The organism is Rhizobium sp. Root274, from assembly GCF_001429245.1.
Classification (GTDB): Bacteria; Pseudomonadota; Alphaproteobacteria; order Rhizobiales; family Rhizobiaceae; genus Allorhizobium.
The window spans coordinates 952502-1009312 of sequence record NZ_LMJE01000007.1 but is presented as its reverse complement, the minus strand read 5'-3'; the positions used below and the strand labels follow the sequence as shown (position 1 = coordinate 1009312).

Here is a 56811-nt window from a genome sequence, read left to right as displayed (position 1 = left end):
GGCATTACCGCGATGCGGGTGGCGGGGGAGGGGCGTGTCACCGATGTCGGCTCCTTCCTCAATCCGGATGATCGGGAAAGCTTTTCCAAAGCCTTCAAGGGGGCTCTGGCGACGGCCAAGCAGCGGATCTGAAGCCATTCGGGAGGATGCAAGAAACGGGTGGCAAGCGGCCAGCATCCGTGGTGAAGTCTTTTTCACATTGAGGATTTCGCCATGACCTTTGCCCGCCCGATCGATCTTTCCCAGATCACTGACATCACGCCCGATGGCTGCGATTACGAGACCGTGCGGCAAGTGATCGAGATGCTGACGCTCGACTATCAGAGCCAGCCGTCGCTGGAGGTGATTGCCGAGAGGCTGGGACAATCGCCAACGCAGTTGCAAAAGACGTTCACGCGCTGGGCGGGCCTTTCGCCTAAGGCTTTCCTGCAGGCGGTGACACTCGATCATGCCAAGCGGCTGCTCGGTCGCGAGGAACTGCCGCTACTGGAGACCTCGCTGGAACTCGGCTTGTCCGGTCCCGGACGGTTGCACGACCTTTTCGTCACCCACGAGGCGATGAGCCCGGGCGAATGGAAGGCGCGCGGAGCGGGGCTCACCATCCGCTATGGCTATCACCCGTCGCCTTTCGGCCTGGCGCTTGTCATGATCACCGACCGGGGGCTGGCGGGTCTGGCCTTTGCCGATGCGGGCGGCGAGGTCGTTTGCTTCGAGGACATGGCTCAACGTTGGCCGAATGCGCACTATGTCGAGGATGTCGAGGCGACGGCGCCCTATGCAACACGGGTATTCCACCCTGAACGCTGGTCGGCAGAGGAGCCTCTGCGGGTCGTTCTGATCGGGTCGGACTTCCAGATCCGCGTCTGGGAGAGCCTGCTCGCCATCCCGCTCGGCAAGGCCGTCACCTATTCCGACATCGCCCAGAAGATCGGCCAGCCAACCGCCAGCCGCGCCGTAGGGGCTGCCGTCGGCCGCAACCCGATCTCGTTCGTGGTGCCGTGCCACCGGGCGCTCGGCAAAAGCGGCGCGCTGACCGGATATCACTGGGGTCTGACCCGGAAGCGGGCCATGTTGGGTTGGGAGGCGGGCAAGGGGTGACGGTGGCGCTTTCCGAAATCCTTCTTGTGTGAGAGGATGTGGCATGCGCAATACGGTTCAACTCCCTGACGACATCAGCCGGCGGATCGACAGTCTGGTCGAATCCGGCCGCTTTGATCATGCGGACGATGTGCTGCGCGAAGCACTTCGGCTCGTCGAGGAGAAGGCTGCCGGTGAAGCGGCCAAACTTGAGGCTTTGCGCCAAGCCGCCGACCTAGGCTTCGCCGATCTGGACCAGGGGCGGTTCACCGACGTGCCGGTCGAAAAGCTGGCTGAACATATTGCGAGGATCGGTCGCCAGGCTATCCAAGACGCGGGCAAGCGGGTGAGGGATGATGGTTGAGGTCAGGCTTTCGACAGAAGCCGATGCCGACATCCTCGATATTCTGACTAGAACCTATGCTGACTTTGGCGGCGACGCGCTGCGCCGTTATGAGTTTCTCATTTTTACAGCTCTCTCAGAACTCGCCGTTTCGAACTGGCGACATGGCGTCGTTACACGGCCTGAACTTGGGTACGGTGTTCACAGTTACCATCTGCGGCATAGCCGCGACCGGGCTCGCCATCCAACCGGAATTGTTCGCCGGCCGCGACACTTCATATTGTATCGACATGTCCTGCCTGAGAGGATCGGTGTGGGGCGCATCCTGCATGATGCGATGGAAGTGGAGCGCCATCTGCCGCGCAGTTTCGGAGACGAATAGGCGACTTACTCCGCCGCCAGCGCCAGTAACTCCCGCGCCGCGCCTTCATCGGTAATCAGCGTATTGCACCCGATCCGCCTTATCGTTGCGCGAATGGCTTTGGCACGATGCGCGCCACCTGAGGACAGCACTATGTGTTTCGCCTTCTTCAGCGTATCGAGATCGACCGACATCACCCGCTCGTTGATCGGGTGATCGACCGCCCGGCCTTCGGCGTCGAGGAAGTTGAACATGGTGTCGCAGACGCAGCCCGCCTCGACGAGTTCCATCAGGGTCTGGTGGCTGATGAAACCTTCCGACAGCGATGTGGAACGGGGGCCGATGTCACCGCAGGAGACGATCGCGAGATCGAGGTTCTCGGCGAGATCATAGATGGTCTTCAGCCCGCACTCTTCGATCAGCGCTCGCTTTGTGGCGATGGAATCCACAAGCAAAGGGGCGAGGAACATATAGCATTCCGCGCCGAGCTGGTTCGCCAGCCGCCACGTGTAGTCAATCGGATTGGTCTGGCGTACAGCGACGATGCCGCCGAGCAGCGAGACCACCTTGCAATTTTCCCGCCGGGGCGGCCGAAAGCCTGACAGAGATGCGGTCATGGTCCGGCCCCAGCCGACGCCGATGGTCATGTCATCGGTGATGGCTTCCGTGAGGAACTGGCCGAGCGCAAGGCCCACCGCCTTGGCAATGGCGTCTGCCTCCTGGCTATCGGGCGAGGGCACGACAACGGCCTCATCGAGTTCATAGGCCTTTTCCAGGCGAACCGCGACATCGACGCAGTCGGCGACACCGTCGCTGATCCAGATCTGCACCTCGGCGCGCTTTCTTGCCTCGTCCAGCATACGGATAACGGTGGAGCGGCTGATGCCCAGCCGGTCTGCCACGTCCTTCTGCGTCAGGCCCTCATTGTAATAGAGCCAGGCGGCGCGGATGCGGAGTGCGCTCGCGTCGGTATAGCTCGAATGGGTATCGCGTCTGAGTTTCGCCAAGATTTCTCTCGATGTGGGAACTTCGACCCTTACTATCCGTTGGGTTGATACTTATGTCAAATTCAAAGGGCATATGTCTTGACTTTGTCGTCGCCCAGTGGCGATAGTCCGGGCTATCATGACCGGCGTTTCGATGGCGGTCGCCAACTCTTTTCGCCAGCCGAAGGATGACCTGATGACCTCGAAACTCGAACAGCTTCGTTCCATGACGACCGTGGTCGCCGATACCGGTGACATCGAGGCCGTCCGGCGCCTGAAGCCGGTGGATTGCACCACCAACCCCTCCATCGTGCTGAAAGCGCTTGGCACTGATGCGTTCAAGGATGCCTTCCAGGAAGCGATCACCTGGGGCAAGGCCAAGGGTGGTCAGGATGAGGCCGTGATCGGCGCCATTGCCGACCGTATGGCCATTTCCGTCGGTGCAGCACTTGCCGAACTCGTTCCGGGCCGCGTGTCGACCGAGGTCGACGCCGACCTCTCCTTCGACACCAAGGCCTCGGTCGAAAAGGCGCACCAGATCGTCGCCGGCTACAAGGAGCGCGGGATCGAAAAAGACCGTATCCTGATCAAGCTCGCTTCTACCTGGGAAGGCATCCGGGCTGCCGAAGTGCTGCAGAAAGAAGGCATCGACTGCAATCTGACGCTGCTCTTTTCCAAGGCTCAGGCGATTGCCTGCGCGGAAGCTAAGGTCTTCCTGATCTCGCCCTTCGTCGGTCGCATTCTCGACTGGTACAAGAAGTCGACGGGTGAGGACTATACCTCCGAGACCGATCCGGGCGTCGTCTCGGTCCGCTCTATCTACAACTACTACAAGGCCAACGGTATCGGCACGATCGTCATGGGCGCCTCGTTCCGCAATGCCGGCGAAATCGAAGCGCTGGCCGGTTGTGACCGCCTGACGATCAGCCCACAACTGCTGGACGAACTGAACGCGGCTGAAGGCACGCTCACCCGTGCGCTGTCGCCTGACACGATCAAGGCCGAACCGCATGTCTCCCTCGATGAAAAGGCCTTCCGTTGGGCAATGAACGAGGATGCCATGGCGACCGAGAAGCTCGCCGAAGGTATTCGCGGCTTTGCCAAGGATCTCGGCACCCTGCGCGGCCAGATCGCCAAGGCGCTTGCTGCCTGATCGGAGACGATCTTTCACTGCACGAGTTCATGAAGTGGCCGCAGCCTTCGCTGCGGCCATTTTCCGTTCACGAGCTTGCTGATTGAAGGGGGATGACAGCGGCGGCGCCGCCAGCTTCCATCATGTGACCGCTGCCGGAGCGCACCACGACAGCATTCGACGCCAGCGGCAGACCCGCTTCCTTGAATGCGGCCATCAACATTTTCATGGCCTCCCGCTTGATGAAGCTCGGCTTGCCGGGCCGGGCGGTAAACTTGAAGCGGACCACCATAGAGGTCTCGTTGACGTCATGGATGCCCTGCATCTTGACGGGTACCAGGAAGGTGTCGCCGAATTCCGGATGGTCGAGAAGGCTGAGGCCGACCTTTTTGGCGATCTTGCGGATCACCTCGAGGTCGGCATCGCGTTCGAAGCGCAGTTCGAATTTGATGGTGCCCCAATCGCGGCTGAAGTTGGTCACTGAACTGATCTGGCCGAACGGAACAGTGTGGATCGGGCCATTGTGGTGGCGAAGCCGGACCGACCGCAGCGAGATCTGTTCGACCGTTCCGACCAGCTTGCCGGTGTCGATGTATTCGCCGATGCGGAAGGCGTCTTCCGCGAGGAAGAAGATACCGGAGACCACGTCCTTGACGAGGGTCTGTGAGCCGAAGGACAGCGCAAGACCCAGCACGCCGAAGCCGGCGAGCAGCGGCGCCACATCGACGCCGGCGGTCGAGACGATGACGAGGCCGGCGATCGCGACGACAGCGCCGAGGATCAGGTTTCTGACCACGGGGAGGATGGTGCTGATGCGGCTTGTCTCGACCTTCACTTCGTCTTCCCGGCCGGGAATGACCGGCGCGTTGGATGGTGCCACCGCATCGAAATAACGCAGCAGGAAGCTGCAGATCGTCCAGCTGACAATGAGCGCGAAAGCAAGCCGTTCCAGCCACATCAGCCAGACAGTAATCAGCGAGGAGGCGCCCATGGTAAGCGGTTGCCAGAGTTGCACGACCGTGTGAAGGCCGAGCAGCCATACGGCCCCGGCAAGCGGGGTTCCAAGGCTTCGCAGAACAATGCCGAAGAAATCCCGGCCATGCTGCTCTTCCCGCTTCTTCGCCAAGGTGGACAGGAGCGTGACGATCGCGCGGTCGAGAACCGGGATCATGATCATCAGAAACTGTGTCGTGCCCGCAGCCTTGGCCCAGACCGTGTTCTGCGCGGTTCCCGCGACGAGCAGGCCAACGAACCAGATCAGAATGGCAGAAACGATATAGAAGTCGGCGAGAAGATTGCCCACAACCCGGCGGATATGGCCGCCCTCCTTGCCGGTGAAGACGTTGGCGATGTCTCTGCGGCCGGCGATGAACCACCAGAGCTTCAGGATTGTCAGGATCGAGACGGTCAGGAAAAGCCAGCTATCCGCCGCTTCCGTATCGACCATCCGGACATCGGCGAGGCGAACCGAGTTAGCGATGAAGGAGTTCAGGAGCCCGTAGGCGAGCAGCATGCGGAAGTGCCAGTGCGGTCGGGCGATGTCGAGCAGCGGGGGTCGGGTCTCACCATTCGACTTGAACAGAAATCGTCCTGCCGCCGCATAAATGAGACCACCCGTGAAAATGGCGATAAAGGAGCCGGCCACCTGTCTGGTGAAGGTGCGCGTGACGGCGATATGTTGCAGCATAAGATAGGAAACAGCGACGAAGGTCAGAATGGCGATGGCGTCGAAGACCAGCCGTAGTGACGCGATGTAAAAAGCGTGCTTCGGATGAAACCGTCGAGAAAGCCGTGCAAGGGCCATGCGTAAGAGATAGGCGGTGACGAGCCCCGCCAGCGAGGAGAAAAGGGCCGCGAAGCCGGCTCGCGAAGGTCCCTCTTCCTCCGCCTTCAGAATCTGCCAGCTGGACTGGAATGCGGCGGGCAGGCCGGTGAAGCCGTCGATGGCCCGCTGTATCCCCAGTTGGAACGCGGTGATGAGATCGCCGAACATCCACATGCTGTCCATGGCAACGACCGGCGTTGCCGGGGTCGCCGGTGTTGCCGGTGTCGACTGTGTGGCAGACGCATTGGTCGAACCGGCTGTCTGCGGATCCGTCTCCACCTGAAGAATAACCTGCCGTCCGGCCTGTTCGGCAGCGTTGATGGCGGCGTCGATATCCGCAGCCGCCTGGCCGGGCTTGACGATGATGGTCACGGGGGGCGGCGTCGGCGTCTGGGCAAGGACTGAAGATGCAAAGATGAAACACAAACCCGCTGCGACCGCAGTTCTTTCACAAACCGCAGCCAGCGATTGGGCGGCCTTCGCCGCTCTCAAGAATAAACTCATTCCTATAAATGTCCCTGACTGAAACAGCGAGCGCTGCCATGGAACATGATGCATCAGGTTCAGGGGAAAAGACAACGCTTGCCAGGCGGTCTCACCGGCGCAACAAATTTGTCGTTCGCAAAGTTTGAGACAGGAGAGCGGCTGACGCTGTTGCCAGGCTCGGTTCATGTCGGACCGGGCGGACTTCGAGGGAGACAAGTCATGGCCATCATCACCGGAGGGTGCCTTTGCGGCAGCGTGCGGATCGAAGCCGAGGGTGAGCCCTACCGTGTCGGGGTCTGCCACTGTCTTGATTGCCGCAAGCATCACGGCGCGCTGTTTCATGCCTCGGCAATCTACCCGGATGCCCGGGTTCGCGTCACCGGCGAGACGCGCGACTATCGCGGCCGTCATTTCTGTGTCGATTGCGGTTCTTCGGTCTTCAGCCGAAGCGATGACGAAGTCGAGGTCAATCTCGGCTCGCTCGATGCCATCGATGTCTTCCGCCCGACCTACGAACTCTGGACCATCCGCCGCGAGGCCTGGTTGCCGGCGTTTGCGGTCAAACACCATTATGAGCGGGATCGACCGAGCGAAGAACGGCGGGAAGACTGACCAAGACGCGCTAGTGCTAACGCATGAGGAGAAGCGCTCAACGCCGTCGTGGCTTCTCGAAGGGGTCGATCAGGATTTCCGGCTCCAGCGGTGCGTTGCGCTCTTCCTGGGGCGGCGCAAATCCGGTCTCTTCCAACAGAAACCGCCCATCCACCCAACCAGAGATGCGCGGGTGGTCCACGGTCGCAATGCGGCACCAATAGCCACCCCGGCTGTCCTTGCACGAGAGCCGCTCGATCGGGGTTCCCTCGTCGAGCGCGTCAATGATCCGGAATTTGGGTCCGGCGCCGGAATAGACGGCAAGGCGCTGGCCAGGCGGCAGGCCACGCACATGCCAGAGATAGGCATCCATCAGGGGCGCATTGCCGCCGATTTCGGGTGCGGGAATAACTTGCGGCTGCTGGGCATGCGCGGTCGGACCAGCAAAGGCCATACCGAAGCTGGTGGCCAAGAGTGTGGTAATCAGTTTATGCCGCATGCATGGCTCCGTGATTTGCCGGGCCATGATATCGGTGGCGACGCTTCGCCGCCACCGGTTTGCCGCGTCAGGGTAAACTTCCGCCTTCGCACAGAAAGGCCCGGCCCTCAGCATACTTGGCTAGCAGGGCCTGACGGACCTCAATGCGCGATCATCACGTGGCGGACGGTCGTGTAGTCCTCCAGCGAGTAGAGCGAGAGATCCTTGCCGTAGCCGGACTGCTTCATGCCGCCATGGGGCATTTCGTTGCACAGCATGAAGTGGGTATTGATCCAGGTGCAGCCGTAACGCAGCTTGGCGGCGGTCTGCATGGCGCGGGATATGTCCTTGGTCCAGACGGAGGAGGCAAGGCCGTAGTCGCTGTCGTTGGCCCAGGCGACAGCCTGTTCGGCTTCGGTGAAGCGGGTGACGGAGACCACGGGTCCGAAGACTTCGCGGCGGACGATTTCGTCGTCTTGTGTCGCGCCGGCAATAACGGTCGGGGTGTAGAAGAAGCCCTTGTCGGAGCCGAGCTTGCCGCCTGCGACAACTTCCATGTGTTTGTGTTCGGCAGCCCGGGTGACGAAGCTTTCGACGCGGTCGCGCTGGCGCTTGGAAATCAGCGGGCCAATTTCGTTATCAGCATCATCAGCCTGGTTGAACTTGATGGTGGAGACGGCGCTCGCGAGATCGGCGACGAAGCGGTCGTAGATTTTGTCGGCTGCATAGATGCGGCAGGCGGCGGTGCAGTCCTGGCCGGCATTGTAGTAGCCGAAGGTGCGGATGGCGGAGACGGCGGCCTCGATGTCGGCGTCGTCATGGATGATGACAGGGGCCTTGCCGCCAAGTTCCAGATGCGTGCGCTTGACGGTCTTTGCGGCAGCCGTCAGCACCTTCTTTCCGGTCGCGATGTCGCCGGTGATCGAGACCATCGCGATCTTCGGGTTGTTGATCAGCGCATTACCGACGCTTTCGCCGCGGCCGAGCACGACATTTATGACGCCTTCCGGCAGGATGTCGGCCATAACCTTGGCGAGTTTCAGCGCCGTCAGCGGCGTCTGCTCGGACGGTTTGAAGACGATGGTGTTGCCGCCGGCAAGTGCGGGGGCAAGCTTCCAGGCCATCATCATCAGCGGGTAATTCCACGGCGCGATGGAGCCGATGACGCCGACGGCGTCGCGGCGGATCATCGAGGTGAAGCCGGGGAGGTATTCGCCCGATACGGGGGCCTGCAGTGTGCGGATGGCGCCGGCGAAGAAGCGGTAGCAATCGACGACAGCCGGGATTTCATCGTTCAAGACGGCATTGATCGGCTTGCCGCAGTTGAGGCTTTCGAGTGCTGCGAAGGCGGACGCTTCCTTCTCGATCGCATCGGCGATGGCAAGCAGGTAGCCGGCGCGCTGACCGGGCGTCGTCTGCGACCAGCTGGTAAAGGCGCCTTCGGCCGCGTCGACGGCGGCATCGACCTGGGCAATCGAGGCTTCGGGGAGATCGACGATCACGTCGCCGGTCTTCGGATTGAGGATCTTCTCTTCCGTCTCGGAACCGGCTTCGAACTTGCCGCCGATCAGCATCTGGGTGTCCATGTCGTTCTCCCTTTCATTGCACTTCAATAGCGAGACCGGCGGTCATACCGCACGGTACGTGGAGGTTCATTTGCCACTTCCGGCCACCTGGTCGGTATCGCGGGTCAGATAATAGGCTGCCAGGATCGGCAGGAACGTGACGATGACGACGACCATCGCAACCACATTGGTCACCGGGCGCTGCCGCGGGCGGATCAGCTCTTCCAGCATCCAGATCGGCAGCGTCGTCTGCTGACCGGCGGTGAAGGTCGTGACGATGACCTCGTCGAAGGACAGCGCGAAGGCAAGCATGCCGCCGGCCAGAAGAGCCGTTGCGATGTTCGGCAGGATCACATGGCGGAAGGTCTGGAAGCCATCGGCGCCAAGATCCATCGAAGCCTCGATCAAGGAACCCGAGGTGCGGCGGAAGCGGGCGACGGCATTGTTGTAGACGACCACGACGCAGAAGGTGGCGTGACCGAGGATGATCGTCCAGACCGAAAAGGGGATTTCGGCGAGCGAAAATGCGGAGCGCAGCGCAATGCCGGTGATGATGCCGGGAAGGGCGATCGGCAGGATGACGAGGAGCGAGATCGCTTCCCGGCCGAAGAATTTGGTGCGCGCGACGGCAGCCGCCGCGAGCGTGCCGAGGACCAGCGCAATCACTGTCGAGATGCTGGCGACCCGCACCGACAGGCCTAGCGCTTCCCAGATGTCCGGTCTGTTCCAGGCGACCGCGAACCATTTGGTGGTGAAGCCCGGAGGCGGCCACTGGAAGCTCTTTTCCTCCGTCGTAAACGCGTAGACGAAGATCAGCAGGATCGGCAGATGCAGGAAGGCGAGGCCGAGGCCGGCGGCGAGTTTCAGCGGCAGGCCTGCGGATTGGGGACGGTCAGAGCGCATCGAAGGCCCCCAGACGTTTTGCGATGGTAAGATAGATGCCCATGATGACGATCGGAACGACCGAGAAGGCGGCGGCAAGCGGGATGTTGCCGGCGGTGCCCTGCTGGGCATAGACGGCCTGACCGATGAACAGTCGCGAGGTGCCGACGATCTGCGGGATGATGTAGTCACCCAGCGTCAGCGAGAAGGTGAAGATCGAGCCGGCAACGATGCCGGGCAGCGACAGCGGCAGAAGCACGTGGCGGAAGGTCTGGCGCGCATCGGCGCCGAGATCGCCCGAGGCTTCGATCAGGTTGCCGGGCACACGCTCCAGCGAGGCCTGGATCGGCAGGATCATGAAGGGCAGCCAGACATAGCAGAAGACGATGAAGGTGCCGATATAACTGATCGACAGCGAGCTTCCGCCGATGACGGGGATGGCGAGAATTGCATCCAGCAGCCAAGTCAGGTGCAACTTCTCGAAGATCCAGGTAAGGATGCCTTCCTTGGCGAGGATGAGCTTCCAGGCATAGACCTTGACGAGATAGCTCGACCAGAGCGGCAGCATGATGCCGAGATAGAAGACGGCCTTCCATTTTCCCTGTGCGTAACGGGCGGCGTAATAGGCAATGGGGAAGGCGAGTGCCACCGAGGCGACGGTGACAGCGGCGGCCATCAGCAGCGTGCGCAGGATGACGTCGAAATTCGCCGGCTGCAGCAGCTGGCCGTAGGTTGCGAGCGTGAACTCGTAATTGATCAGGCCGGAAAACTCGTCGATCGAGAAGAAGCTCTGCAGCAAAAGTGCCAGAAGCGAGCCAACATAGATGATGCCAAGCCAGAGCAGGGGCGGCACCAGCATCAGCACCAGCAGCAGGTTGGGACGCCGCCAGAACAGATCCGAGAGCCGCCCCATCAGGCCCTGACGGCCATCGAGGATGACGGTTGAGGCGGGCGCTGTCATGCCTCGTCCTCCATGGGGTGGGCGTCTTGCGAGGCCCAGGTCAGGCGAACTGTTTCACCCGGCTTTGGCACGGGCTGACCTGCCGGAACGGTGATCGACAGCGGTGTTGCGCCGGCGTTGACGAAAAGGCGGGTGGCGGCCCCCAAAAAGCTGGTCGAGCGCACAAGAGCCGGCATGCCGCCTTCGCTTGCGATGCGGATTGCCTCGGGGCGAAGGCTCGTCCAGCGGGCATCGCCGCCGAGCGCCTTCATGTCCGTGGGAGAGATGACGTTGGAAGAGCCGACGAAATCGGCGACGAAGCGGGTCTTCGGGCGGTTGTAGATATCCTCAGGCGTTCCGGCCTGGACAATCTTGCCGTCGTTGAACACGGCGACGCGGTCGGCCATCGACAAGGCTTCGCCCTGGTCGTGGGTGACGAAGACGAAGGTGATGCCGAGCGCGCGCTGCAGGCTCTTCAACTCCTCCTGCATCTGCTCGCGCAGTTTCAAGTCCAGCGCGCCGAGCGGTTCGTCGAGCAGCAGCACTTTCGGCTTGTTGACGAGCGCGCGGGCGAGCGCCACGCGCTGGCGCTGGCCGCCGGAGAGCTGGCCCGGCTTGCGGGCGCCGTAGCCGGGGAGCTTGACCATCTCCAAGGCCTTTTCAGCCTCGCGGTGGCGCTCGGCCTTGGCGACGCCCTTGACCATCAGGCCATAGGCGACGTTGTCGAGAATGTTCAAGTGCGGGAAGAGGGCATAGTCTTGGAACACCGTGTTGACGTGGCGGCGATAGGGCGGCACGCCCTCGGCGGTCTCGCCGAAGATCTCGATATGACCATCGGTCGGCTGCTCGAAGCCGGCAATCAGCCGCAGGCAGGTCGTCTTGCCGGAGCCCGAGGGGCCGAGCATGGCGAAGAACTCGCCAGGTGCGACGGTCAGATCGACGCTGTCGACGGCTTTGACGCTGCCGAAATGGCGCGAGACCTTCGAGAAGGAGACGGCTGCGGTCATGGGGGCTCCAGAATTTCAGTATGGTGCCGGCAAAAGGCCAGCGGGGGTCTACACCCTCCCCTTGAGGGGGAGGGTCGGACCGAAGGTCCGGGGTGGGGTGACCCTTGACGTTTCAAAGCGCAAAAGATCACCCCCACCCGCGCGTGCCGCGCGACCTCCCCCCTCAAGGGGGAGGTGGGATGTTATCGTCCGCCGATCACGCCGATATAGTCGGAGACCCAGCGGTGGTAGGGGACGCATTCGCCCTGGCTTTCGCACTTGGAGGTCGGCGTGCGCCAGAACTTGATCTGGTCGAAGTGTTCGTAGCCGTTGGTCTTGCAGCCTTCGTCGCCGTAGAGCGCGTTGCCCTTACAGGCGGCGGGGACGGAGGGCACCGTGCCGAACCAGGCGGAGACGTCGCCCTGGACCTTGGGCGAGAGCGAGTGCTCCATCCACATATAGGCGCAGTTCGGGTGCTTGCTGTCGACATGCAGCATGGTCGTATCGGCCCAGCCGGTCACGCCTTCCTCGGGGAAGGTGGAGTCGATCTTGGCGCCTTCGGCCTTCATCAAGTTGACCTGGAACGGCCAGGAGCCGGAGGCAACGACGCCTTCGTTCTTGAAGTCGTCGATCTGGATCATCGCGTCGTGCCAGTAGCGGCCGACAAGCTGGCGCTGGCCGCGCAGCAGGTCGAGCGCGGCCTTGTACTGGTCTTCGTTCAGCTCGTAGGGGTCCTTGATGCCAAGTTCCGGCTTGTGCGCCATCAGGTAGAGGGCGGCATCGGCAACATAGATCGGGCCGTCATAGGCCTGGACGCGGCCCTTGTTGGATTTGCCGTCGGGCAGGGTCTGCTCTTCGAAGACGACCTTCCAGCTCTTCGGCGCTTCGCCCTTGAAGGCTTCGGTGTTGTACATCAGGACGTTGGCGCCCCAGACGTAAGGCGTGCCGTAATGGACGCCGTCCTTGGTGTGCCAGGGAGCGTTCTGCAGGCGCTCGTCGATGGTGCTCCAGGAGGGGATGAGGGCGGTATTGATCGGCTGGACGCGCTTGCCGGCGACGAGGCGCAGCGAGGCATCGCCCGAGGCGGTCACGAGGTCGAAGCCGCCTTCGTTCATCAGGGCGACCATTTCATCCGAGGTGGCGGCTGTCTTCACCGAGACCTTGCAACCGGTCGACTTTTCGAAGTCCGTGACCCAGTCGTAAGCCTTGTCGGTCTCGCCGCGCTCGATATAGCCGGCCCAGGCGACGATGGAGAGCGCGCCTTCACCGGGGCCGAGTTCCTTCAGCGGCTCCTGGGCGACGGCGGCAGTGGTCAAACTCAATACGGAGGCGAGGACGGTGCAGGATTTCAATATCGACTTCATCGCGAGGTCTCCCGTGTGTGAGGCCGCGTTTTTGCGGCCATTGTTCCCGCCTGGAAAGTTGCCGCGATTTAACCGCATTCGCAAATTCATTCGTCAGAATGGTGTTATCGGTTTTTCCGATGGCAACATGATTTTCGCAGATTTGGCGTGATGCCCCTCATCCCCCTGCCGGGACCTTCTCCCCGCAGGCCGGCAGAAGGGGCAGAACGGCAGCCCCGGTGCCCTTCTCCCCGTTGACGGGGAGAAGGTGGCGGCAGCCGGATGAGGGGTAATCGCTACGCTGAGGATTACCTGACCCGCCCGCTGCGGCTCGCTTCGGCAATCCCCACAAAGTCCCGCGCCGCTTGGGGCAGGCTCGAGCCCTTGCGCCAGACCATGCCGACCTGCACCACGGGCAGGGCACCGGAGACGTCGCGGCTTTCGATGCGGTCGCCTTCCAGCGACCAGGGGCGGTAGACGAGATCCGGCAGCAGCGCCACGCCGGCGCCGGTGGCAACCAGGCTGCGAACCGCTTCGACCGAGCGGGTGCGGAAGGCGACATGCGGGCGGGCGCCGAGTGCCGAGAGGAGCTTGCCGGTATTCTCCTCAATTTCATCCACCGTCAGCATGATCAGCGGCTCCTTGGTAATATCGGCAATCGAGATGATATCTGCCGAGACGAGCGGATGGCCGATGGGCAGCCAGAGGCGGTAGGGCGAGGTTTCCAGGATTTCCGCTTGCAGCGCCATGCGGTCGCGCAGGTTGGAGATGACCATGACGGCGACATCCAGTTCGCCACCGATCAGGAGATGTTCGAGATAGGAGCCATTGTCCTCGATCGCCGAGACTTCCACGCCCGGGCAGGCGCGGCGGTAGCGGGCAAGCAGATCCGAGAGCACGTAGCCGGCGACGAGCGAGGTGACGCCGATATTGAGGGTGCCGCCGGTATTGCTCTTCGTTTCGGCGAAGACATGGCGGGCATCCGAGACGGTGGCCAGGATCTTCGTCGCGTGCCGGAGGAACTGGTGGCCGTTATAGGTGATCGACAGGCCGCGCGGGTGGCGCTCGAAGAGCTCGACGCCGAGATCGCCCTCCAATTCCTTGATCGCCTCGGTGACCGAAGACTGTGAAATGGAGAGGTTCTGCGCCGCACGGGTGACGGAACCTTGCTCGGCGACGGCGACGAAATATTGCAGCTGACGGAATGTGAAGGCCATGGCCCAATCAAGCACGGAGAGGCTGCCGCGGGCAAGGCGGCTTGCGCAGTTGTCAGACTGCATGGCAGCCGTGCAATTCAAGCCTAGGAAAACAAATCTCCGCGTGTAGGATCAATTTGCCCGCGCCGTTGGTTCATCCACGGATTCGTCTCCTTCCAGGCTTTCGTTCCCCATCATGAAATCGACGCCGCTCGGCTATAGCTTTACCTTTCTCGCCTTTTCCGTTTTTGCCATCCAGGACGGTCTGTCGAAGCATCTCGGCGGCGACTATTCGCCGGTGCAGGTGGCGATGGTGCGCTACTGGGCCTTCGTCGCCTTCGCCGTGTTTCTCGCCATGCGCTCGCGAGGCGGTCTGCGGACCGCCATCAACACCAAGCGCCCGTTTCTGCAGATCCTGCGCGGCTTGTTGCTGTTCTCCCAGATCCTGATCTCGATCGTCGCCTTCACGCATGTCGGGCTGGCGAAGAGCCAGGCGATCTTTGCCGCCGGACCGATCTTCGTGGCGCTGCTGTCGATGCCGATCCTCGGTGAAAAGGTCGGCTGGCGGCGGTGGACGGCGATTTCGGCGGGTCTGGTCGGCGTGCTGATCATGCTGTCGCCAGGGGCGGACGGGTTCAACATCTATGTCGTCCTGCCGCTCATCTGTGCCGTGCTCGGCGCCGTCTATGCGATTGCCACTCGCCTCGTCAGTCGCGACGACGGGCCGTCGACCAGTTTCTTCTATCTCGCCATTGTCGGTTTCATCGGCGCCAATATCCTCGGCCCCTTTTTCTGGATCCCGTTTTCGGCGATGGACTGGGTCTGGATGGGATGCCTGTGCTGCACCGGCATTGTCGGCCATCTGGCGCTGATCAAGGCCTATGAAAATCTCGACGCGGTGGTGGTCCAGCCGATCTCCTACTGGCAGCTTGTGCTAGGAGCAGTGATTGCCGTTACCGTGTTCGGCGAAGTCCTGCGCTGGAACACGGTCGTTGGCGCCGCAATCGTCGTCGGTGCCGGCTTGTTCACCGTCTGGCGGGAATGGGTCGTTTCGCGCCGTGTCAAGCGCGCCGAAGAGGATGCCCGAGCGTGATGCTGCAAGGTGAGCAATCCCGTCACAGATCCTGCGCAATCCGTAGAAGTTCCGTCAGTCCCACCGGCGCCACTGGCCGGAAGTCCAGGCCGTAAATCCGTTCCGCACAATCGTGCTTCACCCGCTCAATCTGTGCCTTCTCGCCCCGGATGCGGGCGCGCAACAATGGATCGCGGGTTCCGGTCATTGCCATGGATTTATTGATAACCCAGCCATAGGGCTGAATGCCGGCGCGGCGCAGATCTTCCTGCAAGGCAGCCGCTTCCGAGACGGGAGTCGTTTCCGGTAGGGTCACCAGCATCACCCTCGTATAGGCCGGATCCTGCAGCCGCATCAGGGGCGTCACTATGCGGCCGGGAGCTGCGTCGTCGAGATGGCGCGTCATCTGGCGGTGATAGGCGCCGGTGGCGTCGAGCAGCAGCAACGTGTGGCCGGTCGGTGCGGTGTCGATGACGACGAAGTTCGATCTGGCCTCGCCGACGACGCGGGAGAAGGCGTGGAAGACCGCGACCTCCTCCGTGCAGGGAGAGGCGAGATCTTCCCGCAGCAAGGCTTTGGCGTCGTCATCAAGGTCGCGCCCCTTGGTCGACATGATCTTGTCGATGTAGCGGGTGGTCTCCGCTTTTGGATCAATGCGGTCTACTGTCAGCCCCGGCATCGCGTCCGCACCGACGACGAAGGAAAGGTGGGCCGCCGGATCGGTGGTGGTGAGGTGGACCGTGTGGCCACGGGCGGCCAGTCCGACGGCGACGGCGGCTGCGACCGTTGTCTTGCCGACGCCGCCCTTGCCCATGACCATGACAAGGCCCTTGCCGCTTGAGGCGATCTCATCGACCAGCGTCGACAGGCGAGGCAGGTCCGGATTTTCGAAAGCGTCGTCTGCGCTAAGGTCCGGCGGTGTGATGGAGGTTTCGGACAGAAGCTCGCGTAGGGCGGCAATTCCCACCATGTCGAAGGGCTTGAGAGCCACTTCGTCACGGGGCAAGGCCGAGAGGGCCGGAGGAAGTTCGGCGAGTGCTTTTGTCTGCTCCGCGGCGAAGGCCCCTGCAATATGGTCGCTGGGGTCGGTTGGGATGAAGCGGCCGTTCACTGCGAGCATCTGGTTGGCGAGGCCGAGCTCTAAGAGTTCACCCGCCGTGCGGGCGGCTTCGCGGATCGCGCCGCGATCGGCCCGTGTCACAAGCACGATGGTGGTGCGGGCGGGATCGCCGAGGCATTCCAGTGCCGTGCGGAAGCGGTCTTCCTGCATCTTCAGGCCGGAATGAGGGCCCAGACAGGAAGCGCCGCGCTCGTTTGCCTCCAGAAAGCCGGTCCAGGCCTTGGGCAGGCTGAGAAGGCGCAGGGTGTGGCCAGTCGGGGCGGTGTCGAAGATGATGTGATCGTATTCCGGCTGCTCATCCGCCAGGAGACCGACGAACTCATCGAAGGCGGCAATTTCCGTGGTGCAGGCGCCGGAGAGCTGTTCGCGGACGGTTGCGCGATCCTTGTCCGTTGTTTCAGGGCCCATCTGATCGAGTACGCGTGAGCGATAGTCTTCGGCGGCCGTTTCTGGATCGATGTTCAGGGCGAACAGGCACGGCACCTCGGGGATGGGTTTGGGGTGGCTGCCGAGGGCCACGCCCAGCATCTCATCGAGATTGGAGGCGGGGTCGGTGCTGACAAGCAGGACTTTCAGGCCCTGATCGGCGAGGGCAATCGCGGTGGCGCAACTGAGCGATGTCTTGCCGACGCCGCCCTTGCCGGTGAAAAACAGGTGCCTCGTGGGATGTTCAAGCAGTTTCAGCGTCGCCATGGGCATGCATCCTCGTGTTGATGAGGAAACCTTAATCCGCCGCTGCCCTTGCGGACTTGATCCATGGCAAGCCGAGCCTGATCACATGTCCGCTTCTGCTGCGATCCGGTTCACGCCCCGCGCCTGCCAGAGCGTGCGCAGGAAGGCTGCGACGAAGATGCCGCTCATGATCAGCACGATGGTCGGGGCAGGGGCGCTGTCGATGAAGAAGCTCAAATAAATGCCCGTTAGCGACGAGGTGACGGCCACCGCGACGGCCATTACTAGCATCGTGCCATAGCGTTTGGTGAGCAGAAAGGCAATGGCGCCGGGGGCAACCAGCATGGCGACCGATAGAATGATGCCGACGGCTTTTAATGCGCCGACGACGAGCAGCGACAGCACGGTCAGCTGGCCATAATGCAGCAGACGGACCGAGAGGCCGATCGCCTGGGCGTGCTGCGGATCGAAGGCATGGGCAAGCAGATCCTTGCGGAGGACCACCAGGAAAAGCGTGGCGAAGAGGGCGATCACGCCGGTTTCGATCAGGTCGGATGGCAGGATCCCGAGCATGTCGCCGAACAGGATGTGATCCAGATGGACGGAGCTTTCGACCTGCACATAGAGGACCAGACCGAGGCCGAACATGCCGGAAAAGACGATGCCGAGCACCGTGTCTTCCTTGATCCGGCTGTTTTCCTTGATGAAGCCCGTCAGCAGCGCACAGAAGAGGCCGGCAACAAAGGCGCCGATGGCAAGCGGGATGCCGATGATATAGGCGATGACGACGCCAGGCAGGACGGCATGGGAAACGGCATCGCCCATCAGCGACCAGCCTTTGAGCACCAGCAGGCAGGACAAGAGCGCCATCGGGACCGCGATCATCAGCGTGACGACGAAGGCCGTCTGCATGAAGGGCAGCTGGAAGGGGAGGAGAGCAAGTTCGAGGGTTTCGTTCATGCCGGGCGTTCCTTGCCCAGATGCGGCGTCGAGACTGCTGCGGTTGATGGCAGCGGCTCCAGCGCTTCCCTCGCGCGGCCGCGGGCGGCGAAAAGGCCGTGCTTGGGCGCGAAGAAGAAGGCGGCAAGGAAGATCGCGGTCTGCAGCACCACGATGATGCCGCCGGTCGCGCCATCCAGGAAGTAACTCGCATAGGCGCCGACGAAGCTGGTGCCGGCGCCGATGGCAAGCGCCATCAGGATCAGGCGCTGGAAGCGGTCGGTCAAGAGATAGGCGGTGGCACCGGGGGTCACGACCATGGCGACGACGAGGAAGGCGCCGACGGTCTGCATGGCCGCGACCGTGGAGGCGGCCAGCAGCGTGAAGAAAATGATCTTCAGGCGTTCGGGCTTCAACCCGATCGAGCGGGCATGGCTCTCGTCGAAGAAGGTCACCATCAGGTCCTTCCATTTGAGCGTCAGAACGAGGAGGCTGATGCCGCCGATCAGAACGAGCTGCAGCGTATCGGTCGGGGTGATAGCGAGGATATTGCCGAGCACGATGGTCTTGATGTCGATCGACACAGGCGAGATCGAGACGATGAACAGGCCGAGGCCGAAGAAAGAGGTGAAGATCAGGCCGATGATCGCGTCTTCCTTCAGCTTGGTGCGCTGGTTGAGGAAGAGGATGGCGATCGCCGCCAGTCCGCCGGAGAGGAAGGCGCCGAAGGCGAAGGGCAGTCCCAGCATATAGGCACCGGCGACGCCGGGGACGATGGCGTGAGACAGCGCGTCGCCGATCAGCGACCAGCCCTTCAGCATCAGATAGGCGGAGAGGAAGCCGCAGACGCCGCCGACCAGCGCAGACACCAGAATGGCATTGCGCATGTAATCATAGGTGAAGGGCTCAACCAGGGTCGCGAGCATCGGCGGCTCCCGGTTTCGGCGTGCCATAGATGACGAAGGGACGTTCGTCGTCGGTAATGACCTTCACCTCGCGACCGTCTTCATCGTCATGCAGGTCGGTGCCTGAGAGCACGAAGTGGCGGAGTGCCCCGCCGAAGGCGGTCTTGAGGTTCTCTTCGGTGAAGGTGTCCTCGGTCTTGCCGGAGGCGATCACGGTGCCCTTGACGAAGATGGTGCGGTCACAGAAGTCGGGAACGCTGCCCAGATTGTGGGTCGAGACTAGCATGACCCGGCCTTCGGCGCGCAGGTCTTTCATCAACCCGATGATCTGTTCCTCTGTGGTGACATCGACGCCGGTGAAGGGTTCGTCGAGCAGGATCACCTGACCTTCCTGCGCCAAGGCCCGGGCGAGGAAGACACGCTTGCGCTGGCCGCCGGAGAGTTCGCCGATCTGGCGTTTGCGGTAGTCGGTCATGCCGACACGGGCAAGGGCACCATCGACGAGCGCATGGTCGTGTTTCGAGGGAATGCGTAGGAAGCTCATGTGGCCGTAGCGGCCCATCATCACGACGTCTTCGACCAGCACGGGGAAGTTCCAGTCGACCTCCTCGGCCTGGGGGACATAAGCGATCAAGTTCTGCTTCAAGGCTTCCTTTACGCTCATGCCGAGCACGCAGATCTCGCCTGAGGCCACCGGCACAAAGCCCATGATCGCCTTGAAGAGGGTGGATTTGCCGGCGCCGTTGACGCCGACCAGGGCGGTGATCGTTCCGGGCGGGATCTCGAAGCTTGCATGGCGCAGCGCCGTGTGGCCGTTGCGATAGGTGACGGTGACGTCACTTGCAGCGATCCCAGAGGGGGCGCCGCGATGGGCTCTTCGATCGCGCGATCCCATGATCATCCGGCAAGGCCCTTTGCAATGGTGGACACCGTCACCTTTAGGAGATCGATGTAGGTCGGAACGGGGCCGTCGGCTTCGCTGAGTGAGTCCACGTAGAGCACGCCGCCATAGGCAGCACCGGTTTCGGCCGCTACCTGCTTGGCCGGCTTGTCGGACACCGTGCTTTCGGAAAAGACCACCGGGATCTTGTTGGCGATCACAGCGTCGACGACCGCCTTGACCTGCTGCGGCGTGCCCTGGCTGTCGGCATTGATCGGCCAGAGATAGAGTTCCTTCAGACCGAGGTCGCGGGCCAGATAGGAGAAGGCGCCTTCGCTGGTGACGAGCCAACGCTGGTTTTCCGGCACGGCTGAAATCTCTGCCTTCAGCGGCTCGATCTCGGCACGGATCTTGGCAGAGTATGCCTTGGCATTGGCCTCGTAGATGGCCGCATTGGCGGGATCGATGTCGCTCAGGGCCTTGCGGATGTTCTCGACATAGATGAGCGCATTGTCAGGCGACATCCAGGCATGGGGGTTCGGCTTACCTTCATAGGCACCGCCGCCGATGCTGATCGGCTCGACGCCGTCACTGACGGTTACGGTCGGCACGCTGCCGAGATTGGCGAGGAATTTTTCGAACCAGGCTTCCAGATAAAGCCCGTTGCGCAACACCAGATCGGCGTCGCGGGCCTTCAGGATGTCACGTGGGGTGGGCTGGTAGCCGTGGATTTCGGCGCCCGGCTTGGTGATGCTCTCGACGTCGGCCGCATCGCCGGCAACGTTGCGGGCAATGTCGGCAATCACGGTAAAGGTGGTGACCACCTTCGGCTTGTCTGCAGCAAGCGCAGCACCCGGCAGCAAAAGTGCCAGGGCAAACAGATGGCGGGCAAGCTTCAGCAACATCATCGGCGTCCAGTTCTTGCAAGTCATTCCTATTAAAATCTATCGCGCACTTTTCCATTGTCAATGCTTTTGCAAATCATTTGCAAAAAGACATGCTGCGAGGATGTCCGGAAAGCTTCAGAGGTCGTCGCGAAATGGGATGCGGCGATTAAAGGTTCCGCAAGGAGCCTCGCCTATGCTCGACCTCAGTATTGCGTAAAGATCGAGGGTAGTGTGATGGCGGAGTTGCAAGCGTGAAGGTGCCGAAGCTTCACCTGTCGCGAAAACTCGTGCTGATCGTGGGCGGCGTGCTCGTCCTGTGCGGCGGCACTGGCGGGGCTGCCGTCTATATCGGCGCCGACACGCTGCTCGGTCCCTCCTATGCGGAGTTGAACGGCCTCGAATGCACGGAAGTGCAGGTCGTAGAAATCCGCAAGAAGGATCGCTACTGGATCCGCAAATATGTCACCACCGACAAACCCGGCGATGGGCTGACGCGCATCAAGACGGCTTTGCGCGTGGCAAAAACCGTGCAGGCGGCGAAGAAAGCCGATCTCGTTCAGGTCGTGGTGCTCGACACCAATGGCCCCAAGGACCGGGCCGACATGCGTGGCCGAGCCGTCGGAGCCGATGTCATCTATGTTCCGGATCCGTCTCGCGTGCCGGAAGCAACGCCGGCGCGGATCCTGACCGCGCGCTATGCCGATGGGCTGGCGGCGGCGAACGGACAGTATTTCGGCGAACGGGTCGATATGACCGAAGCCGATGTGCAGGCTCTTCTGGCAAAGCTCGATGACAGTACCGATTGCGTGACGCCCGAAGTCGTGGTGCCGGAAGGCGCCGAGGGTGGGCATGGTGAAAGCAAAAAGGACGCTCACGGCAAAAAGGCTGAAGGCCACGGCGAAAGTGGCGGCCATGGTGAAGCGCCGGCTGATGGTCATGGCGAAGCACCGGCCGAGGGGCATGGCGAAGCACCTGCGGACGGCCACGGTGAAGCGCCGGCCGGTGAGCATGGGGCCGAGACACCCGTTGCCGAACATGGCGGCGGAGAGAGCAAGGGCTGGATGGCCTCGCTGATGGGCATGGTCGGGCTTGGCGGCGACGAAGCGCCGGCCGAAGCGCATGGCGCAGCGGATGCGGGTCATGGCGACGCGCCTGCCGAGGGACATGGCGATCCGGTTGCTGCCGGTCACGGCGAGGGTGACGCGGCGCCAGCCGAGGACAGCGCCACCCCTCCGGAAGGGGATCATTCTGCCGAGAGCGCAGCCCATGGGGATGCCGGTGCTGAACATGCTCCGGCTTCGGATGCGACGGAGGCCAATGGCCACGATGCTACGGGCCACGGCTCTACCGACGGACAAGACGCGCCGGTCACGGAAGAACCGGCGCAGGAGGCGGTGAGACACGAAACCGGGACACCGGCTGTCGAGACGTCCGATGCGCCGGGCGATGGTCATGATACTGCGGTCCCCGAAGCACCGGCCCATGATCCGGCTGCTGCCGAGGCCCCGGCCGAGGGCGGTGGCTGGTTCTCATCGCTGAAGGGCATGGTCGGATTGGGCGGGGAAGAGGCTGCCGCAAGCGGCGAAGGCGAAGCTGCCCCTGAGGAGACACCCGCGGCGCCGGCGGCGTCCGGTGAAGACCATGGTGCGGCCTGGCTCGAAAAGATGCGATCCCAGCCCATCGAACCTGCCGGCGATGGCGCAGCGCCGGCGACGGCATCGGAAGAGCATGGGGCTGCAACAGATCATATGCCTGCAGCGCCAGAAGCGAATGCCGGCCATGCTGTCGAAGGTGCGACGCCATCAGCCGAGGATGAAACGAAACTGCCGCCGAAGAAAGTGATTCCTGCCGAAGAGGCCAAGGCCGGGCATTGAGCGACCTTTGTCTTGCAGCCGTGTGTCCGCAGCGCGATGACGCAATGCCTTGAATTTTGGGGGTCGCATTATGCGGCCCGGATGGACTAGCGTGCGCCTGGAACAATTGGACAGGCGGGCGCTATGGCTGGGCAGACGACCAAGACGTTGATGAATAAGGCTCTTCGGGTCGATATCGCAGGCAGCGTCCTGTGCTGGCTTGCGACGGCGGATGCCGGTGGCCGCCCCAATGTTTCGCCGAAGGAAATCTTTGCCGCCCTTGGCGATGACCAGTTGTTGATTGCCGATATCGCCTCGCCGGTGAGTGTCGCCAATGTTGCTGTCAATCCGCAGGTCTGCGTCAGCTTCATCGACATCTTTCGCCAGCGTGGCTTCAAGGTCGAGGGCCGCGCGCATCTGGTCGAGCGCGACAATCCGCGTTTCGCCGAGGTCGGAGCAGAGCTGCTTCGGATGGCCGGACCAGACTTTCCCATCCGGGCGGCGATCGTGGTCGAGATCGAAAAGGTTTCTCGCATCTGGGCGCCAAGCTATCGGCTCTTTCCCGAGCGATCGGAGGCCGAGCGCATGCAGGCGGCCTTTGACGCTTATGGTGTCGAGCCGAAGGTCTAGCTGAAACGAAAAGACCTCCGGCCTGTGCCGGAGGTCCCATTCTGTCAAATCTCAGTCGCGATCGCTCAGTCGGCCTTGTTGCGGCGGGCCGGGAAGAGGATGATGTCGCGGATCGAGGGGGCGTTGGTCAAAAGCATGATCAGGCGGTCGACGCCGATGCCGAGGCCGCCGGCGGGCGGCATGCCCTGGTCGATCGCGTCCAGGAACTCGTCGTCCAGCTGCTTGTCTTTTTCGCCGCGCGAATGGGCCTGTTCGAGCTGCTCGACCATGCGGCGGCGCTGCTCCTCCGGGTCGTTGAGCTCGGAAAACGCGTTGCCGACTTCCCAGGCGTTGCAATAGGTCTCGAAACGCTCGACGAGGCGTGGCTCGCCCGGGACTTCCTTGGCGAAAGGCGAGATGTCCTTCGGGAAGTGGGTGACGTGGCTCGGCTGGATCAGCGTGCCCTCGACCTTTTCCTCGAAGATGAAGGCGAGGCATTCGCCCCAGGTCCAGTCCTTCTCGACGGCAAAGCCGGCAGCCTTGGCGGCGGTGCGGGCTTCCTCGTCGGTCTTCATCGCAAGGAAATCGATGCCCGTCGCTTCCTTGACGGCATCGGGCATGGGCACACGCTTAAACGGGCCCTTGAAGGAAATCTGCTTGTCGCCGAAGGTGACCTCTGGCGTGCCGTGGATCGAGACGGCGAGCGTCTCGAACAGGCGTTCCACCAGGCCCATGATGTCCTCGTAGTCGGCATAGGCCCAGTAGCATTCCATCATGGTGAATTCGGGATTGTGGCGGGTCGACACACCTTCGTTGCGGAAGTTGCGGTTGACCTCAAACACCTTGTCGGCAAGGCCCGAGACCAGCGTGCGCTTGAGGAACAATTCCGGCGCGATGCGCAGATACATGTCCATCTTCAGCGTGTTGTGGAAGGTCTTGAACGGGTCGGCGGTGGCGCCGCCATAGACCGTCTGCAGCATCGGGGTTTCGACCTCGAGGAAGCCTTCGCCTTCCATGAAACGGCGAAGCCCGGAGATGATCTTCGAGCGCTGCAGGAAGCGGAGCTTGGAATCCTCGTTGGTCAGAATGTCGAGATGGCGCTTGCGGTAGCGCAGCTCGATGTCCGAGAGGCCATGATACTTCTCCGGCATGGGCAGAAGCGTCTTGGTCAGCATGGTGATTTCATGGGCGTTGATGGTGAGTTCGCCGCGCTTGGTGCGGCGGACCTGGCCCTTGACGCCGATGATGTCGCCAAGGTCGATCATCGGCAGCAGCGCGCGGGCTTCTTCCGGGGTCGTGTCCTTGTGGGAAAAGATCTGGATCTTGCCCGAGGCATCATGGATGTCCATGAACATGCCGGAATTGCGCGAGGAATAGACGCGACCGGCGACCGTGATGATATCTTCAGAGGTTTCGTCCAGCTCCAGGCCTGCGTATTTCTCGGCGAATTCCGCATTGGTCATCGTGCGGTGGAAATGCGCCGGATAGACGTCGCCGACCTGTTCGCGCAGGAGGGCAAGCTTCTGGCGGCGGACTTCCGTCGGGTCGGAGGAGAGGGCGGTTTCGGGTGTCTGTTCGGTCATCGTGTGTTTGCCTTCTACGGCTTTGTTCGTTTCAGTTCGCCGATGCGGCTGGCTCGGTCAACCCTCCCCCTTGTGGGGAGGGTCGGAGCGGAGCGACGGGGAGGGGAGGCGTCTTGCTCGGGGCAAAAACCCCTCCCCAACCCCTCCCCACAAGGGGGAGGGGCTTTCCCTCAATTCGCGGCACCCGCCATCGCGGTCAGCACCTGGATTGCAACCTTCAAACGCTGGCGCACGACCGAGCGGCCGAGCAGCGCCATCGAGTCAAACAGCGGCAGAGAACGCTGGCTGCCGGAGACGGCGACGAAGAGGGGCGGGGTGACGACGCGGAGCTTTTTGCCCATGCGCTCGGAGATCGCGCGGAGTTCCTCCTCGATCGTCGTGACGTTCCATTCGAGGATCTTTTCGAGATCCGCCTGAACGGTGGTGACGATTTCGAGCGTTTCCGCCGGGCTGGTCTTCAACCCGCCGAAGGAGGCGGGTGTCAGGCCAACGTCGTTGGCGAGCAGGAAGCCGGCAAGCGGCGGCAGTTCGCCGAGCTTGGTGACGCGGCTCTGCGCGAGCTTCAGGCCTTCGACGAGACGGTCGTTTTCCATTGACCAGTCGAGGACGCGGGCAACAAACTCTTCCGGCGACAGCTTTTCGCGCAGCCAGCGGCCGTTCAGCCAGTCGAGCTTCTGAATGTCGAAGATCGCGCCGGCCTTGGAGAGGTTGTCAGGATCGAACTTGGCGATCAGCTCTTCCATGGTCAGCAGTTCTTCGCCTTCGGCGATCTGGATGAAGAACAGGCCGAGGAAGTTCATCAGGGCTTCCGGCATGTAGCCGAGGGCCGAGTAGTAGGAGATCGAGGTCGGGTTCTTGCGTTTTGACAGCTTCGACTTGTCGTGATTGCGCATCAGCGACAGATGCATGAAGACCGGCGGCTCGAGACCGAGATGGCGGTAGATCAGGATGTGCTTCGGCACCGAGGCCAGCCACTCCTCGCCGCGGGCGACGTGGGTGATCTTCATCATGTGGTCGTCGACGACGTTTGCCATGTGATAGGTCGGCATGCCGTCGCCCTTGAGCAGGACCTGCATGTCGACGCTTTCCCAGGGGATTGAGACATCGCCATAGACGCCGTCGTGGAAATCGCAAGAGCCCTCGGTCGGGACCTTGAGGCGCACAACATGGGGCTCGCCGGCTTCAACGCGGGCGGTCACTTCCTCCGCCTTTATGTGCAGGCAGAGGCCGTCATAACCAGGCGGCTTGCCGGCAGCGCGCTGGGCTTCGCGCATGCTCTCCAGTCGCTCGGGCGTGCAGAAACAGCGGAAGGCGCCGCCATTGGCAAGCATCTTGTCGACGTAGGGGCGATAGAGATCCTTGCGCTCGGACTGGCGGTAGGGGCCGTAGGGGCCGCCGACGTCAGGACCTTCCGACCAGGTGAGGCCGGTCCATTTCAGCGCGTCTAGCACTTTCTGCTCGAACTCGGCGGTCGAGCGCGTTGCGTCGGTGTCCTCGATGCGCAGGATGAACTCGCCGTCGAATTTCTTCGCGAAGAGATAGTTGAACAGCGCGATGTAGGCGGTGCCGACATGGGGCTCGCCGGTCGGGGAGGGTGCGATGCGGACGCGGACGCCGGACTTGGTCATGGATAAAGCTCGTGGTGCGTGCGGGTGATCGGGCAACAAGCGCCGGATCGGGACAATGTGCGAAATCAGTGTGGCGGCTCACCGGAAACAGGCGAGGAAGCCTGCCTGCGCAAGCCGGTTCCACCGGCTGGCCTTAGGCCATATTCAGGCCCTTGCGTCAAGAAAAACCACGGATTTTGCCGCCCTGCGGGAGGGACCCAAAAAAAACTTCAAAAAAATGTTCGATGGCCCGGAACCCGAAGGCGGGCTCGGCGTTATTATGACAGAGCGCAGGCCGTGCCAACCGGACGCGACGGGATATGGGGAACACGGAAGTTTTTCCGGTTTCTTTCCGTGGCCAACGAAATGGCAGGCGAGCCCCTTAACCGTCCGGCCTGCGCTCGTCCCCCAAGTCCCCGCCCCAAGGAAAACCTGCGTCCCGCCGACGCAGGTTTTTCTTTGCGCGTTTTTTCTCCTCAGTTCCTTACGTCACTGGCCAAACCATCAGCAGCGCCGGCACCGAGACCAGGATGATCAGAAACGACAGCGGCAAGCCCAGACGAGGATAATCGGAGAATTTGTAGCCACCCGGGCCCATGACGAGGGTGTTGCACTGGTGACCGATCGGCGTGAGGAAGTCGCAGCCTGCGCCGATGGCAACCGCCATCAGAAAAGCTTCCGGCTTGTAACCGAGGCCGTTGGCGAAGCTTGCTGCGATCGGCGCCATCACCAGCACGGTGGCGGCGTTGTTGAGGAAGGGAGTGACCGCCATCGCGGTCACGAGGATCATCGCGACGGCACCCCAGGCTGGCATGCCACCCGCCGCCGCATTCAGCCAGCCGGCGATGACGTCGCTGCCACCCGAGGTTCGCAGCGTGTCGGCGACCGGGATTAGAGCCGCAAGCATCACGAGGATCGGCCCGTCGACTGCACGGTAGACTTCGCTGACGGGAATGACGCCGAAGGCCACCATGGCGAGCGCTGCGGTAAAGAAGGCCATGGCGACCGGGGCGATGCCGAGTGCAGTCGCCCCCATGGCAACGACGAGGATTGCCAGCGGAATGAGCACATTGCGGCTCGTGCCGAGCAGGATTTCGCGTTCAGCGAGCGGCAGGCACCCGAGTTCAGTCAGGATCGACGGCATTTGCTGGCGCAGGCCCTGTAGCAGCACGACGTCGCCAGAGCGTAGGGTCAGTTCACCCAGCCGCTCGCGGATGCGCTTGCCCTGCCGGCTGACAGCCAGAAGGTTTACGCCGTAGGTGTGCACGAGGGCGAGTTCCTTCGCCTTTTCGCCAATCAAGGGCGAGCCTCGCCCGATTACGGCCTCGATCGACGAGAGGTCCCCGCGCTTGGCGTCAGGCTTTTCGTGGCCGGCCAGAGTGAGGCCGGCCTGCGAGACGATCCTGTCCAGCGCATCAGATGGGCCCTCCAACAGGATGATATCTTCGGCATGCAGGAGAATGTCCGGGAAGGGTGATAGGCGCGTCTGGCCGCGCAGCAACGCTGTCGCGGTGACTTCACCCTGGGCTGTCTTCAGAAGATCATTGAGGGTCTTTAGCACGAAGGGCGATTGCGGCGGCACATGGGCCTCGGTTGCGAAACTCGAGGCTTCGAGAGCCTCCTGCAGCGAAGGGTTCTGATTTTCCCGGCGTGGCACGAGCCAGTAGAAGAAGATGAGGAAGAGGATGCCGGCCAGGGCGAGCGTTGCACCAACGGGGGTGAAGTCGAACATCGTGAAAGGCTCGCCCGTCAGCTCCTGGCGCAGGCGCGAGACGGCGATGTTGGGCGACGTGCCGATCTGCGTCATCAGGCCGCCCAGCAGGGACGAAAACGCCATCGGCATGAGAAACACCGACGGGGGTACGTTCGAGCGGCGGGCGAACTGGAAGGCGACCGGCATCATGATGGCAAGCGCGCCGATATTCTTGATAAAGGCCGAGAGGATGGTCACGGTGATCAACAGAAGGAGCATCTGTCCGTGCAGCGAAGAGAGCGCTGGAAAGAAGCGCTTAATCGCGAGGTCGACCACACCTGAGCGTGCGACGCCGGCACTGACCACAAGCGCGCTGCCGACGATGATCACGAGGTCGTCGGAAAAGCCGGAAAAGGCCTCTTTGGCCGGCATCAAGCCGAGGGTGACTGCGGCAACAAGGGCGACGCAGGCAACGACATCGTAACGGAACTTTTCCCAGAGGAAGGCCGCCATCATCACGGCGATCAGGCCGAAGGCAAGAATTTGCTCGTATGTCATGGGGCTCCGGCCGGCATGCGGTTCTGGGATATCATGCAGTGCAATCGCCGGCGGGGCGATCGGTTCCTTCTAAAAACCAGTCTCCGCCCGACGCTTTTGTCAGTCAAGCGAGGGGCGGAGGGTCCTAGTGCTAGGCCGCTCAGTGGACCGTCGACTTGTCCTTGCGGCTTGCGGCCCGTTTGCGTCTGGCAAACATGTTCAGCACCTCGACGAGCGCCGAGAAAGCCATGGCCGCATAGATGTAGCCCTTGGGCACGTGGAAGCCCATGCCTTCGGCAATGAGCGTCGTGCCGATCATCAGCAGGAAGCCGAGGGCCAGCATGACGACGGTCGGGTTCTTGGCGATGAAGTTGGCAAGCGGTGTCGCTGCCACCAGCATGACGGTCACAGCGGCAATGACGGCGATCACCATGATCGGCAGATGTGGGGTCATGCCGACGGCGGTGATGATGCTGTCGATCGAGAAGACGAGATCGAGGAGGAGGATCTGGCCAATGGCGCTGGCGAAGGTCGTCGTTGCGGAGGAGGCAATGAAATCCTCTTCCTGATCGACGGGATCGACGCTGTGGTGGATTTCCTTCGTGGCCTTCCAGACGAGGAAGAGGCCACCGGCGATCAGGATCAGATCCTTCCAGGAGAAGCCGTGGCCGAAGAGCTCGAAGATCGGTGTTGTGAGCTGGACGATCCAGGCGACGGTGCCGAGCAAAGCGAGACGCATGACAAGGGCCAGACCGATTCCGATGCGGCGAGCGCGTTCGCGCATTTCTTCCGGAAGCTTGTTGGTCAGGATCGAGATGAAGATCAGGTTGTCGATGCCGAGCACCACCTCCATGATCACGAGGGTCACCAGGGCGATCCAAGCGGTCGGGTCCTGAAGAAGCGGAAGATAGTCCTGCATGTTTTAGTTTTCCGTGCGCGAGGGTCAGCGACGCAGGATGTGGGGCAAAACATCGCAGTTGGCAAGGTCGCAGACCGCAGTCGCGCTTACGCGGAGTGTGATTTAGCCGTTGGCCTGCGCCTGTAGGCGGCCATAAATACAGCAAGACCGCTGTTGACGACGCGCTCTACATCCTCGTCCGAGGGCTGCTTCGTGATCTCGTTGAACAGGCGACCCTTCATGAAGGCGCCCGTTGCCAGCTCAATATACTGCATGGCAGCGAGTGTGGTGTCTTCAATCTCGAAATAGCCGGCTTCGACATGGCCATCGAGGTAGTGCTTCAGAACGGTACGGGCATTGCTGGGCGACGAGGCGAAGAAATTCTGACAGAGTGTGGGCATCCGGTCGACCACGCCGAGCAGAATACGCATGGCCGGTATCATCTCGGATTCGAAAATCTGCCGGACGAATGCGAGGCCGAAGGCGCGCAAGCCCTCTTCGGGATCTGGATGATGAGCCAGAAGATCGCGGATGCTTTCGACGAAACGCCCCTTGGCGCGCTGGATCAGCGCCGAGAAGAGCTCTTCCTTGCTCTGGAAATATACATAGATTGTGCCTTTCGAGACGCCTGCCTCGCGGGTGACATCGTTCATGCTGGCTGCGTCGTAGCCGAGCTTCATGAACACGCGGTGGGCGCCGTCCATGATCTGGTTGCGCTTGATCGGGTCTTCACCTGCCGCAAAACGACCCATCCCGCCCGTCGGTTCGGCGAGGTAATCCGGTGACATCTGCGGCTCGGTGCTTTGTTTCGACATTATTTGTCCGAATGTTAACGCAACTCAGCTCGACTGCTCAAAAGGCATAGCGACGCCCCTTGATATGCGTCAGATTACGATATATGTCAATCGAACCGAACGGTTCAGTTCGAGAGCCTCAACCCAATCCCTGGTCCCTTGCTCATGTCCGCGACGCACAGATCCACCGCCCTTCGTTCCAGCTCCAGTCCCCTCGACCGGAATGAAGATACGTCCGAGACCAGGCTTGAACCAGGTGCCCCTTCGGTGGCCGAGCAGCCTGCCGCAATCTCGTCGGCTCCGGCCGCAGAGCAGGCTGCCCCTGCAAAGAAACGCCGCAGCCCGGTCCTGCCCGTGGTGCTCCTCGCCATCCTCGGCGGCGGCGCCTGGTATGGCTACGAGTGGTGGACGAACGGGCGTTTCCTTGTTTCCACCGAAGACGCCTATATTGAAGGTGACATCGCGATCATCTCGCCGAAAATTTCGGGCTATGTCGAGAAGGTCAATGTCGACAGCAACCAGTTCGTCCATGCCGGCGATCCGCTGGTGACGCTCGATGGTGGCGACTATCAGATTGCGCTGGAACAGGCGCAGGCCAACAAGACCAGTGCGGAACTTGCCGTCAAGCGCATCGATGCGCAGATCATCGGCGGGGAGGCGAGCATTGCGCAGGCCAAGGCGCAGCTCGGGGCTCTCCAGGCGTCCGTCCGGGGCGCCGAGATCACCGCCAAGCGCGCGACCGATCTGGCTGCCAAGTCTGTCGGCACGACCGCCGATCTCGACAATGCCAAGGTTGCCCTCGATCAGGCCAATGCCAATCTCATCGCCGGCGAAGCCGCGGTGGCTTCCGCCGAGGCCAATCTCAGCTTGCTGAGGGCGCAGCGCGACGAAGCGCTCTCGACCGTGCGGCTGCAGGATCTGGCGATCGACAAGGCGCAGCGCGACCTCGACTTTACCGTGCTGAAGGCTCCGTATGACGGCATCGTCGGCAATCTGGCGGTCCAAGACGGCGATCTGGTGTCAGCCGGCAAGCGTCTGGCAGCCCTGGTGCCGACCAGCGAACTCTATATCGAGGCGAATTTCAAGGAAACGCAGATTGCGCATCTCATTCCTGGTTCCAAAGTCTCGATCCACGTCGACGCCTATGGCGAGCAGCCGCTCGAGGGCACTGTGACCTCGATTGCTCCGGCATCCGGTGCAATCTTCTCGATGCTGCCGGCGGAAAACGCGACGGGCAACTTCACCAAGGTGGTTCAGCGCGTGCCGGTGCGGATTGCTCTGCCTAAAGATGCGCTGGCTGGTGGCCATCTGCGTGCCGGTCTCAGCGTCATCGTCGATGTCGACACCCGCACCGCACCTGATGCGCAGGCGGTTGCCGCCAGCAAGTAACACAGGTCGGTTTTCGTCTCGGAAAGGGCCTCACCATGGCCACGGTTACTTCTTCGGCTGGTGCGATGCGGCCCCAGGTTAGCGTCGAGGAGCGTATGGATCCGAGGCGTCTCTTCGCCTTCCTCGCCATGGTCTTCGGCATGTTCATGTCGATCCTGGACATCCAGATCGTCTCGGCATCGCTCGCTGAAATCCAGGCCGGCCTCGGGGCCGGCTCGGATGAGGTTGCCTGGGTGCAGACCTCCTATCTGATTGCCGAAGTGATCATGATCCCGCTGTCGGGGGTGCTTGCGCGCATCCTGTCGACGCGTGTGCTCTTCACCATGTGCGCGACCGGCTTCACGCTCGCGAGCGCTCTTTGTGCGACGGCAACCAATATCGAACAGATGATCATCTACCGTGCCATTCAGGGCTTTATCGGGGGCGGCATGATCCCATCGGTGTTTGCGGCCGCCTTCACCATTTTCCCGCCATCCAAGCGTAACATCGTTTCGCCGATGGTTGGCCTCGTTGCCACACTCGCACCGACCATCGGGCCGACCATCGGTGGCTACATCAGCCATGCCATGTCGTGGCACTGGCTGTTCCTGATCAACGTTATTCCGGGCATGCTGGTCGCCGCTGCGACCTGGAGCCTGATCGATTTCGACAAGCCGGATCTCAAGCTCTTCAAGATCTTCGACTGGACCGGTCTTGCCTCGATGGCAGTCTTTCTCGGCTCCCTCGAATATGTGCTCGAAGAGGGCAACAAGAACGACTGGTTCAACGACCAGCACATCGTCATTACCACGGTCGCCATGACGATCGGTGCTGTCATCTTCTTCAGGCGTGTCTTCGTGGCAGAGCTGCCAGTGGTCGACTTGAGGGCGTTTTCCAATGCCAACTTTGCCTTTGGTTCCTTGTTCTCCTTCGTCATGGGCGTCGGGCTCTATGGCCTGACATATCTCTATCCGCTCTATCTCGGGCGCATCAGAGGCTACGATTCCATGATGATCGGCGAGACGATGTTCGTCTCCGGCGCAGCAATGTTTTTTACGGCGCCGATAGCCGGCATCCTGTCGAGCAAGCTCGATCCGCGTGTGATGATGATGGCCGGTTTTGCCGGCTTCGCGCTCGGGACCTATCTTATGACCGGGCTCACCTCCGACTGGGATTTCAAGGAACTGCTGATCCCGCAGATCCTGCGTGGCTGCTCCTTGATGATCTGCATGGTGCCGATCAACAACCTGGCGCTCGGCACTCTGCCACCTGAGCGTATGAAGAATGCCTCCGGTCTGTTCAATCTGACCCGAAACCTCGGCGGTGCCGTGGGGCTTGCCATCATCAATACCATGCTGACGCAGCGGTCGGATGATCACTATGCGCGCCTCTCGGAACAACTGAACTGGGGCAACCGGGCCGCGCTCGACTGGCTGTCCTCGGTCGGCGCCAATTACGACAGCTATGGGCTCGATGGTTCGGCCGTGGCGATCAAGAAATTGTCCGGTGTCGCAACCCAGCAGGCGACGCTGTTGTCGTTCATGGATGTGTTCATGGGCCTGACGGTCCTGTTCACCTCGCTGATCTTCATGGTCCTGCTGCTCAAGAAGCCAAAGGCGGCTGCTCCTGCGGGCGCCGGCCATTGATGCCGCTGCAATGCCGGCACAAGTTGGCGGGTATACTCTTTTCAATGTGATCTCCAAGCTTGGCCGTCTCCTTCCGGAGGCGGCCATTTTTTCGTCGAAAAGAGAGGTACGTACATCAATTTCTGATTTACGTACCTCATTACCTCGTGTAGGACAGGCGCCGGAGGAGAGAATGAAGCCGACTGTCCATGACATCGCGAGCCATGCGGGCGTCAGCCTTGCCACCGTCGACCGGGTCCTGAACCGGCGTCCGGGGGTCAGCGCGCGGACACGTGAAAAAGTGGTCCAAGCGGTACACGCACTCGGTTTCGTTCGCGACGTCGCAGCAGCAAACCTCGCCAAGGGGCGGGTCTATCCGCTGACCTTCCTCATTCCCTCCAATGACAATTCCTTCATGCGCGGCTTGCGGGTGGCGCTCGATGAGGCAATGGGCAGGGCTGCGGTCGAGCGGATTGCCGTACGCGTTGTCGACGTTCCGGCATTCGACCCGCTGGCGCTGGCGCAGGCGCTGGATGCGGCGGCAGCCGAAGCGCCGGCCGGTATCGCCTTTGTCGCCGTCGACGCGCCCGAGGTCATGGCCGCAGCCGAGCGCGTGCTTGGAGCAGGAATTCCACTGGTAACTCTCGTTTCTGACCTCACCGGAGCCGCTCGCGATCATTATGCCGGTATCGACAATGCGGCCGCTGGCCGGACCGCTGCCAGCCTCATCGGCCGCTTTCTCAGCGGACGGGACGGGGCGGTCGCCGTTCTCGCTGGTTCCATGTTGGTGCGCGACCACCGCGAGCGTTTCGAAGCATTCTCCGCCACCATGGCATCGGATTTTGCCGGTTTCATGCAATTGCCGGTGCTTGAGGGGCGAGACGATCCGACCGTGGTCGAAAAGCTTGTCACGGCGATGTTTTCCGAACGCCGCGATATTGTGGGCCTCTACAGTCTCGGCGCCGGTAATCGCGGTCTGGTCAAGGCTCTTGAGCGACTGCCGGCGGAACGGCGACCGGTCGTCATCGCGCATGAGCTGACCGAGACCACGCGCGGCGCGTTGCAATCCGGGCTGATCGATGCCGTGCTCAACCAGGATGCGGGTCACGAGGTGCGTAGCGCCATTCGCGTACTGAAAGCCAAGGCTGACGGACTTCCAGTCGTCGCAGCCCAGGAACGCATTCGTATCGACATATTCTTGAAGGACAATCTGCCCTGAGAGGCAGAGCAATGGGAGGTTATCCATGTATCTCGGACTGGATCTCGGCACGTCGAGCGTGAAGGCGATGCTGATCGACGGCGATCAGAAAGTGATCGGCGTCGGCCACGCGGCACTGACCGTGCAGCGGCCGCATCCCGGCTGGTCGGAGCAGGCCCCGGGCGACTGGCTGCGGGCAACGGAGGAGGCGATCGCTGCCCTCAAGGCTGCGCATCCGAAGGAGCTTGCCGCCGTGAAGGGCATTGGCCTTTCCGGCCATATGCATGGTGCGACGCTCATCGATGCCAAAGATCGTGTGCTTCGCCCTTGCATTCTCTGGAACGACACGCGCAGCCATGCGGAAGCAGCCAGCCTCGATGCAGACCCGCGCTTTCGGGCGCTGACGGGCAATATCGTGTTTCCCGGCTTCACGGCGCCGAAACTCGCCTGGGTGAAGAACAACGAGCCCGAGACCTTCGCCAAGGTCGCCAAGGTGTTGTTGCCGAAGGATTACCTGCGCCTGCTGCTGACGGGCGAATACCTTTCCGACATGTCCGACTCCGCCGGCACCAGCTGGCTCGACACCGGCAAGCGGGCCTGGTCTACGGAACTGCTGGAGGCGACCGGGCTGACCGTCGAACAGATGCCGGGGCTCGTCGAAGGTACGGATCGCGCCGGCACACTGCGCGCCGAGCTCGCGGCCAAATGGGGTCTGGGCGCTGACGTCGTCGTCGCCGGCGGGGCAGGGGACAACGCGGCGTCCGCCTGCGGCATGGGCACGGTCGCCGAAGGCCAGGCCTTCGTCTCGCTCGGGACATCCGGCGTACTCTTTGCCGCCAACGGCTCCTATTTGCCGAAGCCGGAAAGCGCCGTTCATGCGTTCTGCCATGCATTGCCGAACACCTGGCACCAGATGGGCGTCATCCTGTCTGCGACCGATGCTCTCAACTGGCATTCGAGCGTCACCGGCAAGTCGGCCGGCGACCTCACCGCCGAACTCGGCGATGCCTTGAAGGCGCCCACCGGCGTCACCTTCCTGCCCTATCTCTCCGGCGAGCGCACGCCGCATAATGATGCAAAAATCCGGGGCGCCTTTATCGGGCTTGGTCATGAGAGCGATCGGGCGGTGCTGACACAGGCGGTGCTGGAAGGCGTGACCTTCGCCATTCGTAACAGCCTGGAGGCGCTGAGATCGGCGGGCACGAAAATCTCGCGCGTCACCGCGATCGGCGGCGGTTCGCGCTCACGCTACTGGCTGTCTTCGATCGCCACGGCGCTCGACATGCCGGTGGATATTCCCGCCGACGGCGATTTCGGCGCAGCCTTCGGCGCTGCCCGTCTCGGGCTGATCGCAGCGACGGACGCTGATCCGCTGTCTGTTTGCACCGCGCCTGCCACGGCGGAGACGGTGGAGCCGGTCAAGGCACTCAGCTCTGCATATGAGACGGCTTACGGTCGTTACCGGGCGCTTTATCCGGCGATCCATTCCCTCGGCAGCTGACGCCCCCTCATCCGCCTGCCGGCACCTTCTCCCCGCTGGGGAGAAGAGACAAGCGGCACGCGCCAACATTCTCCTCTCCCCAGCGGGGAGAGGGCAGGGTGAGGGGGGACCTCACCCGGTGCGATGACCCCACCCGAACCTAACGGTCCGACCCTCCCCTCAAGGGGAGGCTGCAAGACAAACACACCAAGGAGGACTACCCATGAGCACAGGCTTTTTCGGCAATATCCAGAAGATCAAATATGAGGGCGAAGGCAGCACCAATCCGCTGGCCTTCCGCCACTACAACCCGGACGAAGTCGTCCTTGGCAAGCGCATGGAAGACCATCTGCGCTTCGCGGTCGCCTATTGGCACACCTTCGTCTGGCCGGGCACCGACCCGTTCGGCGGTAATACGTTCGAGCGTCCCTGGTTCAAGGACACGATGGACGCGGCGAAGCTGAAGGCGGATGTCGCTTTCGAATTCTTCCAGCTGCTGGGAACGCCGTATTACTGCTTCCACGATGCTGACGTTCGCCCGGAAGGCAACAGCTTTGCCGAGAACACGAAGAACCTCAACGAGATTGTCGACTACTTCGCGAAGAAGCAGGAAGAGACCGGCGTCAAGCTGCTTTGGGGCACGGCGAACATGTTTTCACATCGCCGCTACATGTCGGGCGCTGCTACAAATCCGGATCCGGATGTCTTCGCCTTTGCCGCTGCGACCGTAAAGACCTGCATGGACGCCACCCTGAAGCTCGGCGGCGAGAACTATGTTCTGTGGGGCGGCCGTGAAGGTTATGAGACGCTGCTCAACACCGACCTTGGACGCGAGCTCGACCAGATGGGCCGCTTCCTCAACCTCGTGGTCGAATACAAGCACAAGATCGGCTTCAAGGGCGCGATCCTGATCGAGCCGAAGCCGCAGGAGCCGTCGAAGCACCAGTACGACTACGACGTCGCGACCGTTTACGGCTTCCTGAAGCGTTACGGCCTCGAAAACGAAGTGAAGGTGAACATCGAGCAGGGCCATGCAATCCTCGCCGGCCATTCCTTCGAGCACGAGCTGGCGCTTGCAAACGCACTGGGGATCTTCGGTTCTATCGACATGAACCGCAATGACTACCAGTCCGGCTGGGATACCGACCAGTTCCCGAACAATGTTCCGGAAATGGCGCTGGCCTATTACCAGGTTCTCGCCGGCGGCGGCTTCACCACCGGTGGCACCAATTTCGACGCCAAGCTGCGCCGCCAGTCGCTCGACGCCGAAGACCTGCTGATCGGCCATATCGGGGGCATGGATTGCTGCGCCCGTGGCCTGAAGGCTGCCGCCAAGATGATCGAGGATAAAGCGCTCTCCGGCCCGCTCAACCAGCGTTACGCCGGCTGGGACAAGGCCGGGAACCAGAAGATGCTACGCGGCGAGGAAAGCCTCGATGCGATCGCTGCTCGCGTCGAGAGCCAGAACGTCAACCCGAAGCCGGTTTCCGGCAAGCAGGAACTCCTGGAAAACGTGGTCAACCGTTACGTTTGATCTTAGGGTCTCGAGTGTGACTGGGGCCGGGGCGCGAAAGCGTCCCGGCCTTTTCCGTGGGCGGGATTGGCGGATCAGCCTGGGCGGTTGCTCTTGATGTAATCGACGAAAGCGCGCAGCGGCGCCGGCATCAGGCGGCGTTCCGGGTAGTAGAGGAAGGGGCCGGAGAAGCTCACCCACCAGTGTTCGAGCACCGGCAGCAGGTCGCCGCTGTCGAAATGCGGTTTCAGCCAGTCTTCGAACAGAGCGAAGATGCCGGCACCGGAAATGGCAGCCCGGATGCCAAGTTCGCTTGCGTCTCCCGCCTGCACGATCAGCTGCCCCTTGGGCTCGACGACGACGGTCTCGTCATCCTTTTCGAATTCCCAGGCCATGACGGGGCGGCCGGCGAAGCGGCTGCGGATACAGTTATGGGCGAGCAGGTCGCGGGGATGCTGCGGATGACCTCGGGCTTCGAGATAGGCAGGCGACGCGGCGAGGCCGTAACGCTGCAGGCGGGGACCGATCGGCACAGCGATCATGTCCTGCGCCAGGCGTTCGTCATAGCGAATGCCCGCATCGTATCCCGCGGCGATCACGTCGATCAGGCTCTCGTCGGAGTCGATTTCTAGGCGGATATCGGGATAGGCGGCGAGGAAACCTGGAACCAGTGCCGGCAGCACCAGCCTCGCGGCACTCGCGGGCACATTGAGCCGGAGCGTGCCGGCGGCTCGGCCATCGAAGCTCCTGACATGTTCAAGTGCGGCACCGATCTCGCCGAGGGCAGGCCCGATGCGGTCCATCAGTCCGCGCCCCGCATCGGTCGGCACCACGGCCCGTGTGGTGCGGTTCAACAGGCGAACGCCGAGCTGTGCCTCGAGGCGCCGCACCGCATCGCTGAGGGCTGACGCGCTGCTGTTGCCGAGCCGTGCGGCCTCGCGAAAACCGCCGGCCCTTGCGACAGCGAGAAAGGCGCTGACATCGCTCATTTCCGGCAATTCGGACATGTGGTCTCCCGATCATTGTACGGTTTAGCGGACGACCCGTCCGGATTGTGTGCCATTATCGCAGAAGTGGGCCTGCGGTACATAGGAGACAGCAGAGAAAAGGAGATATCATCATGACCAATCTTGAAAACACAGGACGTCATCATCTGGGACAGCGCAGCGTCAAGCGGCTTGGCTATGGCGCGATGCAGCTTGCGGGCACCGGCGTCTTCGGTCCGCCACGCGATAGAGCGGAGGCAGTTGCCGTGCTGCGCGAGGCCGTGGAAACGGGCGTCAATCACATCGACACCAGCGACTTCTATGGCCCACATGTGACAAATCAGATCATTCGCGAAGCGCTCCACCCATACGCCGACGACCTCGTCATCGTCACCAAGGTCGGGGCGTCGCGCGGGCCAGACGCGTCCTGGAACCCCGCCTTTTCGCGCGAAGCGCTGACCGCTGCCGTGCATGACAATCTTCGGAACCTTGGGCTTGACGTGCTCGATGTCGTCAACCTGCGCGCCATGTTCGACGTGCACGGCCCGGCAGAAGGCGATCTCGAAGAGCCGTTGACTGTGCTCGCCGATTTGCAGCGCCAGGGGCTGATCCGGCATATCGGTCTTTCGAATGTGACGGCGAAGCAGGTGGCGGATGGCCGTGAGATCACCGAGATCGTCTGCGTGCAGAACCAGTACAACCTCGCGCATCGCGGCGATGATGCGCTGATCGACCAATTGGCAGCGGACGGTACGGCTTATGTGCCTTTCTTCCCGCTCGGTGGGTTCTCGCCGCTCCAGTCCTCCACACTCTCGGCGGTCGCGGCGCGGCTGGAGCTCACGCCGATGCAGGTGGCACTCGCCTGGCTTTTGAAGAGGTCGCCGAATATCCTGCTGATCCCCGGCACGTCGTCTCGGGGTCACCTGCGTGAAAACCTGGCGGCTGCCGATGTAGATCTTTCCGCAGAGGTCATGGCGGAGCTCGACGGGATCGGGGTTGTCGAGTGAGCCTTCCAGTTCGGATATGGGCGCCGCATCGAACTGGCCGTTGACGAATGATCGTTATCCTTGGGCTCGTCCCGAGGATCTGCCGAAGTTCGCTGCGGATTGGGCTCTTTCCGGATGTGTGGGGGTATCCTCGTCCCTCTGCCGTCGAGTTTTCGGTGGGCGGCAGTAGATTCTCGGGACAAGCCCGAGGATGACGACGTTTGCGGATTTGCGACGTCCGTCGCAGGCATCGAGTATGGCGGCGGCGCTGACCGTCAGCCGATGGCCGTGATCTCCAATTCCTGGTCGCCGACGTTCACCACATCGCCGACCGCCTTGCCCATCAGGCGGCTGGCCACCGGCGAGACGAAGGAAATGGAGCCGGTCTTCGGATCTGCCTCGTCTTCTCCGACAATACGGTAGGTCTGCACGCGGCCGTCGTCGCGCTCGAAGGTGACCCGGCTGCCGAAGGCGACCACAGCGCTGCTCTCCGGTGCGGGAATGACCTGCGCGGTACGCAGTCGCTCGGTCAGGTATTTGAGATCACGATAGGGCACGGCCGACTGACGGCGGCGCTCGTTGATGTCCTCGACCGCCTGGGCAGCGAGATAGGCGGCGCGGGCTTCCTCCGCCTGGGCTTCGAGACGCTTCAAGCCTTCCGCCGTCACCAGGTTCGGATGGGCCGAGATCGGGCGATCCGGGAGGTGAAGCTCCGCGGCTGTTTCCGAACTCTCTTCCTTGGTGAAGGCGACACTCATGGGGGGATTCCGATTGTCAGGGCCGGGTGGGGCGCCTGATTTGGCAGGACAGTGGGATCCTGGTCAACGGTCCACAGGCAAGATGGGTCCACTGAAGTGGAACACGGGATGGGGACCTACCGCTTTGCCGGTCCCGTGACCGACCCTCTGACGATAAGATCCGGCATCAGCAGGATCTCCTCGCGTTCGGTCGGGCGCTCGGAGAGGGATTTGATCAGCAGCGCCATCGCCTGGCGACCGATGGCCGTACGAGGCTGGCGGATGGTGGTGAGTGCCGGGTTCAGATAGGTCGCCTGGGGCACGTCGTCGAAGCCGATGACGGAGAAGTCGTGCGGCAGGTCATAGCCGCGGGCAGTCAGGCCGTTGATGACGCCGACGGCGGTGGCGTCGTTGACGCACATGAAGGCGGTCGGCAGCTGGTCGCGCATGAAGAGTTGCTCGACGGCTAGGCGGCCGCTTTCGATCGTGCCTTCGCCTTCCAGGACAAAGCGCTGATTGGGTGGGATGCGGGCGGCATCGAGCGCCTTGTCAAAACCCTGGCGGCGGCGCTGGTGGCCAAGCCTTGTCTTGCTGTCACCGATGAAGGCGATGGAGCGGTGGCCGGAGGACAGCAGGTGTTCGGCGGCCTTTCTTGCACCGGCTACGTCGTCGACGCCGACATAAGAGATTTTCGAGCCGAAGACCGGTTCGAAGACGGCAACCGAGGGCGGCAGGCGCTGGCCCAGTACCTGGTGGCCGAAGGGTTCATGGCCGGTGAACAGCACGAGCCCTGTCGCCTGGCCGGAACTTAGGAATTTCAGGTATTCGAGGCCTCGCTCCGGATCGTTCTGGGTGTGTCCGATCAGGACGCCGTAACCATGAGCACGCGCTTCATTTTCGAGACCGATCAGCGTCGAGGAAAAATTCGGGTCTCCGATATCCGGCGCAAGAATCAGGATCATGTTCGACCGGCCCATGCGCAACGAGCGCGCCATGGCATTGGTCGTGTAGCCGGTGATCGCAATCGCCTGATTGACGCGCTGGCGCGTGGTCTTGGCGACCTTGTCGGGCGTGTGGATGGCACGGCTCACCGTCGCGATCGACACTTCCGCGATGCGTGCCACGTCTTCGATCGTCGCTGGTGCTGAATTCGGCACGCGGCTCCATCCCCCTATCCGCATGGAATCGTTGGAGACCTTACCGTTCCTGTTGCGGCTGCGAAAGCCGGCAGGGCTCACATTGTCCCCATGATGTGATGATGTAAACCTTTACATTGGCGATGTAAAGGTTTACACAGATCACCATGGCGGTTGAGGAGCCGCGGGGAGGATTGCATGACATTGGCTGGGGGCGAGGCACGGACACCCGTGCTCGTGGCGGAGCGTATCTCGAAATCATTTGGCGACGTCCAGGTGCTGTTCAGCGTGGATTTCGACGTCTTGCCGGGCGAGGTCCACGCGCTCATGGGCGAGAATGGTGCTGGCAAATCGACGCTCGTGAAGATCCTGTCAGGCTTTGAACAGGCGACCGCCGGCCGCATCCTGCTTGATGGCGAGCCGGTGACGCTGCCGGCCAATGGTGCCGCCGAAGCGCTCGGCATCGTGCTCATCCACCAGGAATTCAATCTTGCCGATCATCTGACCGTCACCGAGAGCCTTTTTCTCGGACGCGAAGTCACGCGCTTCGGCATGCTGGATCGCAAGGTGATGCGGGCCGAGGCGCGGCGTGTGCTCGACCAGCTCGGCTCGCACATCGACGAAAATGCCCTGATCAGTTCGCTGGCGGTTGCCGACAAGCAGATGGTCGAGATTGCCAAAGCGATCAGCCGCAAGGCGCGCATCGTGTTCATGGACGAGCCGACCGCCGTGTTGTCGCGCGACGAGACGGAAGTGCTGTTTGACCAGGTGCGCAAGTTGCGCGCCAGCGGTACCAGCTTCGTTTTCGTTTCCCACAAGCTCGACGAGGTGATGGAACTGACCGACCGGGTGACGGTGCTGCGTGACGGGCAGTGGGTGAAGACGGCGCCGACCTCGGCGCTCGACGGCGAGGCGATCGCGCAGCTGATGGTGGGCCGCGAATTGTCGAGCCTTTATCCGACGAAACATGAGCCTGATGTCGACGAAGAGATCGTGCTGTCGGTCAAGGATCTGACAACCGGCTTCGTCAAGCATGCCAGCTTTGATCTGAAGCGGGGCGAGGTGCTCGGCTTTTCCGGTCTGATCGGGTCGGGGCGGACGGAGCTTATGGAGGCCGTTGCCGGTTTGCGTCCCCGTCTGTCAGGCGAGGTCTGGCTGAAGGGAATGATCCTCGACGCCGGCGATTTTCGCGAGGCGAACCGGCGCGGGCTCGCCTATATGACCAAGGATCGCAAGGGCAAGGGCCTGTTGCTGGGCGAGGGCATGACCGCCAATCTGACCCTGCAGTCCATGGATAATCACGTCCGTCACGGTTACCTTGATCCCGGCAGCGAGGCGAAGGCCATGGCGCGTGCCAAGCGCCGCTTCGACATTCGGGTGCGCGACGACAAGGTGCGGGTCGGGCGGATGTCCGGTGGCAACCAGCAGAAGCTCCTGCTCGCCAAGATCATGGAAGTCGAGCCGCAGATCATCATCATCGACGAGCCGACGCGCGGCATCGATGTCGGCACCAAACAGCAGATCTATCATTTCATCGCGGCACTCGCCCGCGAGGGACGGTCGATCATCGTCATCTCCTCGGAGATGCCGGAAGTGATCGGGCTCTGTACGCGGGTGGCGGTCATGCGCGAGGGGCGGATGGTCGGTTTGCTCGAAGGCGAGGACATCAACGAGCAGACGATCATGCGCTACGCCGCCGGCCTGAAACGGCAAATGGCGAGCTGATCAATCACGACAGCCCGGCGGCAAGACCGGGTTTGAGACGAAGACTTCAGGGTGCGCAGCCTCATAGCCAAGGCGCGCGGGAGGAGACGGGAAGACATGACTGCCGAAACTGAAACGACCACAACTGGCCGTTCACGCCGCACCTGGCGCGACGTCGACCTGCGCGCCGTGGCCCCCTTTGCCGCGCTGCTGATCCTTTTGATCGTCGGCGCGCTGGTGAACCCGAACTTCATCGGCCTTACCAACCTCGCCAATGTCGCCACCCGTTCGGCCTTCATTGCGATCATCGCCGTCGGGGCGACCTTCGTCATCTCGTCGGGGGACCTCGACCTCTCGGTCGGTTCGATGGTCGCCTTCGTCGCGAGCCTGATGATCCTGTTCATGAATTCCGGCGCTATTGCCGATCCAGGACTGATGATCGCAGCGGCCATGGCTCTTGCCATCGTCATCGGTTCTCTCTGCGGGCTTCTGAATGGGTTGATCACCACCGTCGGCAAGATCGAGCCGTTCATTGCGACGCTCGGCACCATGGGCATCTATCGAGGCCTGACCACTTGGCTCTCCCAGGGCGGGGCGATCACCCTTCGCGATCCCGTCCAGCAGGAGATCTACCGGCCGGTCTATTTCGGCTCGATCCTCGGTCTGCCGGTGCCGATCGTCATCATTCTGGTGGTCACAGCCATTGCTGCCGTCATTCTCTACCGCACGCGTTACGGTCGTCACGTCGTTGCCGTCGGCTCTAACCGGGATGTCGCGCGTTATTCCGGCATTGCCGTCGACCGGGTGCGTACCATCGCTTTCGTCATCCAGGGGCTTTGCGTGGCGATTGCCGTGCTCCTCTACGTGCCGCGTCTCGGCTCGACATCGGCCACGACCGGCATCCTCTGGGAGCTGCAGGCGATCACCGCCGTCGTCGTCGGAGGCACTGCGCTGAAGGGTGGTGCCGGCCGCGTCTGGGGCACGATCTGCGGTGCCTTCATCCTCGAGCTCGTCGGCAACATCATGCTGCTCTCGAACTTCATCTCCGAATATCTGATCGGCGCCATCCAGGGCACGATCATCATCATCGCGATGCTCGTCCAGCGGTCGCTGGCGCGCAAGGCGTAGGCAAACGGCCGGGCAGGAGGGTCGCCCGGTCCGTTTTTCACTCGACCCTTTGTCACTTTGGGAGGAAACCAATGCACAAGAAACTGTTAGGCCTCGCTGTCGCCATGACGGCGCTGGCGTCGATCTTCACGGCAGCAGAGGCGCAGGAGACGAAGACCATCGGCGTCTCCATTCCCGCTGCCGACCACGGCTGGACGGCCGGCGTCGTCTACCACGCCAACCGCGTCGCCGAACTCCTGATGAAGGAGCATCCGGGCCTCAACGTCGTCGTCAAGACCTCGGCAGATCCGGCCACCCAGGCAAACGCGGTCCAGGACCTGGAAGTCCAGGGCATCGATGCTCTGGTCATCCTGCCGACCGATCCGGATCCGCTGGTCAATGCGATGAAGGAAGTGAAGGGCAAGGGCCACTTCGTCACGATCGTCGACCGTGCGCCGTCGATGAACGACAACAGCGTCCGTGACCTCTATGTTGCCGGCAATAACCCGGCGCTCGGCAAGGTCGCCGGCGAGTATATCGCCAAGAACTCGCCGGATGCGGAAGTCGTCATCATCCGCGGTCTGCCGATCCCGATCGACCAGCAGCGCCAGGACGGCTTCGACGAAGGCATCAAGGGCTCCAACGTCAAGGTTCTCGACCGCCAGTTCGGCAACTGGAACCGCGACGATGCCTTCAAGGTCATGCAGGATTATCTGACCAAGTATCCGAAGATTGATGTGGTCTGGTGCCAGGACGACGACATGGCTGTCGGCGTGTTGCAGGCCATCGAGCAGGCCAAGCGCACCGATATCCAGTACATCATCGGTGGTGCCGGTTCCAAGGACATGATCAAGAAGGTCATGGATGGCGACAAGATGGTTCCCGTGAACGTTCTCTATCCGCCGTCGATGGTCGGCACCGCTATGGAGCTGACGGCTGCTGCGCTCTACGACAGCGTTCCGGTCCATGGCACCTATACGCTGGACGCGACGCTGATCACCGCCGACAATGCGAAGAACTACTACTTCCCGGACTCGCCGTTCTGATCCTTCCGCTTGCTTCAACACTCTCCTGCCCGGGTTTTTCCCGGGCAGATTTGTCCATGTTCCGATCATTGCGGTTGTGTCGAAAATCCATCTCCTGTAATCGTTTACGGAAACGTTGCAGGGATCTCAGGGAGGAGAATTCATGAAGACGATCAAGGGGCCGGCGATCTTTCTCGGCCAGTTCGCGGGCGATGCCGCACCGTTCAACACCTGGGATGGAATCACCAAATGGGCGGCTGACAAGGGCTATGTCGGCGTGCAGGTTCCGACCTGGGCCGGCCAGCTGATGGACCTGAAGAAGGCTGCTGAATCCAAGGATTATTGTGACGAACTCGCCGGTGTGGCGCGCCAGAACGGCGTCGAGATCACCGAGCTTTCCACCCATTTGCAGGGCCAGCTGGTCGCCGTGCATCCGGCCTATGACGAGGCCTTCGACGGCTTTGCAGCACCTGAAGTGCGCGGCAATCCGAAGGCACGCCAGGAATGGGCTGTGCAACAGGTCAAATACGCGCTGAAGGCGTCTAAGAATCTCGGCATCAAGGCGCATGCGACTTTCTCCGGCGCGCTCGCCTGGCCGTTCATCTATCCCTGGCCGCAGCGTCCGGCCGGTCTCGTCGAGACCGCTTTCGACGAACTTGCCCGCCGCTGGACGCCAATCCTTGACTATGCGGACGAGCAGGGCGTCGACGTTTGCTACGAGATCCATCCGGGCGAAGACCTGCATGATGGCGTCACCTTCGAGATGTTCCTGGAACGGGTGAAGAACCATCCCCGCGCCAACATGCTCTATGACCCCTCGCATTATGTGCTGCAGTGCCTCGACTATCTCGACAACATCGACATCTACAAGGATCGGATCAAGATGTTCCACGTCAAGGACGCGGAATTCAATCCGACCGGCCGGCAGGGCGTTTATGGCGGTTATCAGGGCTGGGTGCAGCGCGCCGGGCGCTTCCGCTCGCTCGGCGACGGCCAGGTGGATTTCGGCGCGATTTTTTCCAAGATGGCGGCGAACGATTTCGACGGCTGGGCCGTTGTCGAATGGGAATGCGCGCTCAAACATCCGGAAGACGGCGCCCGTGAGGGAGCCGAGTTCGTCAAGGCGCATATCATCCGCGTGACCGAAAAGGCGTTTGACGATTTTGCCTCCGGCGGCACGGATGATGCGGCGAACCGGCGGATGCTGGGGCTGTAGTTCGCCTCTTAAAAGAACCGGGCGACCGGGGCGTACCCCCCTCTGTCACACCGTGACATCTTCGCCACAAGGGGGGAGAGTGGCCGCCGCCCTTGTGGACTTCCGTTCCAGGCAAAGCGGCAGCGCCGATCCGTTCTCCCCCCTTCTGGGGGAGATGCCCGGCAGGGCAGAGGGGGGTAACACCGTGCGAAATTTAGTTTTTGGGAGAAAACATCATGGCGATCGAAGCGAGCAAATCGGAACAACGCGCGGCGAAAATTCGCCTTGGCATGGTCGGCGGCGGGCAGGGGGCATTTATCGGTGCAGTGCATCGCATGGCCGCCCGGCTGGACGACCATTATGACCTCGTTGCCGGCGCGCTGTCCTCGACGGCGGAAAAGTCGCTGGCGTCGGGCCGCGATCTCGGGCTCGACCCGGAGCGGTGCTACGGCTCCTTCCAGGAGATGGCGGACAAGGAATCGACGCGACCCGATGGCATTGAGGCGGTGTCGATCGTCACCCCGAACCATGTGCATTTCGCCGCCGCCAAGGCTTTTCTCGAAAAGGGTATCCATGTCATCTGCGACAAGCCGCTGACATCGAACCTGGAGGACGCCAAGGCTCTCAAAGCCGTTGCCGACAAGGCGAAGGCGCTGTTCATCCTGACGCATAATTACACCGGCTATCCGATGGTCCGCCATGCGCGCGAGCTGGTACGCTCAGGCGAACTCGGCGACATCAGGCTGGTGCAGATGGAATATCCGCAGGATTGGCTCGCCGAACCCGTCGAGCAAACCGGCGCCAAGCAGGCCGTCTGGCGCACGGATCCTGCCCAGTCCGGCGTCGGCGGCTCGACCGGCGATATCGGCACGCACGCCTATAACCTCGGCTCCTTCATCTCCGGTCTCGAACTGGATGAACTGGCGGCCGACGTGCACACTTTCGTCGAAGGCCGTCGTCTCGATGACAATGCGCATGTGATGCTGCGCTTCAAAGGCGGTGCCAAGGGCATGTTGTGGTGCAGCCAGGTTGCGACGGGCAATGAGAACGGTTTGAAGGTCCGCATCTACGGCACCAAGGCCGGGATTGAATGGACGCAGGCCGATCCGAACTATCTCTGGTTCACACGGCTGGGTGAACCGAAGCAGTTGATCACCCGTGGTGGGGCAGGGGCAAATTCGGCTGCGGCGCGGGTCACCCGAATTCCTTCGGGGCATCCGGAGGGGTATCTCGAAGCCTTTGCGACCATCTATTCGGAGGCGGCTGCGGCCATCCAGGCAGCGCGGACAGGGGCGGCGGTTGATCCGGCCGTGGTTTATCCGACCGTTGATGACGGCGTGAAGGGCGTGGCGTTTGTCACGGCTTGTATCGAGTCGGGCAAGAAGAATGGTGGTTGGGTGAAGGTTTGATCCCTACCTCCCCCTTGAGGGGGGAGGTCGCCGCAAAGCGGCGGGKGGGGGGTGACCTCTTCTCCCCAGCGGGGAGAAGGTGGCGCGCAGCGCTCAGGTGCAACTTGTTGCACCGGGGATGTGGGGGTGCGAAGCGCAAGGCCATGCGGCAAACGCCTTGCCCGCCGGCCCCCTCACCCCGCCTCCGCTTCGCTCGGCGACCCTCTCCCCGGGAGGAGAGGAGGTCACGCAGACGCTCTGGCAGCCGCGGAGCTATGCCACCCCGGAGCTTTGCTCCGACCCTCCCCCTCAAGGGGAGGGTGGCGTAACTGCAACGTTGCAGTTTTTTGTTTCCAGCGTCTTCACCGCGTCGTTCGATTGCTCTAAACCGCTTTCAACATTGCAAGCGGCGGCCCCTTCCGCCTCGACCCTGACGAAGGAGACTTCCCATGATCGATCCCAAGGCGCTCGCCTCGCGTTTTCCCGGTGACTTCCTGTTCGGCGTTGCCACCGCATCCTTCCAGATCGAAGGTGCCTCGAAGGCGGATGGGCGTAAGCCCTCCATCTGGGATGCGTTTTCCAACATGCCGGGCCGCGTCTTCGGGCGCCACAATGGCGATGTCGCCTGTGATCATTACAATCGTTGGGAAAGCGATCTCGATCTGATCAAGGACATGGGCGTTACCGGTTATCGGTTTTCGATCGCCTGGCCGCGGACCATTCCGGAAGGCACCGGCCCGATCAACGAGAAGGGTCTCGATTTCTATGACAAGCTGGTCGACGGCCTGAAGGCGCGGGGCATCAAGGCCTATGCAACCCTTTATCATTGGGATCTGCCGCTCGCCTTGATGGGAGACGGCGGCTGGACGGCACGGTCTACGGCACAGGCCTTCCAGCGCTACACCAAAGTGGTGATGGAGCGACTGGGAGATCGGTTGGATGCGGTTGCGACCTTCAACGAGCCGTGGTGCTCGGTCTGGCTCAGCCATCTCTATGGTATTCATGCGCCGGGTGAGCGCAACATGGACGCGGCGCTGCATGCACTGCACTACACCAATCTCGCGCATGGTCTCTCGGTTCAGGCAATCCGCGAAATGGCACCGAAGGTACCGGTGGGTCTGGTGCTGAATGCGCATGAGACTCTGCCGGGTTCGGACAGCGCTGCCGATCTCGCGGCTGCCGAGCGGGCGCATCAGTTCCACAACGGCGTGTTCTTCGATCCGGTTTTCAAGGGCGAATATCCCGCCGAGTTCCTGTCGGCGCTTGGGCATCGCATGCCGACAATCGAGGAGGGCGATCTCGCCATCATCAACCAGCCGCTCGACTGGTGGGGGCTGAACTACTACACGCCGATGCGCGTCGCCGACGATCCGACACCGGGTGCCGAATTCCCGGCAACCGTTGGTGCCCCACCGGTTTCCAAGGTCAAGACCGATATCGGCTGGGAAGTCTATGCGCCGGCGCTGAAGTCACTCGTCGAACGGCTTTATGCCCGCTACGACCTGCCCGCCTGCTACATCACCGAAAACGGCGCCTGCTACAATATGGAGGTCGAGGGCGGCGAGGTGTATGACCAGCCGCGGCTCGATTATTATGCCGAGCATCTCGACAAGGTCGCCGATCTGATCGCTGATGGTTATCCGATGCAGGGTTATTTCGCCTGGTCGCTGATGGACAATTTCGAATGGGCGGAAGGCTACAAGATGCGCTTCGGTCTGGTGCATGTCGATTACGGCACCCAGGTGCGCACCATCAAGAAGAGCGGCAAGTGGTATCGCGAACTGGCACTCGAATTCCCGAAGGGGAATTTCAAAGCCGACTGACCCACCGGGGCTTAACCCGGTCCGCTCGCGATCTCAGCCAAGCTTGATCAGCTTGTTGGCCGCATCCGCCTCGTGTCGCCGGTCGAAGTCGGCGCGCGCGGTCTGAATGCTGTCGTGATGGGTGAAGACCCAACTGCCGAGCGCTCGGATGGGGCCGCCAAAGGAGCGCCCGAGATCGGTCAATGCGTATTCGACCTTGGGGGGTACGGTTGGATGAACCGTGCGCTCAACGATGCCGTCTCTTTCCAGTGAACGCAGTGTCAATGTCAGCATGCGTTGCGATATTCCGACGACTGAACGCTTAAGATCGGAGAAGCGCTGAGGGCCGTCGCCGAGCATCATGATCACCAGAACAGTCCATTTATCGCCCAGTCTGGCCAGCATTTCGCTCACCGTCTGGCATTTGGCGGGATCGTAATTATCGCACATGGCGGCTCCCATCGTTCTATCGGTGTAACTTGGTATCAGAAATGTGCCTTCTTGCACAATCGTCCCGGTTACATATGTAGGCCTGGTTACTAATCGATACCAGGCCTCGCCCAGGCTGCCAACACTCCCATGGCGCCGGCAGGTCCAACCAGGAGCGAGATCATGTCCGCACTCATCGAAAAGCTGAACTGGCGCTATGCCACCAAGAAAATGGACCCGTCCAAGGCTGTGCCGGACGACAAGGTCGAACGGATCGTGGAAGCGGCTCGCCTCGCACCCACCTCGAGCGGCCTGCAGCCGTTTGAAGTCATCGTCGTCACGAACAAGGATGTGCGCGCCAAGATCCAGGAGATCGCCTGGAACCAGGCACAGGTGACCGAGGGCTCGCACCTGCTCGTGTTCGCCGCCTGGGACAATTATACGGCCGAACGCATCAACCACATGTTCGACCTCGTCAATGACGAGCGCGGTTTCAAGAACGAAGGCTGGGAAAATTATCGCCAGATGCTGCTCGACACCTATCCCGGTCGCGCTGCCGACGTGAATTTCGAACACGCCGCCCGCCAGGCCTATATCGGCTTCGGCATGGCCGTTGCCGCTGCCGCCTTCGAGGGCGTGGATGCAACACCGATGGAAGGCTTCGATCCGGCCAAGCTCGATGAGATCCTGGACTTGCGCGAAAAGGGCCTGCGTTCGGTCACGATCCTTCCGCTCGGCTATCGGGCGACTGAGGGTGACTGGCTCGCCCCGCTGAAAAAAGTGCGCCGCCCCAAGGCGGAATTCGTCTCCGTCGTCGCTTGACGCGAGAGTTGGCGGATCCGCGCCTCCAGTCTGATCCGCCACGGGTTCCGGGAAACCGGGACCCTCATTTTTTAGTTGCATCGGGCGACTATTAGCATTCCCGGATTATTCGATATTTATTATCACTGTCAGCATGTTAAGTCTAATTGAACACATTTTCTGGCACGGTGCGCCGAAAGCCAGGGTAGTATTGCATGCGGCTTCTCGGAGTGAAAAATCGACTGAAGTTGCTCGCAAATCGCCGCATGGCGGTGACCGGCATGCTGCTGGTTTTCGCGATGCTGGCGGTGATGGTGACGTTGATCGTGCTCACCGCGCTCGACCGCGTCGCAAGCAATGCCAACCACCTCGACGAGGAGCGATCGCGCGAGACGTTGCTCGGGGCCGTACAGACCTTCAAGTTCCAGCTCGGTGCCACGCTGAATGACTACGCGGCCTGGGACGATGCGGCAGAGAATGTCTACACCACGCCTGATGCCGATTGGGTAAACAGCAACTTCGGCGACATGACCTTCGAAAGCGAGCTGTTCGACGTTGCCATTGTGCTCGACCAGGATGGCCGCCCCGGCATGGCCTATTCCGACGGCGTTTCCCTCGGCAAGGCCACCCGCGGTTATCTGCCCCATGATGTATCCATCCTGTTCGATCAGGTTCGCTCCGGCCAAAGCGGCGAGACTCCGCAGGCGCTCGGCTTCGTGCGCACCCTGAAGGGCATCGGTGCGGCCGGCGTGGCACTCATTCGGAAAAAGTCGGGCGCTGTCGCGAGCGATCCGCAAAAGCGGCGCTATCTGCTTTTTATCCGCCATATGTCGACCGAGACAGTGAAAAGGATATCGAGCGCCTATGTGCTGCCGGACCTCTCGCTCGCACCGCCTTCGACACGCTCGACACATTCGGTGGCGATCGAATCGCCGAGCGGGACACGCCTTGCCTCGCTCACCTGGACGCCGCGCGCGCCGGGAGACATCAGCCGCGATCAGGTGGAGCCGCTGGTCAGGTCAGCGCTGATCCTGATCGCTGTCTACTGCCTGCTGCTCTTCATCATCGGCAACAGCGTCGTGCGACGGCTGAGATCCGATGAGGCGGCCGCGGTCAAGCTTGCGCGAACGGACCGGTTGAGCGGACTTGCCAATCGCGACGGGCTTCAGGTTCTGCTGGAGCAGGCCCTGCAGCAGGCGCGCAGCGGCGATGGCGATGTCGTGCTGCTCTATCTCGATCTGGACGGGTTCAAGGAAGTCAACGACGCCTATGGCCATGCCGTGGGCGACAGCCTCATCCGCGCCGTTTCCGCGGGGCTGGAAGTGCTTGTCGGCGAAGACGCAACGATTGCCCGCATCGGCGGTGACGAATTTGCCATCGTGTTTTTCGGTGCGGAGGCGCAGGCGAGGGCGATCTCCGTCGCTGAAGCGATCCTCGAATTCTTTGGCGAACCTCTGACGCTTGGTGAACGCGTGGTTTCTGTCGGTTGCAGCCTTGGGCTTGCGGTCTCGATCGAGGGCGCCATCGATGGCGGTGAGCTGACGCGTCAGGCCGACATGGCGATGTATGCCTCCAAAGACGGCGGGCGCGGGCGCTGGACCGCCTATCACCCACAGATGGACGAGGAGCGTGAGACGCGCAATCAGCTTGCGCTCGATCTCAGATCGGCGATCGAGAACGAGGAGATTCAGGTCGTTTATCAGCCCGTGGTGGATTCAGCGACGTTTGAACTGGTGAGCATTGAAGCGCTCGCGCGCTGGAACCGGCGCGGCCATGGTCCGGTCTCGCCCGAAATCTTCATTCCCATCGCCGAGACCAGTGGTTTGATCGATCGCCTCGGTCTCAGCGTGCTCAGCCAGTCGTTGACCCAGCTGACCAACTGGCCGGGACTGAAACTGTCGGTCAACATTTCGCCCGGACAGTTCCGCGATCCCGCATTTACCGGACATGTTGCTGATCTATTCCGTCAGACCGGTATCGAACCGCAGCGCGTCGTACTGGAAATGACGGAGACCTATTTCATCCAGAATGCCGAGCGGGCGCGAACCGTGCTGGAACGACTGCGCAAGATCGGCGTGCAGATCGCGCTCGACGATTTCGGCGCCGGCTTCTCCAGTGTGGGATATCTGCGCCAATTCGGCTTCGATCGGATGAAGATCGACAAGTCCCTGGTGCAGTCCTTGGGTGAAGGACACAAGGCGGTCGAAATGCTGCAGGCGACAGTGGCCCTTGCCCGTTCGCTCGATGTGCCGGTTACGGCCGAAGGTGTGGAGACGGATCAGCAGGCGGTCAATCTGCGACTGGCCGGCTGCGATCAGTTGCAGGGCTATCTTTTCGGGCGTCCCTGCAGTCCTGCCGACATCGATGCATTGCGACTGCGACCCATGGATCTGAGAGCCAAGGCTGCAGCTATTGCCTTCGGGCACCCGCCTCTGGAAACCTCATTCCCCCGTTGAACCGACCGCAGTTACGCCGGAACAAAGGGGCGTCTCAGTGCTTCCTTTCTGCAGAAAGGGAGAAGTGCCATGTTCACCACAGACACCTGGCTGCGCATCGTCTGCAGCATGATGATCAATGCCGTGATCTTCGGGACCGGGGCCATTATTGTTCTGTCCGTGCCGGCTCTGGCGGCGCAGGCGAAGGTCCTGTTGCGTCTGGTCGTTGTCGCCAGCTTTCTCGCGGCGCCGTTTTTCGCCTTCGCCGTGGCGCCCCGCATGCGGCTGCGCAACTGGGGCCGGCGCGCGTGGCAACGCGGCGACCAGATCTCAGGCTGACCAACTAAAGCGATCGGCGGCGCTCAGCCGCCGATATGCTTTTCGCCGCGCTTCTTCGCCAGCGCGATCTGCAGCTGCCGCTGGCGATAGCGATCGCGATCGGCCTCGGTGCGGCTCTCGTAACAATGGCTGCAGGAAACGCCTTCCTCATAATGCGGATGGGTCAGCTCTTCCGCCGTGATCGGGTTGCGGCAGGCATGGCAGAGCTTGTGGTTGCCTTCTTTCAGGCCATGGGTGACCGACACGCGCTCGTCGAAGACGAAGCAGGCGCCGTCCCAAAGGCTCTGTTCTTCCGGCACTTCCTCCAAATATTTCAGAATACCGCCCTTGAGGTGGTAGACCTCGTCGAAGCCCTGCTGCTTCATGAAGGCGGTGGCCTTTTCGCAGCGAATGCCGCCGGTGCAATACATGGCGATCTTCGGCTTGTTGTGCAGGCCGGGATTGTTCTTCACCCAGTCCGGAAACTCGCGGAAGGTCTTGGTGTTCGGATCGACCGCGCCGCGGAAGATGCCGATGGCGGTCTCATAATCGTTGCGGGTGTCGATGACGATCGTCTCCGGGTCCGAGATCAGCTCGTTCCAGTCTTTCGGATCGACATAGGTCCCGACGATCTTGTTGGGGTCGATGTCCTCGACACCCATGGTCACGATCTCTTTCTTCAGCCGCACCTTCATGCGCAGGAAGGGCATCTTCGAGGCGCGGCTTTCCTTGTGCTCCAGGTTGCCAAATTCTGGCTGGCTGCGGATGAAGGCCAGCACCGTGGCGATTGCGGCATCGGTGCCAGCGATGGTGCCGTTGATGCCTTCATGGGCGATCAGCAGCGTGCCCTTGACCCTTTCCGCCTTGCAGAGCGTCTCGAGCGGCTCCTGAAAGCTTTCGAAGCGCGGGAACTTGGCGAAATGGTAGAGGGCGGCGACGCAAAAGGCGCCGCCTTCTTCATGGCGTGGGGCTTGATCGATCTGTGTCATGGCTTGCGAAATACCGCCTCGGCCCTTGGCGCGCAACGGATTTCCGCGCGATGAGCGAAGTTTGAAATCTGTCAAATTTCGCCCATCATCGTGTCGACAGATCGGTCAGGCAGGCGGATTGAAGACGCGGATGCGGTGGCCGTCGGGATCAGAGACCGTAAAAGTGCGGCCAAAATCCGCCTTGGCGGGGGCCTGAAGAACCGGGATGCCGAGGGCCGACCAGCGCGCATGGGTGGCATCGACGTCAGCGGCACCAGGTGCGCGGATCGCAAGTTCGCAGCCGCCACCGGTGAACTGTGCCGTGGGCTCAACGCCAGCGCGGCTCCAGAGGCCGAGGACGAGGCCCGTCGGCAGGCGGAAAAGGGAGAAGGTGTCAGCCCGTTCGGTCGGCGCGATGCCGAAGAGCTTTTCGTAGAAGTCGGCACTGGCTGCAGCGTTTTCGACATAGAGAATGGTCATTGCGGGGGTCATCGTCATCTCCTGTTGTTGGATGACTTGAACCTATCTTCCCCTGCTGCCAAAAAGTGTCAGCATCATTGCGCGATGCTCTCGGGAATGGCATTTTGCTGACGCCAGGCCTTGAGGAGGGCGGTGCGGCGCTTGGTGTAGCGGGTTTCACCGGCTGTCGCGCTTTCGATCCGGTCGGTGCGGAAATGCCGAAAATCCTCCCGCAGCGTGCACCAGGCGACCAGAACGCGGACGCCATCGAAAAAGGTCAGGGCACACGGCCAGACGGTGCGGCTGGAGACACTGCCGTGCTGGTCGCGATAAGCGAGGAGAAGGGGCCTTTCATTGCGCAGGGCCTGACGCAGCACCTGAAGGTCGACGCGTTCGCTGGCAAGCGGGGCGCCTGGGCCGACGAGCAGAGGCACCTCGGCCATGTCACGACGCAGGTCTTCCGGCAATACGGCATCGATCTTGGCAAGTGCATTGCGGGCGGCAGCGGCGATCGCCTCGTCGGTCCGCTTTTCAACGAAACGGAAGCCGAGCATCAGCGCCTCGATCTCCTCGCGGGTGAACATCAGCGGCGGCAGCATGTAGCCGGGACGCAGGATATAGCCGATGCCGGCTTCGCCCTCGATATCGGCGCCATCCGATTGCAGGGTTGCGATATCGCGGTAAAGGGTTCGCAGCGAAACACCTGTCTCGCGGGCAAGTGTCGACCCGCTCACCGGCAGACGATGGCGCCGCAGAACCTGCAACAGAAAGAGGAGGCGTTGCGAGCGACTCATGGGCGGGGTGAAACGGGGTTGGCAATCATACGTGCTCAGCCGTGACCGGACATCTTGCCGATGGCAGCGGCGGTCCACAGCGTTTCGATCACGTCGGCCTCCCGGCGTGCGCCGTCGGAAAAGACGATTTCGGCAAGAGCCAGCGCTTCGCGGCGCAGCTCCTGCTGGCGCCGGATGATGATGGCGAGCAGGAAGGACTGGTCTTCACCGCTGCCAAAGAGATCCGGCTCCGTGTCGAAGAGTTCCGTCAGGACCGTCAGGTCGTGCTCGTGGCCGAGCAGGTCAACCAGGATTTTGGCATCCCGGCGCTTCGCGGCAAAGGCACTGGGCCAGAGATCGCGCAGCAGCGAGAGGTTCATCCAGTGGGCCTGAGCGGCCTTGCGCAGATCGTGGAAGGCTTCGCCATGGCCTTCACTTTTGCAGCCATCCAGAGCTGCGTGGGCACGCTTAAGCGCCTTCAGCCAGCCCTTGGCCATCAGGCGGGCAGCGGGTCCTGCCTTTGACGGCAGGTCGAGGGCATCGAGTGCGGCGATCGAAAGCCGGCACTCGGCAATCACGCCGGCTACTTTCTCCTCGAGATCCGTCTCTTCCGCCGCAATATCGTCCCGGCGCAGTTCCAGCACCGTGCGGGTCGCGTCCAGCGTTTCGGCTTCCTCCTCGTTCGCGAATGCCGTCAGATGCGTGACGGTCTCCATGAGTGCTGTCGCATCGCGAATGCGCGACAGGCTGCGTGCCGCGGCGCCGAGGTTCGTATTGTGCTGCTTGAAGAAGGCTTTGTCCGCGTGGGCGACAAGGCGAAGCAGATTGCGGACGCGCTTGAATTTCTTGCGGGCTTCGTGAATTGCCTCGTGCAGGCCATCCGCTCGCGTCTGCAGGACGGTGATGGCGTGATCCAGCTGGCGGCGGGCAACGGAGCCTAGCTCCGTCGGGAGATCCCGGTCCGGCCTAATGCGATATGGCATGCACCAACTCCGGCCGCAGTCGCTGGGTCGCCAGCGCCTGATTGGAATAGCGCTTGTCGCCGGTCACTTCGCGGCCAAGCCAGGCCGGCAGCGACGGCTCGTCGGTTTCCGACGCCATCTCGACCTCGGCGATCACCAGTCCGCGATAGGCCCCC

At 62.0% G+C, this 56811-nt stretch carries 52 protein-coding genes (2 of these 52 only partly in view); 24 read left to right on the top strand and 28 right to left on the bottom strand.

The window, feature by feature from the left end; translation table 11 throughout:
* The 4 genes from ASE36_RS13790 to ASE36_RS22240 form a co-directional block, all read left to right on the top strand.
* Positions 1-132, top strand: the 3' end of a protein-coding gene (locus ASE36_RS13790) for a DUF2244 domain-containing protein (RefSeq protein ID WP_062280388.1). The gene continues 363 nt to the left of window position 1, outside the view; only the last 132 of its 495 coding nucleotides appear in the window; its start codon lies beyond the left edge, outside the window; it ends in the stop codon at positions 130-132.
* 81 nt (positions 133-213) lie between these two features.
* A complete protein-coding gene (locus tag ASE36_RS13785; protein ID WP_062280386.1) occupies positions 214-1098 on the top strand; it encodes a methylated-DNA--[protein]-cysteine S-methyltransferase in 885 nt (294 codons plus the stop codon).
* Positions 1099-1141: 43 nt separating this feature from the next.
* Positions 1142-1441: a type II toxin-antitoxin system ParD family antitoxin gene (locus ASE36_RS13780; RefSeq protein WP_062280383.1), complete on the top strand. Its 300-nt coding sequence runs from the start codon at positions 1142-1144 to the stop codon at positions 1439-1441.
* Positions 1431-1802 (top strand): type II toxin-antitoxin system RelE/ParE family toxin, encoded by a 372-nt coding sequence (locus ASE36_RS22240; RefSeq protein WP_320410151.1) that lies wholly within the window; start codon positions 1431-1433, stop codon positions 1800-1802. The genes ASE36_RS13780 and ASE36_RS22240 overlap by 11 nt, the downstream gene beginning before the upstream one ends.
* Positions 1803-1807: 5 nt before the next feature.
* Here ASE36_RS22240 and ASE36_RS13770 read toward each other — a convergent pair whose 3' ends face one another.
* Entirely contained in the window at positions 1808-2788 is a 981-nt protein-coding gene (locus ASE36_RS13770; protein ID WP_062280377.1) for a sugar-binding transcriptional regulator, read from the bottom strand.
* Between the two features lie 175 nt (positions 2789-2963).
* Between ASE36_RS13770 and tal the strand changes: the two genes are divergently transcribed.
* Positions 2964-3920 carry a transaldolase gene (gene tal, locus ASE36_RS13765; RefSeq protein ID WP_062281395.1) on the top strand — a complete coding sequence of 319 codons (957 nt, stop codon included), beginning with the start codon at positions 2964-2966 and terminating at the stop codon, positions 3918-3920.
* A gap of 67 nt (positions 3921-3987) precedes the next feature.
* Here the strand turns inward: tal and ASE36_RS13760 are convergent, their stop codons facing one another.
* Positions 3988-6096, bottom strand: a complete 2109-nt coding sequence (locus ASE36_RS13760; RefSeq protein WP_162244218.1) for a mechanosensitive ion channel family protein — start codon at positions 6094-6096, stop codon at positions 3988-3990.
* A gap of 333 nt (positions 6097-6429) precedes the next feature.
* On the opposite strand from ASE36_RS13760, the gene ASE36_RS22615 reads away from it, so the two are divergent.
* On the top strand, positions 6430-6822 hold the full coding sequence (locus ASE36_RS22615) for a GFA family protein (RefSeq protein ID WP_062280370.1): 393 nt from the start codon (positions 6430-6432) through the stop codon (positions 6820-6822).
* A gap of 37 nt (positions 6823-6859) precedes the next feature.
* Here the strand turns inward: ASE36_RS22615 and ASE36_RS13750 are convergent, their stop codons facing one another.
* The 7 genes from ASE36_RS13750 to ASE36_RS13720 form a co-directional block, all read right to left on the bottom strand.
* Complete coding sequence (locus ASE36_RS13750; protein ID WP_244474745.1) at positions 6860-7300, bottom strand: SH3 domain-containing protein; 441 nt, start codon at positions 7298-7300, stop codon at positions 6860-6862.
* A 140-nt stretch (positions 7301-7440) separates the two neighbouring features.
* The gene (locus ASE36_RS13745) at positions 7441-8865 is read right to left on the bottom strand and encodes a gamma-aminobutyraldehyde dehydrogenase (protein ID WP_062280367.1); all 1425 of its coding nucleotides are present in this window, start codon (positions 8863-8865) and stop codon (positions 7441-7443) included.
* 66 nt (positions 8866-8931) lie between these two features.
* On the bottom strand, positions 8932-9747 hold the full coding sequence (locus ASE36_RS13740; RefSeq protein WP_062280363.1) for an ABC transporter permease: 816 nt from the start codon (positions 9745-9747) through the stop codon (positions 8932-8934).
* On the bottom strand, positions 9737-10687 hold the full coding sequence (locus ASE36_RS13735; RefSeq protein WP_062280360.1) for an ABC transporter permease: 951 nt from the start codon (positions 10685-10687) through the stop codon (positions 9737-9739). The genes ASE36_RS13740 and ASE36_RS13735 overlap by 11 nt, the downstream gene beginning before the upstream one ends.
* On the bottom strand, positions 10684-11673 hold the full coding sequence (locus ASE36_RS13730) for an ABC transporter ATP-binding protein (RefSeq protein WP_062280356.1): 990 nt from the start codon (positions 11671-11673) through the stop codon (positions 10684-10686). Before ASE36_RS13730 ends, ASE36_RS13735 begins: the two co-directional genes overlap by 4 nt.
* 182 nt (positions 11674-11855) lie before the next feature.
* Positions 11856-13016: an ABC transporter substrate-binding protein gene (locus tag ASE36_RS13725; protein ID WP_062280353.1), complete on the bottom strand. Its 1161-nt coding sequence runs from the start codon at positions 13014-13016 to the stop codon at positions 11856-11858.
* Positions 13017-13303: 287 nt separating this feature from the next.
* Positions 13304-14212 (bottom strand): LysR family transcriptional regulator, encoded by a 909-nt coding sequence (locus ASE36_RS13720; RefSeq protein WP_062281390.1) that lies wholly within the window; start codon positions 14210-14212, stop codon positions 13304-13306.
* Positions 14213-14387: 175 nt separating this feature from the next.
* Here ASE36_RS13720 and ASE36_RS13715 point away from each other — a divergent pair, with 175 nt between their 5' ends.
* Entirely contained in the window at positions 14388-15284 is an 897-nt protein-coding gene (locus ASE36_RS13715; protein ID WP_062280350.1) for a DMT family transporter, read from the top strand.
* Positions 15285-15306: 22 nt separating this feature from the next.
* Here the strand turns inward: ASE36_RS13715 and arsA are convergent, their stop codons facing one another.
* The 5 genes from arsA to ASE36_RS13690 form a co-directional block, all read right to left on the bottom strand.
* Positions 15307-17076, bottom strand: a complete 1770-nt coding sequence (arsA, locus tag ASE36_RS13710) for an arsenical pump-driving ATPase (RefSeq protein ID WP_062280347.1) — start codon at positions 17074-17076, stop codon at positions 15307-15309.
* 81 nt (positions 17077-17157) lie between these two features.
* On the bottom strand, positions 17158-18015 hold the full coding sequence (locus tag ASE36_RS13705; RefSeq protein WP_062280345.1) for a metal ABC transporter permease: 858 nt from the start codon (positions 18013-18015) through the stop codon (positions 17158-17160).
* Positions 18012-18920, bottom strand: a complete 909-nt coding sequence (locus tag ASE36_RS13700; protein WP_062280342.1) for a metal ABC transporter permease — start codon at positions 18918-18920, stop codon at positions 18012-18014. Before ASE36_RS13700 ends, ASE36_RS13705 begins: the two co-directional genes overlap by 4 nt.
* The gene (locus tag ASE36_RS13695; protein ID WP_200945179.1) at positions 18901-19794 is read right to left on the bottom strand and encodes a manganese/iron ABC transporter ATP-binding protein; all 894 of its coding nucleotides are present in this window, start codon (positions 19792-19794) and stop codon (positions 18901-18903) included. The genes ASE36_RS13700 and ASE36_RS13695 overlap by 20 nt, the downstream gene beginning before the upstream one ends.
* 2 nt (positions 19795-19796) lie before the next feature.
* Positions 19797-20684 carry a metal ABC transporter substrate-binding protein gene (locus ASE36_RS13690; protein WP_156378676.1) on the bottom strand — a complete coding sequence of 296 codons (888 nt, stop codon included), beginning with the start codon at positions 20682-20684 and terminating at the stop codon, positions 19797-19799.
* Between the two features lie 233 nt (positions 20685-20917).
* Here ASE36_RS13690 and ASE36_RS22610 point away from each other — a divergent pair, with 233 nt between their 5' ends.
* The gene (locus ASE36_RS22610) at positions 20918-22540 is read left to right on the top strand and encodes a hypothetical protein (RefSeq protein WP_156378648.1); all 1623 of its coding nucleotides are present in this window, start codon (positions 20918-20920) and stop codon (positions 22538-22540) included.
* A 123-nt stretch (positions 22541-22663) separates the two neighbouring features.
* Positions 22664-23149, top strand: a complete 486-nt coding sequence (locus ASE36_RS13680) for a pyridoxamine 5'-phosphate oxidase family protein (RefSeq protein WP_200945172.1) — start codon at positions 22664-22666, stop codon at positions 23147-23149.
* A gap of 65 nt (positions 23150-23214) precedes the next feature.
* On the opposite strand, the gene lysS is transcribed toward ASE36_RS13680, so the two are convergent.
* The 5 genes from lysS to ASE36_RS13655 all read right to left on the bottom strand — a co-directional run bounded on the left by lysS (position 23215) and on the right by ASE36_RS13655 (position 30261).
* Positions 23215-24711, bottom strand: coding sequence for a lysine--tRNA ligase (gene lysS / locus ASE36_RS13675; RefSeq protein ID WP_062280336.1), 1497 nt, complete (start codon positions 24709-24711; stop codon positions 23215-23217).
* A gap of 170 nt (positions 24712-24881) precedes the next feature.
* The gene (gene gltX, locus ASE36_RS13670) at positions 24882-26339 is read right to left on the bottom strand and encodes a glutamate--tRNA ligase (RefSeq protein ID WP_062280333.1); all 1458 of its coding nucleotides are present in this window, start codon (positions 26337-26339) and stop codon (positions 24882-24884) included.
* A 463-nt stretch (positions 26340-26802) separates the two neighbouring features.
* The gene (locus ASE36_RS13665; protein ID WP_062280330.1) at positions 26803-28569 is read right to left on the bottom strand and encodes an SLC13 family permease; all 1767 of its coding nucleotides are present in this window, start codon (positions 28567-28569) and stop codon (positions 26803-26805) included.
* A 139-nt stretch (positions 28570-28708) separates the two neighbouring features.
* On the bottom strand, positions 28709-29467 hold the full coding sequence (locus ASE36_RS13660; protein ID WP_062280328.1) for a TerC family protein: 759 nt from the start codon (positions 29465-29467) through the stop codon (positions 28709-28711).
* Positions 29468-29553: 86 nt separating this feature from the next.
* The gene (locus ASE36_RS13655; protein WP_156378647.1) at positions 29554-30261 is read right to left on the bottom strand and encodes a TetR/AcrR family transcriptional regulator; all 708 of its coding nucleotides are present in this window, start codon (positions 30259-30261) and stop codon (positions 29554-29556) included.
* A 144-nt stretch (positions 30262-30405) separates the two neighbouring features.
* Here ASE36_RS13655 and ASE36_RS13650 point away from each other — a divergent pair, with 144 nt between their 5' ends.
* The 5 genes from ASE36_RS13650 (at position 30406) to xylA (ending at position 37445) form a co-directional block, all read left to right on the top strand.
* Complete coding sequence (locus tag ASE36_RS13650) at positions 30406-31629, top strand: HlyD family secretion protein (protein ID WP_062280325.1); 1224 nt, start codon at positions 30406-30408, stop codon at positions 31627-31629.
* A gap of 35 nt (positions 31630-31664) precedes the next feature.
* Entirely contained in the window at positions 31665-33254 is a 1590-nt protein-coding gene (locus ASE36_RS13645) for a DHA2 family efflux MFS transporter permease subunit (protein WP_062280322.1), read from the top strand.
* A gap of 172 nt (positions 33255-33426) precedes the next feature.
* Positions 33427-34452: a LacI family DNA-binding transcriptional regulator gene (locus ASE36_RS13640; RefSeq protein WP_062280319.1), complete on the top strand. Its 1026-nt coding sequence runs from the start codon at positions 33427-33429 to the stop codon at positions 34450-34452.
* 25 nt (positions 34453-34477) lie between these two features.
* Positions 34478-35932: a xylulokinase gene (xylB, locus tag ASE36_RS13635; RefSeq protein ID WP_062280316.1), complete on the top strand. Its 1455-nt coding sequence runs from the start codon at positions 34478-34480 to the stop codon at positions 35930-35932.
* A 202-nt stretch (positions 35933-36134) separates the two neighbouring features.
* Positions 36135-37445 carry a xylose isomerase gene (gene xylA, locus ASE36_RS13630; protein WP_062280313.1) on the top strand — a complete coding sequence of 437 codons (1311 nt, stop codon included), beginning with the start codon at positions 36135-36137 and terminating at the stop codon, positions 37443-37445.
* Positions 37446-37519: 74 nt separating this feature from the next.
* On the opposite strand, the gene ASE36_RS13625 is transcribed toward xylA, so the two are convergent.
* Entirely contained in the window at positions 37520-38431 is a 912-nt protein-coding gene (locus ASE36_RS13625; RefSeq protein WP_244474744.1) for a LysR family transcriptional regulator, read from the bottom strand.
* 113 nt (positions 38432-38544) lie between these two features.
* Here ASE36_RS13625 and ASE36_RS13620 point away from each other — a divergent pair, with 113 nt between their 5' ends.
* Positions 38545-39417 carry an aldo/keto reductase family oxidoreductase gene (locus tag ASE36_RS13620; protein ID WP_062280310.1) on the top strand — a complete coding sequence of 291 codons (873 nt, stop codon included), beginning with the start codon at positions 38545-38547 and terminating at the stop codon, positions 39415-39417.
* 254 nt (positions 39418-39671) lie between these two features.
* On the opposite strand, the gene greA is transcribed toward ASE36_RS13620, so the two are convergent.
* Complete coding sequence (gene greA, locus ASE36_RS13615) at positions 39672-40154, bottom strand: transcription elongation factor GreA (RefSeq protein ID WP_062280307.1); 483 nt, start codon at positions 40152-40154, stop codon at positions 39672-39674.
* 116 nt (positions 40155-40270) lie between these two features.
* Positions 40271-41290: a LacI family DNA-binding transcriptional regulator gene (locus tag ASE36_RS13610; RefSeq protein WP_062280304.1), complete on the bottom strand. Its 1020-nt coding sequence runs from the start codon at positions 41288-41290 to the stop codon at positions 40271-40273.
* A gap of 177 nt (positions 41291-41467) precedes the next feature.
* Between ASE36_RS13610 and ASE36_RS13605 the strand changes: the two genes are divergently transcribed.
* From ASE36_RS13605 to ASE36_RS13580, 6 genes are all read left to right on the top strand, one after another.
* Positions 41468-42994, top strand: coding sequence for a sugar ABC transporter ATP-binding protein (locus ASE36_RS13605; RefSeq protein ID WP_062280301.1), 1527 nt, complete (start codon positions 41468-41470; stop codon positions 42992-42994).
* A gap of 96 nt (positions 42995-43090) precedes the next feature.
* Complete coding sequence (locus tag ASE36_RS13600) at positions 43091-44101, top strand: ABC transporter permease (protein ID WP_062280299.1); 1011 nt, start codon at positions 43091-43093, stop codon at positions 44099-44101.
* Positions 44102-44172: 71 nt separating this feature from the next.
* The gene (locus ASE36_RS13595) at positions 44173-45126 is read left to right on the top strand and encodes a substrate-binding domain-containing protein (RefSeq protein WP_062280296.1); all 954 of its coding nucleotides are present in this window, start codon (positions 44173-44175) and stop codon (positions 45124-45126) included.
* A gap of 142 nt (positions 45127-45268) precedes the next feature.
* Positions 45269-46321 (top strand): sugar phosphate isomerase/epimerase family protein, encoded by a 1053-nt coding sequence (locus ASE36_RS13590; RefSeq protein ID WP_062280293.1) that lies wholly within the window; start codon positions 45269-45271, stop codon positions 46319-46321.
* Between the two features lie 215 nt (positions 46322-46536).
* Positions 46537-47709 (top strand): Gfo/Idh/MocA family protein, encoded by a 1173-nt coding sequence (locus tag ASE36_RS13585; protein ID WP_062280290.1) that lies wholly within the window; start codon positions 46537-46539, stop codon positions 47707-47709.
* Positions 47710-48137: 428 nt separating this feature from the next.
* Positions 48138-49511, top strand: a complete 1374-nt coding sequence (locus ASE36_RS13580; RefSeq protein WP_062280288.1) for a GH1 family beta-glucosidase — start codon at positions 48138-48140, stop codon at positions 49509-49511.
* Positions 49512-49544: 33 nt separating this feature from the next.
* Here ASE36_RS13580 and ASE36_RS13575 read toward each other — a convergent pair whose 3' ends face one another.
* The gene (locus ASE36_RS13575) at positions 49545-49940 is read right to left on the bottom strand and encodes a winged helix-turn-helix transcriptional regulator (RefSeq protein ID WP_062280284.1); all 396 of its coding nucleotides are present in this window, start codon (positions 49938-49940) and stop codon (positions 49545-49547) included.
* Positions 49941-50102: 162 nt separating this feature from the next.
* On the opposite strand from ASE36_RS13575, the gene ASE36_RS13570 reads away from it, so the two are divergent.
* The 3 genes from ASE36_RS13570 to ASE36_RS13560 all read left to right on the top strand — a co-directional run bounded on the left by ASE36_RS13570 (position 50103) and on the right by ASE36_RS13560 (position 53494).
* Positions 50103-50741 carry an NAD(P)H-dependent oxidoreductase gene (locus ASE36_RS13570; RefSeq protein WP_062280280.1) on the top strand — a complete coding sequence of 213 codons (639 nt, stop codon included), beginning with the start codon at positions 50103-50105 and terminating at the stop codon, positions 50739-50741.
* Between the two features lie 194 nt (positions 50742-50935).
* Entirely contained in the window at positions 50936-53176 is a 2241-nt protein-coding gene (locus ASE36_RS13565) for an EAL domain-containing protein (protein ID WP_062280277.1), read from the top strand.
* A gap of 69 nt (positions 53177-53245) precedes the next feature.
* The gene (locus ASE36_RS13560) at positions 53246-53494 is read left to right on the top strand and encodes a hypothetical protein (RefSeq protein ID WP_082511066.1); all 249 of its coding nucleotides are present in this window, start codon (positions 53246-53248) and stop codon (positions 53492-53494) included.
* A 23-nt stretch (positions 53495-53517) separates the two neighbouring features.
* Here the strand turns inward: ASE36_RS13560 and ASE36_RS13555 are convergent, their stop codons facing one another.
* The 5 genes from ASE36_RS13555 to ASE36_RS13535 form a co-directional block, all read right to left on the bottom strand.
* Positions 53518-54462, bottom strand: a complete 945-nt coding sequence (locus ASE36_RS13555; protein ID WP_062281377.1) for a rhodanese-related sulfurtransferase — start codon at positions 54460-54462, stop codon at positions 53518-53520.
* 105 nt (positions 54463-54567) lie between these two features.
* A complete protein-coding gene (locus ASE36_RS13550; RefSeq protein ID WP_062280274.1) occupies positions 54568-54933 on the bottom strand; it encodes a VOC family protein in 366 nt (121 codons plus the stop codon).
* 62 nt (positions 54934-54995) lie between these two features.
* A complete protein-coding gene (locus ASE36_RS13545; protein WP_062280271.1) occupies positions 54996-55694 on the bottom strand; it encodes a helix-turn-helix transcriptional regulator in 699 nt (232 codons plus the stop codon).
* 35 nt (positions 55695-55729) lie between these two features.
* Positions 55730-56656, bottom strand: a complete 927-nt coding sequence (locus ASE36_RS13540; RefSeq protein ID WP_062280268.1) for a CHAD domain-containing protein — start codon at positions 56654-56656, stop codon at positions 55730-55732.
* On the bottom strand, positions 56640-56811 hold the final stretch of the coding sequence (locus ASE36_RS13535; RefSeq protein WP_062280266.1) for a CYTH domain-containing protein. 317 nt of this gene lie beyond the right edge of the window; 172 of the gene's 489 nt are visible here — the last part of the coding sequence; its start codon lies off the right edge, out of view — the gene reads right to left on this strand; it ends in the stop codon at positions 56640-56642. Before ASE36_RS13535 ends, ASE36_RS13540 begins: the two co-directional genes overlap by 17 nt.

Excerpts from the sequence above, each read along its gene's own strand:
- ASE36_RS13550 (WP_062280274.1), bottom strand. The coding sequence starts at position 54,933 with ATGACCCCCGCAATGACCATTCTCTATGTCGAAAACGCTGCAGCCAGT.
- ASE36_RS13580 (WP_062280288.1), top strand. The coding sequence starts at position 48,138 with ATGATCGATCCCAAGGCGCTCGCCTCGCGTTTTCCCGGTGACTTCCTG.
- ASE36_RS13540 (WP_062280268.1), bottom strand. The coding sequence starts at position 56,656 with ATGCCATATCGCATTAGGCCGGACCGGGATCTCCCGACGGAGCTAGGC.
- ASE36_RS13735 (WP_062280360.1), bottom strand. The coding sequence starts at position 10,687 with ATGACAGCGCCCGCCTCAACCGTCATCCTCGATGGCCGTCAGGGCCTG.
- ASE36_RS13720 (WP_062281390.1), bottom strand. The coding sequence starts at position 14,212 with ATGGCCTTCACATTCCGTCAGCTGCAATATTTCGTCGCCGTCGCCGAG.
- ASE36_RS13555 (WP_062281377.1), bottom strand. The coding sequence starts at position 54,462 with ATGACACAGATCGATCAAGCCCCACGCCATGAAGAAGGCGGCGCCTTT.
- ASE36_RS22615 (WP_062280370.1), top strand. The coding sequence starts at position 6,430 with ATGGCCATCATCACCGGAGGGTGCCTTTGCGGCAGCGTGCGGATCGAA.
- ASE36_RS13705 (WP_062280345.1), bottom strand. The coding sequence starts at position 18,015 with ATGAACGAAACCCTCGAACTTGCTCTCCTCCCCTTCCAGCTGCCCTTC.
- ASE36_RS13605 (WP_062280301.1), top strand. The coding sequence starts at position 41,468 with ATGACATTGGCTGGGGGCGAGGCACGGACACCCGTGCTCGTGGCGGAG.
- ASE36_RS13545 (WP_062280271.1), bottom strand. The coding sequence starts at position 55,694 with ATGAGTCGCTCGCAACGCCTCCTCTTTCTGTTGCAGGTTCTGCGGCGC.
- ASE36_RS13730 (WP_062280356.1), bottom strand. The coding sequence starts at position 11,673 with ATGACCGCAGCCGTCTCCTTCTCGAAGGTCTCGCGCCATTTCGGCAGC.
- ASE36_RS13565 (WP_062280277.1), top strand. The coding sequence starts at position 50,936 with ATGCGGCTTCTCGGAGTGAAAAATCGACTGAAGTTGCTCGCAAATCGC.
- ASE36_RS13645 (WP_062280322.1), top strand. The coding sequence starts at position 31,665 with ATGGCCACGGTTACTTCTTCGGCTGGTGCGATGCGGCCCCAGGTTAGC.
- xylB (WP_062280316.1), top strand. The coding sequence starts at position 34,478 with ATGTATCTCGGACTGGATCTCGGCACGTCGAGCGTGAAGGCGATGCTG.
- ASE36_RS13585 (WP_062280290.1), top strand. The coding sequence starts at position 46,537 with ATGGCGATCGAAGCGAGCAAATCGGAACAACGCGCGGCGAAAATTCGC.
- xylA (WP_062280313.1), top strand. The coding sequence starts at position 36,135 with ATGAGCACAGGCTTTTTCGGCAATATCCAGAAGATCAAATATGAGGGC.
- ASE36_RS13600 (WP_062280299.1), top strand. The coding sequence starts at position 43,091 with ATGACTGCCGAAACTGAAACGACCACAACTGGCCGTTCACGCCGCACC.
- ASE36_RS13655 (WP_156378647.1), bottom strand. The coding sequence starts at position 30,261 with ATGTCGAAACAAAGCACCGAGCCGCAGATGTCACCGGATTACCTCGCC.
- ASE36_RS13740 (WP_062280363.1), bottom strand. The coding sequence starts at position 9,747 with ATGCGCTCTGACCGTCCCCAATCCGCAGGCCTGCCGCTGAAACTCGCC.
- ASE36_RS13595 (WP_062280296.1), top strand. The coding sequence starts at position 44,173 with ATGCACAAGAAACTGTTAGGCCTCGCTGTCGCCATGACGGCGCTGGCG.
- ASE36_RS13650 (WP_062280325.1), top strand. The coding sequence starts at position 30,406 with ATGTCCGCGACGCACAGATCCACCGCCCTTCGTTCCAGCTCCAGTCCC.
- ASE36_RS13780 (WP_062280383.1), top strand. The coding sequence starts at position 1,142 with ATGCGCAATACGGTTCAACTCCCTGACGACATCAGCCGGCGGATCGAC.
- ASE36_RS13660 (WP_062280328.1), bottom strand. The coding sequence starts at position 29,467 with ATGCAGGACTATCTTCCGCTTCTTCAGGACCCGACCGCTTGGATCGCC.
- ASE36_RS13785 (WP_062280386.1), top strand. The coding sequence starts at position 214 with ATGACCTTTGCCCGCCCGATCGATCTTTCCCAGATCACTGACATCACG.
- ASE36_RS13700 (WP_062280342.1), bottom strand. The coding sequence starts at position 18,920 with ATGCTCGCGACCCTGGTTGAGCCCTTCACCTATGATTACATGCGCAAT.
- ASE36_RS13620 (WP_062280310.1), top strand. The coding sequence starts at position 38,545 with ATGACCAATCTTGAAAACACAGGACGTCATCATCTGGGACAGCGCAGC.
- ASE36_RS13680 (WP_200945172.1), top strand. The coding sequence starts at position 22,664 with ATGGCTGGGCAGACGACCAAGACGTTGATGAATAAGGCTCTTCGGGTC.
- ASE36_RS13715 (WP_062280350.1), top strand. The coding sequence starts at position 14,388 with ATGAAATCGACGCCGCTCGGCTATAGCTTTACCTTTCTCGCCTTTTCC.
- ASE36_RS13640 (WP_062280319.1), top strand. The coding sequence starts at position 33,427 with ATGAAGCCGACTGTCCATGACATCGCGAGCCATGCGGGCGTCAGCCTT.
- ASE36_RS13575 (WP_062280284.1), bottom strand. The coding sequence starts at position 49,940 with ATGTGCGATAATTACGATCCCGCCAAATGCCAGACGGTGAGCGAAATG.
- ASE36_RS13590 (WP_062280293.1), top strand. The coding sequence starts at position 45,269 with ATGAAGACGATCAAGGGGCCGGCGATCTTTCTCGGCCAGTTCGCGGGC.
- gltX (WP_062280333.1), bottom strand. The coding sequence starts at position 26,339 with ATGACCAAGTCCGGCGTCCGCGTCCGCATCGCACCCTCCCCGACCGGC.
- lysS (WP_062280336.1), bottom strand. The coding sequence starts at position 24,711 with ATGACCGAACAGACACCCGAAACCGCCCTCTCCTCCGACCCGACGGAA.
- ASE36_RS13745 (WP_062280367.1), bottom strand. The coding sequence starts at position 8,865 with ATGGACACCCAGATGCTGATCGGCGGCAAGTTCGAAGCCGGTTCCGAG.
- ASE36_RS13625 (WP_244474744.1), bottom strand. The coding sequence starts at position 38,431 with ATGTCCGAATTGCCGGAAATGAGCGATGTCAGCGCCTTTCTCGCTGTC.
- ASE36_RS13690 (WP_156378676.1), bottom strand. The coding sequence starts at position 20,684 with ATGTTGCTGAAGCTTGCCCGCCATCTGTTTGCCCTGGCACTTTTGCTG.
- ASE36_RS13725 (WP_062280353.1), bottom strand. The coding sequence starts at position 13,016 with ATGAAGTCGATATTGAAATCCTGCACCGTCCTCGCCTCCGTATTGAGT.
- arsA (WP_062280347.1), bottom strand. The coding sequence starts at position 17,076 with ATGGCGACGCTGAAACTGCTTGAACATCCCACGAGGCACCTGTTTTTC.
- ASE36_RS13665 (WP_062280330.1), bottom strand. The coding sequence starts at position 28,569 with ATGACATACGAGCAAATTCTTGCCTTCGGCCTGATCGCCGTGATGATG.
- ASE36_RS13560 (WP_082511066.1), top strand. The coding sequence starts at position 53,246 with ATGTTCACCACAGACACCTGGCTGCGCATCGTCTGCAGCATGATGATC.
- ASE36_RS13750 (WP_244474745.1), bottom strand. The coding sequence starts at position 7,300 with ATGCGGCATAAACTGATTACCACACTCTTGGCCACCAGCTTCGGTATG.
- tal (WP_062281395.1), top strand. The coding sequence starts at position 2,964 with ATGACCTCGAAACTCGAACAGCTTCGTTCCATGACGACCGTGGTCGCC.
- ASE36_RS13695 (WP_200945179.1), bottom strand. The coding sequence starts at position 19,794 with ATGGGATCGCGCGATCGAAGAGCCCATCGCGGCGCCCCCTCTGGGATC.
- greA (WP_062280307.1), bottom strand. The coding sequence starts at position 40,154 with ATGAGTGTCGCCTTCACCAAGGAAGAGAGTTCGGAAACAGCCGCGGAG.
- ASE36_RS22240 (WP_320410151.1), top strand. The coding sequence starts at position 1,431 with ATGATGGTTGAGGTCAGGCTTTCGACAGAAGCCGATGCCGACATCCTC.
- ASE36_RS13570 (WP_062280280.1), top strand. The coding sequence starts at position 50,103 with ATGTCCGCACTCATCGAAAAGCTGAACTGGCGCTATGCCACCAAGAAA.